Source organism: Phyllobacterium sp. LjRoot231 (assembly GCF_964253365.1).
Taxonomy (GTDB): Bacteria; Pseudomonadota; Alphaproteobacteria; order Rhizobiales; family Rhizobiaceae; genus Phyllobacterium.
In genome coordinates this window covers 56,902-114,193 of record NZ_CAXUQT020000001.1, presented here as the reverse complement: position 1 = coordinate 114,193, position 57,292 = coordinate 56,902, and the positions used below count along the sequence as shown (strand labels likewise).

General features: G+C 56.0%; 56 protein-coding genes (2 of these 56 running past the window's edge). 46 read left to right on the top strand and 10 right to left on the bottom strand.

The window, feature by feature from the left end:
- A protein-coding gene (gene def, locus ACSQ3H_RS00545; protein WP_436115231.1) for a peptide deformylase crosses the window boundary here: on the bottom strand, positions 1-14 show its beginning. It extends 517 nt beyond the left edge of the window; the window shows 14 of its 531 coding nt (coding positions 1-14); it begins with the start codon at positions 12-14; its stop codon lies beyond the left edge, outside the window.
- Between the two features lie 113 nt (positions 15-127).
- Here def and ACSQ3H_RS00540 point away from each other — a divergent pair, with 113 nt between their 5' ends.
- The 19 genes from ACSQ3H_RS00540 to ACSQ3H_RS00450 all read left to right on the top strand — a co-directional run bounded on the left by ACSQ3H_RS00540 (position 128) and on the right by ACSQ3H_RS00450 (position 21,018).
- Positions 128-1,366 carry a DNA recombination protein RmuC gene (locus tag ACSQ3H_RS00540; protein WP_436115230.1) on the top strand — a complete coding sequence of 413 codons (1,239 nt, stop codon included), beginning with the start codon at positions 128-130 and terminating at the stop codon, positions 1,364-1,366.
- Positions 1,367-1,534: 168 nt separating this feature from the next.
- Positions 1,535-3,550 carry a hydantoinase/oxoprolinase N-terminal domain-containing protein gene (locus tag ACSQ3H_RS00535; protein ID WP_436115229.1) on the top strand — a complete coding sequence of 672 codons (2,016 nt, stop codon included), beginning with the start codon at positions 1,535-1,537 and terminating at the stop codon, positions 3,548-3,550.
- Positions 3,551-3,655: 105 nt separating this feature from the next.
- Positions 3,656-5,833 (top strand): malate synthase G, encoded by a 2,178-nt coding sequence (locus tag ACSQ3H_RS00530; RefSeq protein ID WP_436115228.1) that lies wholly within the window; start codon positions 3,656-3,658, stop codon positions 5,831-5,833.
- A gap of 9 nt (positions 5,834-5,842) precedes the next feature.
- Positions 5,843-6,355, top strand: a complete 513-nt coding sequence (locus ACSQ3H_RS00525; protein WP_436115227.1) for a DUF3859 domain-containing protein — start codon at positions 5,843-5,845, stop codon at positions 6,353-6,355.
- Positions 6,356-6,410: 55 nt separating this feature from the next.
- Positions 6,411-7,244: a DUF2066 domain-containing protein gene (locus ACSQ3H_RS00520; protein ID WP_436115226.1), complete on the top strand. Its 834-nt coding sequence runs from the start codon at positions 6,411-6,413 to the stop codon at positions 7,242-7,244.
- Positions 7,245-7,333: 89 nt separating this feature from the next.
- Positions 7,334-8,023: a tRNA (adenosine(37)-N6)-threonylcarbamoyltransferase complex dimerization subunit type 1 TsaB gene (gene tsaB, locus ACSQ3H_RS00515; protein WP_436115225.1), complete on the top strand. Its 690-nt coding sequence runs from the start codon at positions 7,334-7,336 to the stop codon at positions 8,021-8,023.
- Positions 8,020-8,523 carry a ribosomal protein S18-alanine N-acetyltransferase gene (gene rimI / locus ACSQ3H_RS00510; RefSeq protein WP_436115224.1) on the top strand — a complete coding sequence of 168 codons (504 nt, stop codon included), beginning with the start codon at positions 8,020-8,022 and terminating at the stop codon, positions 8,521-8,523. Before tsaB ends, rimI begins: the two co-directional genes overlap by 4 nt.
- Positions 8,524-9,372, top strand: a complete 849-nt coding sequence (locus ACSQ3H_RS00505) for a lysophospholipid acyltransferase family protein (protein ID WP_436115223.1) — start codon at positions 8,524-8,526, stop codon at positions 9,370-9,372.
- Positions 9,373-9,382: 10 nt separating this feature from the next.
- Positions 9,383-10,822, top strand: coding sequence for a tRNA (N6-isopentenyl adenosine(37)-C2)-methylthiotransferase MiaB (gene miaB / locus ACSQ3H_RS00500; RefSeq protein WP_436115222.1), 1,440 nt, complete (start codon positions 9,383-9,385; stop codon positions 10,820-10,822).
- Positions 10,823-10,851: 29 nt separating this feature from the next.
- Positions 10,852-11,871 (top strand): PhoH family protein, encoded by a 1,020-nt coding sequence (locus ACSQ3H_RS00495; RefSeq protein ID WP_436115221.1) that lies wholly within the window; start codon positions 10,852-10,854, stop codon positions 11,869-11,871.
- Between the two features lie 17 nt (positions 11,872-11,888).
- A complete protein-coding gene (ybeY, locus tag ACSQ3H_RS00490) occupies positions 11,889-12,386 on the top strand; it encodes an rRNA maturation RNase YbeY (RefSeq protein WP_436115220.1) in 498 nt (165 codons plus the stop codon).
- A 5-nt stretch (positions 12,387-12,391) separates the two neighbouring features.
- Entirely contained in the window at positions 12,392-13,489 is a 1,098-nt protein-coding gene (locus ACSQ3H_RS00485) for a hemolysin family protein (RefSeq protein WP_436115219.1), read from the top strand.
- Between the two features lie 64 nt (positions 13,490-13,553).
- Positions 13,554-15,140 carry an apolipoprotein N-acyltransferase gene (gene lnt, locus ACSQ3H_RS00480; protein WP_436115218.1) on the top strand — a complete coding sequence of 529 codons (1,587 nt, stop codon included), beginning with the start codon at positions 13,554-13,556 and terminating at the stop codon, positions 15,138-15,140.
- A gap of 100 nt (positions 15,141-15,240) precedes the next feature.
- The gene (locus ACSQ3H_RS00475) at positions 15,241-15,654 is read left to right on the top strand and encodes a helix-turn-helix domain-containing protein (protein WP_112526604.1); all 414 of its coding nucleotides are present in this window, start codon (positions 15,241-15,243) and stop codon (positions 15,652-15,654) included.
- A gap of 183 nt (positions 15,655-15,837) precedes the next feature.
- A complete protein-coding gene (gene metK / locus ACSQ3H_RS00470; RefSeq protein ID WP_436115217.1) occupies positions 15,838-17,103 on the top strand; it encodes a methionine adenosyltransferase in 1,266 nt (421 codons plus the stop codon).
- 17 nt (positions 17,104-17,120) lie between these two features.
- Positions 17,121-17,819 (top strand): tRNA (guanine(46)-N(7))-methyltransferase TrmB, encoded by a 699-nt coding sequence (gene trmB, locus ACSQ3H_RS00465; RefSeq protein ID WP_436115216.1) that lies wholly within the window; start codon positions 17,121-17,123, stop codon positions 17,817-17,819.
- 237 nt (positions 17,820-18,056) lie between these two features.
- Entirely contained in the window at positions 18,057-19,007 is a 951-nt protein-coding gene (locus tag ACSQ3H_RS00460) for a Bug family tripartite tricarboxylate transporter substrate binding protein (protein ID WP_436115215.1), read from the top strand.
- The gene (locus ACSQ3H_RS00455) at positions 19,004-19,486 is read left to right on the top strand and encodes a tripartite tricarboxylate transporter TctB family protein (RefSeq protein WP_436115214.1); all 483 of its coding nucleotides are present in this window, start codon (positions 19,004-19,006) and stop codon (positions 19,484-19,486) included. The genes ACSQ3H_RS00460 and ACSQ3H_RS00455 overlap by 4 nt, the downstream gene beginning before the upstream one ends.
- Before the next feature lie 14 nt (positions 19,487-19,500).
- Positions 19,501-21,018, top strand: coding sequence for a tripartite tricarboxylate transporter permease (locus ACSQ3H_RS00450; protein ID WP_436115213.1), 1,518 nt, complete (start codon positions 19,501-19,503; stop codon positions 21,016-21,018).
- 27 nt (positions 21,019-21,045) lie between these two features.
- Here the strand turns inward: ACSQ3H_RS00450 and ACSQ3H_RS00445 are convergent, their stop codons facing one another.
- Positions 21,046-21,210: a hypothetical protein gene (locus ACSQ3H_RS00445; protein ID WP_436115212.1), complete on the bottom strand. Its 165-nt coding sequence runs from the start codon at positions 21,208-21,210 to the stop codon at positions 21,046-21,048.
- A gap of 269 nt (positions 21,211-21,479) precedes the next feature.
- Between ACSQ3H_RS00445 and rimP the strand changes: the two genes are divergently transcribed.
- The 9 genes from rimP (at position 21,480) to ACSQ3H_RS00400 (ending at position 32,637) form a co-directional block, all read left to right on the top strand.
- Complete coding sequence (rimP, locus tag ACSQ3H_RS00440) at positions 21,480-22,151, top strand: ribosome maturation factor RimP (RefSeq protein WP_436115211.1); 672 nt, start codon at positions 21,480-21,482, stop codon at positions 22,149-22,151.
- Positions 22,152-22,217: 66 nt separating this feature from the next.
- Entirely contained in the window at positions 22,218-23,819 is a 1,602-nt protein-coding gene (gene nusA / locus ACSQ3H_RS00435; protein WP_436115210.1) for a transcription termination factor NusA, read from the top strand.
- A 17-nt stretch (positions 23,820-23,836) separates the two neighbouring features.
- Complete coding sequence (locus ACSQ3H_RS00430) at positions 23,837-24,490, top strand: RNA-binding protein (RefSeq protein ID WP_436115209.1); 654 nt, start codon at positions 23,837-23,839, stop codon at positions 24,488-24,490.
- The gene (gene infB, locus ACSQ3H_RS00425) at positions 24,487-27,222 is read left to right on the top strand and encodes a translation initiation factor IF-2 (RefSeq protein ID WP_436115208.1); all 2,736 of its coding nucleotides are present in this window, start codon (positions 24,487-24,489) and stop codon (positions 27,220-27,222) included. The genes ACSQ3H_RS00430 and infB overlap by 4 nt, the downstream gene beginning before the upstream one ends.
- Before the next feature lie 96 nt (positions 27,223-27,318).
- Entirely contained in the window at positions 27,319-27,783 is a 465-nt protein-coding gene (gene rbfA / locus ACSQ3H_RS00420) for a 30S ribosome-binding factor RbfA (RefSeq protein WP_436115207.1), read from the top strand.
- 1 nt (position 27,784) lies between these two features.
- Positions 27,785-28,759: a tRNA pseudouridine(55) synthase TruB gene (gene truB / locus ACSQ3H_RS00415; RefSeq protein WP_436119299.1), complete on the top strand. Its 975-nt coding sequence runs from the start codon at positions 27,785-27,787 to the stop codon at positions 28,757-28,759.
- A gap of 46 nt (positions 28,760-28,805) precedes the next feature.
- Complete coding sequence (gene rpsO, locus ACSQ3H_RS00410; protein WP_436119298.1) at positions 28,806-29,180, top strand: 30S ribosomal protein S15; 375 nt, start codon at positions 28,806-28,808, stop codon at positions 29,178-29,180.
- A gap of 217 nt (positions 29,181-29,397) precedes the next feature.
- Positions 29,398-31,539, top strand: a complete 2,142-nt coding sequence (gene pnp / locus ACSQ3H_RS00405) for a polyribonucleotide nucleotidyltransferase (RefSeq protein ID WP_436115206.1) — start codon at positions 29,398-29,400, stop codon at positions 31,537-31,539.
- 81 nt (positions 31,540-31,620) lie between these two features.
- Positions 31,621-32,637, top strand: coding sequence for a methyltransferase (locus ACSQ3H_RS00400; protein WP_436115205.1), 1,017 nt, complete (start codon positions 31,621-31,623; stop codon positions 32,635-32,637).
- A gap of 148 nt (positions 32,638-32,785) precedes the next feature.
- On the opposite strand, the gene fabI is transcribed toward ACSQ3H_RS00400, so the two are convergent.
- From fabI to fabA, 3 genes are read right to left on the bottom strand one after another with little or no spacing between them, the layout of a single operon-like run.
- On the bottom strand, positions 32,786-33,601 hold the full coding sequence (gene fabI, locus ACSQ3H_RS00395) for an enoyl-ACP reductase FabI (protein WP_436115204.1): 816 nt from the start codon (positions 33,599-33,601) through the stop codon (positions 32,786-32,788).
- 9 nt (positions 33,602-33,610) lie between these two features.
- Entirely contained in the window at positions 33,611-34,837 is a 1,227-nt protein-coding gene (gene fabB, locus ACSQ3H_RS00390; protein WP_436115203.1) for a beta-ketoacyl-ACP synthase I, read from the bottom strand.
- A 35-nt stretch (positions 34,838-34,872) separates the two neighbouring features.
- On the bottom strand, positions 34,873-35,388 hold the full coding sequence (fabA, locus tag ACSQ3H_RS00385; protein ID WP_008122449.1) for a 3-hydroxyacyl-[acyl-carrier-protein] dehydratase FabA: 516 nt from the start codon (positions 35,386-35,388) through the stop codon (positions 34,873-34,875).
- Positions 35,389-35,812: 424 nt separating this feature from the next.
- On the opposite strand from fabA, the gene irrA reads away from it, so the two are divergent.
- The 13 genes from irrA (at position 35,813) to ACSQ3H_RS00320 (ending at position 46,812) form a co-directional block, all read left to right on the top strand.
- Positions 35,813-36,244: an iron response transcriptional regulator IrrA gene (irrA, locus tag ACSQ3H_RS00380; RefSeq protein ID WP_112526576.1), complete on the top strand. Its 432-nt coding sequence runs from the start codon at positions 35,813-35,815 to the stop codon at positions 36,242-36,244.
- 209 nt (positions 36,245-36,453) lie between these two features.
- A complete protein-coding gene (locus ACSQ3H_RS00375) occupies positions 36,454-37,110 on the top strand; it encodes a response regulator (RefSeq protein WP_436115202.1) in 657 nt (218 codons plus the stop codon).
- On the top strand, positions 37,107-38,483 hold the full coding sequence (locus ACSQ3H_RS00370) for an ATP-binding protein (protein ID WP_436115201.1): 1,377 nt from the start codon (positions 37,107-37,109) through the stop codon (positions 38,481-38,483). Before ACSQ3H_RS00375 ends, ACSQ3H_RS00370 begins: the two co-directional genes overlap by 4 nt.
- Positions 38,484-38,584: 101 nt before the next feature.
- Positions 38,585-39,268 carry an MtnX-like HAD-IB family phosphatase gene (locus ACSQ3H_RS00365; RefSeq protein WP_436115200.1) on the top strand — a complete coding sequence of 228 codons (684 nt, stop codon included), beginning with the start codon at positions 38,585-38,587 and terminating at the stop codon, positions 39,266-39,268.
- Between the two features lie 19 nt (positions 39,269-39,287).
- Entirely contained in the window at positions 39,288-40,709 is a 1,422-nt protein-coding gene (locus ACSQ3H_RS00360; RefSeq protein WP_436115199.1) for an aspartate aminotransferase family protein, read from the top strand.
- A gap of 4 nt (positions 40,710-40,713) precedes the next feature.
- A complete protein-coding gene (locus tag ACSQ3H_RS00355; RefSeq protein WP_436115198.1) occupies positions 40,714-41,667 on the top strand; it encodes an arginase family protein in 954 nt (317 codons plus the stop codon).
- Complete coding sequence (locus ACSQ3H_RS00350) at positions 41,664-42,017, top strand: permease (RefSeq protein WP_436115197.1); 354 nt, start codon at positions 41,664-41,666, stop codon at positions 42,015-42,017. The genes ACSQ3H_RS00355 and ACSQ3H_RS00350 overlap by 4 nt, the downstream gene beginning before the upstream one ends.
- Positions 42,014-42,889: a fatty acid desaturase family protein gene (locus tag ACSQ3H_RS00345; RefSeq protein ID WP_436115196.1), complete on the top strand. Its 876-nt coding sequence runs from the start codon at positions 42,014-42,016 to the stop codon at positions 42,887-42,889. Before ACSQ3H_RS00350 ends, ACSQ3H_RS00345 begins: the two co-directional genes overlap by 4 nt.
- Entirely contained in the window at positions 42,876-43,694 is an 819-nt protein-coding gene (locus ACSQ3H_RS00340; protein WP_436115195.1) for an alpha/beta hydrolase, read from the top strand. The genes ACSQ3H_RS00345 and ACSQ3H_RS00340 overlap by 14 nt, the downstream gene beginning before the upstream one ends.
- Positions 43,675-44,853, top strand: coding sequence for a GNAT family N-acetyltransferase (locus ACSQ3H_RS00335; protein WP_436115194.1), 1,179 nt, complete (start codon positions 43,675-43,677; stop codon positions 44,851-44,853). The genes ACSQ3H_RS00340 and ACSQ3H_RS00335 overlap by 20 nt, the downstream gene beginning before the upstream one ends.
- A complete protein-coding gene (locus tag ACSQ3H_RS00330) occupies positions 44,850-45,281 on the top strand; it encodes an EamA family transporter (RefSeq protein ID WP_436115193.1) in 432 nt (143 codons plus the stop codon). Before ACSQ3H_RS00335 ends, ACSQ3H_RS00330 begins: the two co-directional genes overlap by 4 nt.
- Positions 45,278-46,558: a class I SAM-dependent methyltransferase gene (locus tag ACSQ3H_RS00325; RefSeq protein WP_436115192.1), complete on the top strand. Its 1,281-nt coding sequence runs from the start codon at positions 45,278-45,280 to the stop codon at positions 46,556-46,558. The genes ACSQ3H_RS00330 and ACSQ3H_RS00325 overlap by 4 nt, the downstream gene beginning before the upstream one ends.
- 23 nt (positions 46,559-46,581) lie before the next feature.
- On the top strand, positions 46,582-46,812 hold the full coding sequence (locus ACSQ3H_RS00320; RefSeq protein WP_436115191.1) for a hypothetical protein: 231 nt from the start codon (positions 46,582-46,584) through the stop codon (positions 46,810-46,812).
- A 48-nt stretch (positions 46,813-46,860) separates the two neighbouring features.
- Here ACSQ3H_RS00320 and ACSQ3H_RS00315 read toward each other — a convergent pair whose 3' ends face one another.
- The 4 genes from ACSQ3H_RS00315 to ACSQ3H_RS00300 all read right to left on the bottom strand — a co-directional run bounded on the left by ACSQ3H_RS00315 (position 46,861) and on the right by ACSQ3H_RS00300 (position 51,156).
- Positions 46,861-47,703 (bottom strand): MipA/OmpV family protein, encoded by an 843-nt coding sequence (locus ACSQ3H_RS00315; protein WP_436115190.1) that lies wholly within the window; start codon positions 47,701-47,703, stop codon positions 46,861-46,863.
- 165 nt (positions 47,704-47,868) lie between these two features.
- Entirely contained in the window at positions 47,869-49,941 is a 2,073-nt protein-coding gene (locus tag ACSQ3H_RS00310; RefSeq protein WP_436115189.1) for an acyltransferase family protein, read from the bottom strand.
- A 244-nt stretch (positions 49,942-50,185) separates the two neighbouring features.
- Complete coding sequence (locus ACSQ3H_RS00305; protein ID WP_436115188.1) at positions 50,186-50,404, bottom strand: hypothetical protein; 219 nt, start codon at positions 50,402-50,404, stop codon at positions 50,186-50,188.
- Entirely contained in the window at positions 50,404-51,156 is a 753-nt protein-coding gene (locus tag ACSQ3H_RS00300; RefSeq protein WP_436115187.1) for a COG4280 domain-containing protein, read from the bottom strand. The genes ACSQ3H_RS00305 and ACSQ3H_RS00300 overlap by 1 nt, the downstream gene beginning before the upstream one ends.
- Positions 51,157-51,588: 432 nt before the next feature.
- Between ACSQ3H_RS00300 and ACSQ3H_RS00295 the strand changes: the two genes are divergently transcribed.
- Positions 51,589-52,218: a hypothetical protein gene (locus ACSQ3H_RS00295; RefSeq protein WP_436115186.1), complete on the top strand. Its 630-nt coding sequence runs from the start codon at positions 51,589-51,591 to the stop codon at positions 52,216-52,218.
- A 186-nt stretch (positions 52,219-52,404) separates the two neighbouring features.
- Positions 52,405-53,247, top strand: a complete 843-nt coding sequence (locus ACSQ3H_RS00290) for an aspartyl/asparaginyl beta-hydroxylase domain-containing protein (protein ID WP_436115185.1) — start codon at positions 52,405-52,407, stop codon at positions 53,245-53,247.
- Positions 53,248-53,265: 18 nt separating this feature from the next.
- Here the strand turns inward: ACSQ3H_RS00290 and ACSQ3H_RS00285 are convergent, their stop codons facing one another.
- Positions 53,266-54,546 carry a polysaccharide biosynthesis/export family protein gene (locus ACSQ3H_RS00285; RefSeq protein WP_436115184.1) on the bottom strand — a complete coding sequence of 427 codons (1,281 nt, stop codon included), beginning with the start codon at positions 54,544-54,546 and terminating at the stop codon, positions 53,266-53,268.
- Between the two features lie 751 nt (positions 54,547-55,297).
- Between ACSQ3H_RS00285 and ACSQ3H_RS00280 the strand changes: the two genes are divergently transcribed.
- The 3 genes from ACSQ3H_RS00280 to ACSQ3H_RS00270 form a co-directional block, all read left to right on the top strand.
- Positions 55,298-55,705 carry an exopolysaccharide production repressor protein gene (locus ACSQ3H_RS00280; protein WP_436115183.1) on the top strand — a complete coding sequence of 136 codons (408 nt, stop codon included), beginning with the start codon at positions 55,298-55,300 and terminating at the stop codon, positions 55,703-55,705.
- Positions 55,706-55,883: 178 nt separating this feature from the next.
- Positions 55,884-56,927, top strand: coding sequence for a glycosyltransferase family 2 protein (locus ACSQ3H_RS00275; RefSeq protein ID WP_436115182.1), 1,044 nt, complete (start codon positions 55,884-55,886; stop codon positions 56,925-56,927).
- Positions 56,928-57,082: 155 nt separating this feature from the next.
- Positions 57,083-57,292 carry the beginning of a hypothetical protein gene (locus ACSQ3H_RS00270; RefSeq protein WP_436115181.1) on the top strand. It continues 765 nt past the right edge of the window, so the window shows 210 of its 975 coding nt (coding positions 1-210); its start codon is at positions 57,083-57,085; its stop codon lies off the right edge, out of view.

Sequence of the window (57,292 nt, the reverse complement as noted above, 5' to 3'; positions counted from 1 at the left end):
GGTTTGATAGACATGAGCATCACCTAATATCTCGGCTTTCAACCGTCAATCCGATGTGAAAACCAATTGTAAAAATGTTCTCGTTTTGATCTCACATTTGCCATCCGAATCGGTTAGTCTGCACAATATGGAAACGTCAATTTCTCTAAATCAAACGCTGTTCCAGCTCGGCTCGAGCTCCGTATCTCTGGGCACGGCATTGCTTGCGGCGGCCGTCGCAGTGGCACTTATAGTGGTCTTCGCTGTCATTGCAGTGTCACGCTCGACGCGGATGCGGATGGTTGCCGAGATCCAGGCAGAAGACCGTGCACGCGATGCCGAAGTGCGCATGGGCGAGATTCTGAAAAGCCAAGCGGAAATGCAGGGCCGCATGCAGACCATGGCCGAGCTATTCGGCTCGCGGCAGGCCGAACTCAATCAGTCGATTCGCGAACGGCTTGATGGCATGACCAGTCGTATCGGCCAGACCATGACGGAGCAGACGCAATCAACGCACGAAAATCTGGCGAAGTTGCAGGAGCGGCTGGCGGTTATCGATACGGCGCAGAACAATATCCAGGCCCTCGCCGGTCAGGTAGTGCAACTGCAGGCTATCCTTGCCAACAAGCAGACGCGCGGTGTCTTTGGCCAAGCCCGGATGGAGGCAATCATCGCTGATGGCCTGCCGCAAGGCGCATACGAGTTTCAGGCAACACTATCCAACGGCAGCCGGCCGGATTGCGTCGTGCGTATGCCGAACGGTGCGCCCAATCTCGTCATTGACGCAAAGTTTCCGCTGGAGGCATGGAATGCCATTCGCGAGTCGGAAAGTCCGGAAGGCAAAAAGATAGCAGTTGCTCAGTTCCGCCGTGATGTGGAGATCCACATTCGTGATGTCGCCGAAAAATATCTGATCAACGGTGAAACACAGGATACGGCGTTTCTTTTCGTGCCGTCGGAATCGATTTTTGCCGAAATTCACGAGAATTTCGAAGCCGTAGTGCAAAAGGCGCATCGTTCGCGCATCGTCATCGTCTCGCCGTCGCTGCTCATGCTTTCCATCCAGGTCATTCAGGCCGTGCTCAAAGACGTGCGCATGCGCGAACAGGCGCACCTCATACAAGGCGAAGTCATAAGGCTGATGGAGGATGTGGGCCGCCTTGACGATCGCGTGCGCCGCCTGCAGACGCATTTCGGTCAGGCCAACAAGGATATCGATGACATTCTTGTTTCATCTAGCAAGGTGACCAAGCGTGGTCAAAAGATCGAGGCGCTGGAATTCGCCGAAGCGCCGGTCGGCGAAGTTGTCAAAGACCCGGATGTTTGCCGGTCTGCTGCTTCGGCGACAGGACAGTTGCGCTTGCGGGTGGTTGAGGGCGACGACTAGGCGGTTCGTTTTTCATTTCGCCGGACCTCCCGCACGTTTTGAATTGTTTTGCCATCGGGTCCTGAACACAACTGCGTATCTGACAAAGTTGCGGCAGCAAATGGTCGGAATGGCGCTAGCGGGATCGTTGTTCATGCGCTAACCCTGCCTCAAATAGCGCAGGGCATTATGGCTGATTTCACAACTGAACATGCGATCTTCCTCGGTATCGACACGGGCGGCACCTATACGGATGCGGTGCTTTGGTCTGAGCAGCGCGGCGTTATTGCCAAGGCCAAGGCTCTGACGACACGGCATGATCTGAGCGTCGGCATTTCGGGTGCTGTTGAGCGCATCGTCGCTGAAGCGTCTGTCCAACCTGCCGACATACGGCTTGTTTCCATGTCGACAACGCTTGCGACCAACGCGCTGGTCGAGGGACAGGGCGGGCGCATTGCACTCGTCATGATCGGTTTTTCGGAAACGGACCTGGAAAAGGCTGATCTTGGCACGGCGCTTGGTTCGGACCCGGTAGTGTTCATTCCGGGTGGACATAATGTTTATGGTCGGGCACAGCCATTTGATACGAGCGCCTTGAGCGAGGCATTGCCGCAGCTAAAGCAAGAGGTAACTGGCTTTGCCGTCTGCGCATATTTTGCCGTGCGCAACCCTGAACATGAAATCGCAGTTCGCGATCTGGTGCGAAGAGAAACTGGTTTGCCCGTCACTTGCAGCCATGAACTGTCTGCGAAGCTCAATGGTCCGCGCCGTGCCTTGACCACTGTCCTCAATGCCCGTCTCATCGCTATGATCGACCGGCTCGTGGCGGCAACGGAAGGCTTCCTCGACCGGAGTGGCATCCATGCGCCGCTTATGGTGGTGCGCGGTGATGGCGCACTTGTCTCTGCCGCCTTTGCCCGGCATCGGCCAATTGAAACCATATTGTCTGGACCCGCCGCCAGCCTCGTCGGCGCGCGGCATATGACGGGGCTCGATAACGCGATCGTCTCGGATATTGGTGGTACGACGACCGATGTCGCGGTTCTAGACAAGGGGCGTCCTCGGCTCGACCCTAATGGCGCCACCGTCGGCGGTTTCCGCACTATGGTGGAAGCGGTGGCAATGCGCACATTCGGTCTCGGCGGAGACTCGGAAGTGTCACTCGATGATAACGCTATGCTTCCAGGTATCAAGCTTGGTCCGAGACGGCTTGTGCCCTTGTCCCTGCTTGCCGCCAATCATGGCGCAATCGTTATTGATTATCTGGCACGACAGACAAAAACCGCCAATGCCGGTCGTCTTGATGGGCGTTTTGCGCTGTTGACCGGTGTGCCGGCGCGGATGGCATCTGGTCTAAGCAAGCACGAAGCCGAACTCTATGGACGGATCACGACCGAACCTCAGCCGCTTGACCGGCTCTTGAGTTCCATCTCACAGGCAACAACTGTCAATCGCCTTGTGGCGCGCGGGCTGGTTCATCTGTCGGGTTTTACGCCGTCGGACGCTTGCCACGTTCTCGGCCTTCAAAACAATTGGAACGTGGAAGCAGCACGCTATGGTGCCATTCTCTATGCCCGACGCAAGGATGGCGCGGGTCGTCCGCTGTGCGATACGCCCGAGGAAGTTTCCCACCGCACCTATGACGCCCTGATCCGGCGTTCGTCCGAAGTGGTACTCGAAACGGTCTTCGCCGAGGATGGGCTTGAAGGGCCAGAAACGGTCGCGAGCCCGTTGGTTCAGCGGGCACTTTCAGGCGCGAGAGGGATTGCCGGGGCAAGGCTCGATATAGACCGGCCATTAATTGGACTGGGCGCATCGGCACCAGTCTATTATCCAGCCGTTGGCGAGATGCTCGGCACAAAATGCATTGTCCCTGTTGACACTGATGTCGCCAACGCTTTGGGGGCTGTCGTTGGCCAAGTGCGCGTTTCGGTTGAAGCCCATATCAGCCAGCCGGCAGAGGGCCTATTCCGCGTCATGGCTGGCGAGGTGGTCAAGGATTTCCAGGTCGAAGAGGAATCGATATCCTTTGCCGAAACGACGCTGAAGTATCAGGTTGGGCAATTGGCGTTGGAAGCTGGAACCGATGAAGCGCAGATCAGCATTGCTCGCGACGTCAGCACCGCCACAGTCGAGGATCAACGGAAGTTCATCGAAGCAGTACTTGTAGCAACGGCCTCCGGCAGGCCCCGCATCGCGCATTAAAGCGTTCTTTCCAACAAGGCTTAAATTCTGTCGCTATTGAAGAATTGACTGGGAATGCTTCTGTGTGTTCAAGGGTAAGCCGACTGAAATTGTAAGGAACGAAACATGGTCGAGCGCATCGAGATCAACGGCTTGAAGGTCGCGAAGGAACTCCACGACTTCGTTGTCAATGAAGCTATCCCGGGCACGGATGTAGATGCGGCGACATTCTGGTCGGGCTTTGCGCGGATCGTCGAAGATTTGGCACCAAAAAACCGCGAACTCCTGCAAAAACGCGATGCGTTTCAGCAAAAGCTGGATGATTTTTACAAGCGCAAGCGCTACAGCGGATACAGCCAGGAAGAATACGAGACCTTCCTAAGGGAGATCGGCTACCTGCTGCCAGAAGGCGGGGCCTTCGCCGTTTCAACGAGCAATGTCGACCCGGAAATTGCTGTTGTCGCTGGTCCGCAGCTCGTCGTTCCGGTCATGAATGCCCGTTATGCGCTCAACGCCGCCAACGCGCGCTGGGGTTCGCTCTACGACGCGCTGTATGGCACGGACGCCATTTCGGACGAGGGCGGCGCTGAAAAGGGCAAGACGTTCAATCCCATTCGCGGTTCGAAGGTGATTGCCTGGGCCAAGGCGTTTCTCGATGACAGTGCTCCGCTCGATGGTGCGCACTGGGCTGACGTTTCCGGTTTGAGCATCGAAGATCATAGGCTCGTCCTGAAGGCCGATGGCAAGCCTGCTGCGCTCAACGACGAAGCACAGTTTGCCGGTTATCGCGGCGACGCAGTAGCCCCGACTGCGATCCTGCTCATCAAGAACGGTCTGCATGTCGAGATCGTTATCAATGCCAATCATCCAATCGGCCAGACTGATCCCGCCCACATTGCCGATATGCTGCTGGAATCGGCGCTGACCACAATCCAGGATTGTGAGGATTCCGTGGCCGCTGTCGATGCGGAAGACAAGGTCATCGTCTATCGCAATTGGCTCGGCCTGATGAATGGCGATCTTGAAGATACATTCGAGAAGGGCGGCAAGACCGTAACGCGCAAACTCAATGCCGACCGCGAATACACCGGCAAGGATGGCAAGCCGCTGACGGTGCCTGGACGCTCGCTCATGCTGGTGCGCAATGTCGGCCATCTGATGACCAATCCAGCCATTCTCGACAGAGAGGGCAACGAAGTTCCCGAAGGCATCGTGGACGCGGCGATTACCGCTTTGGCTGCTCTCCACGATATTGGGCCGAACGGTCGACACATGAATTCCCGCGCTGGATCCATGTATGTGGTCAAGCCAAAAATGCACGGTCCTGAGGAAGTCACCTTCGCCTCCGAGCTGTTCGGACGGGTCGAGACGCTGCTTGGCATGCAACCGAATACTATAAAGATGGGAATTATGGATGAGGAACGCCGCACCACGGTAAACCTGAAGGAAGCAATACGCGCCGCGAAGGAGCGCGTTGTCTTCATCAACACCGGCTTCCTCGACCGCACCGGCGATGAAATCCACACCTCGATGAAAGCCGGTCCGATGATCCGCAAGGGCGACATGAAGCAGGCCGCCTGGATTGGCGCCTACGAGAACTGGAACGTCGATATCGGTCTTGAATGCGGGCTTTCCGGCCATGCGCAGATCGGCAAGGGCATGTGGGCCATGCCCGACCTGATGGCAGCGATGCTCGAGCAGAAGATCGCCCATCCGAAAGCCGGTGCCAACACCGCCTGGGTGCCATCGCCGACCGCCGCGACGCTCCATGCCACGCATTATCACAAGGTCAATGTCGCCGAAGTCCAAGCCAGTTTGAAAAAGCGCGGCCGGGCGAAGCTCAGCGATATTCTGTCCGTACCCGTCATCTCCCGCCCTAACTGGACACCCGAAGACATCCAGCGCGAACTCGATAACAATGCTCAAGGGATTCTCGGTTATGTCGTGCGGTGGGTCGATCAGGGTGTCGGCTGTTCCAAGGTGCCGGACATCAACAATGTAGGCCTGATGGAAGACCGCGCCACCCTGCGCATTTCTGCCCAGCATATCGCCAACTGGCTGCACCATGGCGTAGCAAGCGAGGCACAGGTGCTTGAGACGCTCAAGCGCATGGCGGCGGTCGTCGACAAACAGAACGCGGACGACCCGCTCTATCAGCCGATGGCAGTTGATTTCGACGGTTCGATCGCTTTTCAAGCCGCCTGCGATCTCGTTTTCAGAGGCCGCGAACAGCCAAACGGCTATACAGAGCCGGTCTTGCATCACCGCCGGCTTGAGGTGAAGGCGAAATCGGGCTCAGTCTAGGCCGGCTCGATGGCAAGCTACGTCAGATATCTTGTGTTCTTCACCGCTGTCATGACGTGGAACACTGTTCTGGCGGCAGAAAAACAGACACCGACAATCGAGATTGTCGACTGGGGGCTGACGAGCCCGAAAGAGGTCGGATCCGAAGTTTCACCCGATACGCCAACGGGGTTGAACCGGCTTGTAGAAGGGCCGGTAGGCGTTACCAGAACGACCAATATACACGCCTGCATCGGCACGAGTTTCGGTGTTCTTTACAGAACGTCAGATATCGGGGAAGCCGTTCTTCCTATCACGGTCGTGGTTTTCCATCCAATGATCAAAACACCGGACGGCCGGTCGATGGTGAAGAGCAGTTGGCCGGATAGTGCCACATCGCAGCGGCGATATGCCGGCTGGGTTTTCGAAAGAGACTTCGAGCTCGTCTCTGGTGCTTGGACGATCTCCCTGCGTGACCTGTCTGGCAACGAGCTGGCGTCAAAAAATTTCGATGTAACTGCAGGGAGCTGCCCGATTTCATAGCGCGATCGTTCTGATAGATTTGCAGATCAGCGAATGATGCCTAAGGACGCGACGAATGAGCCGGATGTTGGACGTTAGCTGTACGGTCGCGGCGCTTGTGATCGGTTCCCTGTTTGGCTGCAGCTTCGCGGTTGCTACGTCCACGGCTGATCTCTATCGAGCCCGAGCAGTTGTCTCGGGGCAAGGTGAAACGAATAGAGCTGTCGGCCTGGCGCGATGTCTGGAGGAAGTTCTCGTTAAAGTTTCCGGCGATCCACGCTTGATCGAAAACTCCAAGGCTGTTGCGCTTAGCCGGCGCGCCGCAGATTTTGTTGCCAGTTATGAGTACCGGGATCGGATGGCGGGCACTCCGATACATGATGAGCAGGGTTCCTACGACCGCCCCCATGACCTTACAGTGACCTTCGACGCGGCGAAGATCGATATGGCTTTGCGGACGCTCGGGCGCGCGCCATGGCTGTCGTCCCGACCTCGTGTCATCGTTTTTCTTGCAGTGCGCGGCAGGAAAGAAAAGTTCCCATTAGCCGGCGACAGCGGCCAAGCCCCCGATATGCGTACTTCGCTCGCCGAAGCAGCAGAGAAGGTCGGTTTGCCAATAGAGGTGCCAACTCAAGCGAAATTTACGCAATACGGTTGGAACGTCGATACGCTGCCTTCGGTTGATTATGCAAAGCTCGATGCTGCAGCCAAGGCAGGAAACGGCGATGTTGCGTTAGCTGGAACCTTAGCCTGGAGCGACAAGGCTCTCGGCTGGGTTGTCGACTGGCGAATAGGGTCGGAGGGAAAAGTCTATCAGTGGCAGGTTCGTGGAGTTGGCTTTGACGACGCATTTCGCAACGGGATGCGCGGAACAGTACAGGTGCTTTCGGGACACGGACAGCCGAAGTAGTGCGTTCGGGCAAGTCCAAGCGGCAGAACTTCAGACGAAGCTCACGCGCCCTACTTGTTTGCTGACTGATTCTTGTTTACGCGAGACACATGAAACTGCTTGCGCTCGATACCGCTGCCAATCTCTGCTCCGTTGCCGTTCTCGATGTCGAAACCGGGACTATACTGGCAGTGTCGAGCGAAGATATCGGTACGGGTCATGCCGAGCGGTTGATGGCTGCGATCGCGCAGGTGGTCGCCGCCGCCCAAATTTCCATCACCGAGATTGGGAAGATTGCCGTCAGCGTCGGACCGGGTTCATTTACCGGTGTCCGCGTTGGCGTATCGACAGCGCGCGGGTTCGCGCTCGCGCTGAAATGCCAAGCGGTGGGGATCAGCACACTTCAGGCGCTGGCCTATGACGCAGCCAAAGCATTTTCGGGCAGGCCAATTCTGTCGGTCATCGATGCGCGGCGCGACGAACTTTATGCACAGTTCTTTGGCGAGGATGGATCCGCGACATCGAAGCCAATGGTGACGACATTGCCAATGATTGTGCAACAATTGGAGGAACGAGGCGGCAAACATGTCCTCTCGGGTTCGGGCGCACCGCTCGTCGATGAAAAGCTGGATCAGCCACTCGACATCGCCGCGACGGCCGCGACAGGAAGCATCGAAGCCTTCGCCCGGCTTGGCGCATTGCGCATCGATGACGGCGAAGCGCCAAAGCCGCTTTATCTGCGCGGTCTTGATGTCAAGCAGCAGCAGGGCTTTGCGCTAAAAAGGAAGTTCGTCGAATGATCGGCTTTCCATTCGATAATATGCGATCGCCCTCTTTTGTCGTCGAAGCGCTTCTTCGGGCGGATGCGCCCCATCTCGCCGATATTCACGCAGGGACCTTCCGACAGCCATGGAGCGAAGACGACTTTCATGCGCTTATCGCGGACGACAATGTGTTTGGCTTTATCGCTCGGGAGGAGGGCAATCGCAGAGCTCGACCCGGTGGTTTCGTGTTGGCTCGGCTTATTCTGGACGAGGCGGAAATCCTCACTATCGCCGTTGCGCCCCAGTCACAACGCAAGGGATTGGGCCATGCTTTGATGGATGCAACGCTCCGTTACCTGCACAATGCGCGCGCGAGTATGCTGTTTCTCGAGGTCGATGAACTCAATATCCCGGCATTGGCGCTCTATCGCAGGCTTGGCTTCAAGCAGGTCGGGAAGCGACCGGGCTACTATGAAACGGCGGCAGGGCGCTCGGCTGCCTTGACGATGCGCCGTGATCTGAAGAAGAGCCGCTGAATGATTGCGTGGTTACGTTTTCTTGTCACGTCGGCGATGTTTGGCCTTGTCATTGCCTTCCTCGTGCCCTTGCAATTCATCTTTCTGAAGACCGGCTGGGGCCCGCGAGCGCTGACGCCAATCGTTTTTCACCGGATCGTGCGACGCCTCCTTGGCTTTCGCATCCGTGTCCATGGCGAGATGACAAAGGGGCGGCCACTTCTGTTGACGGCCAATCATTCCTCTTGGACGGACATAGTCATCCTTGGCTCCCTGCATGAGATGGCCTTTATCGCCAAGGCAGAGGTAGCGAATTGGCCGCTGTTCGGCATCCTGGCCAAGTTGCAGCGGACGGTGTTCGTCGAGCGGGAAAAACGCGGCAAGACCCATCATCAGGCCAGCGAAATCGCAACCCGGCTCGCTGGAGGCGACGCCATGGTGCTGTTCGCCGAGGGTACCACCTCCGATGGTAATCGCGTCCTTCCGTTCAAGACGTCGCTTTTTGGCGCCGCACAAGTGGCTATCCGTGATACCGGTGTTGAGACAGTTACGGTGCAGCCGGTGGCGATTGCCTATACGCGGGTTCACGGCATACCGATGGGGCGCGTTCACCGGCCGCTCGTTGCTTGGCCGGGTGATGTGCCACTCGGACCCAGTTTGATTGGACTTCTCAGGGATGGTGCTGTCGATGTGGATGTCTGGTTCGGCGAAACTGTTGTCATCGACGGGAAAAGCGATCGTAAGGCTCTCGCGCGGACGATGGAGGAACGGGTACGCGCAATGGTGCGCTCTTCGCTGATGGGGCGTGATCTTGTCAATCCCGCTGCAAAGAGCGACGAAGCTATTCTCAAAGACGCCAAAAAGCTTTAGAAGCCTGCCCATGGACGATATCAGCATCAATCATAAGCCGGACGAGACATCCGGCCCCCAGTCGCATTCACCCGCGTTTCCCAACACGCGCAAGGTTTATGTGAAAACCTATGGCTGCCAGATGAATGTCTATGACAGCCAGCGCATGACCGACAGCCTCGCGGCTGAAGGTTATAACCCGACCGATACAGCTGACGACGCCGATCTTGTGCTGATCAATACCTGTCATATCCGGGAAAAGGCCTCAGAAAAGCTCTATTCAGCTCTCGGCCGTTTGCGCAAGATGAAGGATGCGCGGGCAAAGGAAGGCCGCGAACTGACCGTGGGTGTTGCGGGCTGTGTCGCACAGGCCGAAGGTGACGAAATCACGCGCCGCGCTCCCGTTGTCGATCTGGTGGTTGGGCCGCAGACCTACCATCGGCTGCCACAAGCACTTGCCCGCGTCCGCCGGGGCGAGCGTGTCGTCGAGACCGAATATGCGATAGAAGACAAGTTCGAGCATCTGCCAGCGCCTGGGAAAGAGCAGACCAGAAGTCGTGGTGTGACGGCGTTTTTGACGGTACAGGAAGGTTGCGACAAGTTCTGCACCTTCTGCGTGGTTCCCTATACGCGCGGTTCGGAAGTTTCGCGCCCTGTCGCGCAAATTCTGAAAGAAGCCGAAAAGCTCGCCGATGCCGGCGTGCGTGAGTTGACCCTGCTTGGCCAGAACGTCAATGCCTGGCACGGCGAGGGAGTTGACGGCCGCGAGTGGGGCTTGGGCGAGTTGCTCTACCGTCTGGCCGAAATTCCGGGAATCGTGCGGCTTCGCTATATCACCAGCCATCCACGCGACATGGATGACGCACTGATCAATGCGCATCGCGATCTTGGTATGCTGATGCCCTACCTGCATCTGCCTGTTCAGTCCGGTTCGGACGGCATCCTGAAAGCGATGAACCGCAGGCATACCGCTGCGGATTATCTGCGTTTGATCGAGCGCATTCGTGCTGCCCGCTCCGATATCGCCCTTTCAGGCGACTTCATCGTGGGCTTTCCCGGCGAGACGGAAGAGGATTTCGAGGCGACGTTGCAAATCGTGCGCGATGTCACATACGCCGCGGCCTATTCGTTCAAATACTCGCCGCGTCCCGGAACGCCCGGTGCTGATATGGACAATCACGTCGAGGAAGCGGTTAAGGATGAAAGGCTCCAACGCCTGCAGGCTTTGCTCAGTGAGCAGCAATATGCGTTTCAGCGTAGCCTCGTTGGAAAGAGCATGGATGTACTGATTGAAAAGGCAGGAAGAATGCCCAGTCAGATGGTCGGACGATCTCCTTGGTTACAACCCGTAATTATCGATGTACACGGCGGTGGAATCGGCGACACTATCAATGTACGAATCATCGACACCGGTACCAACAGTCTGATTGGCATTCGGGAGATGAACTCGGCGAACAATGGGACTATATAAAAGGCTGAACACTTATTCAGGAGAGCCGTTTGAACGCCACCGAAAAACTGAAGCCCGCTCCCTCAGGAGCCTCGGATCTGGCGCATATCGTACTGACATTTGACAATAACCGGCTGGCGAGTGCGCTGTTCGGCCAGTTTGATGAAAACCTCGCCCGTATTGAGCAAAAACTGGGTGTCGATGTTCGCTCAAAGGGTAACCAACTCGCCATTCGCGGTGAGTCTAGCGCGACGGAACAGGCGCGCAGGGCACTCGATCAGCTCTATGAACATTTGCAGAAAGGCCATGACATCTCTGCATCCGATGTCGACGGCGCCTTACGCATGGCGATCGCCGCCGATGACCAATTGACGCTCCCGACGATGGAAAACAAAAGCAAGATGGCTGCAGCCCAGATATCGACCCGCAAAAAGACGATCTTTGCCCGTACGCCTACGCAGGACGCCTATATGCGCGCGCTTGATCGCTCGGAAATGGTCTTCGGTGTCGGGCCCGCCGGTACTGGCAAGACCTATCTTGCCGTCGCCCACGCAGCGATGCTGCTGGAGCGTGGGCTTGTCGACCGGATCATTCTGTCGCGTCCTGCCGTGGAGGCGGGCGAACGCCTCGGCTTCCTGCCGGGCGACATGAAGGAAAAGGTCGATCCCTATCTACGGCCGCTCTATGATGCGCTCTACGACATGATGCCCGCCGACAAGGTGGAACGGGCGATTGCCGCTGGCGTGATCGAAATCGCGCCGCTCGCATTCATGCGCGGCCGTACGCTCGCCCATTCGGCAATCATTCTCGACGAGGCGCAGAACACGACGGCCATGCAGATGAAGATGTTTCTGACGCGTCTCGGTGAAAACGGCCGGATGATTATCACGGGTGATCCGAGCCAGATCGATTTACCGCCTGGTCAGAAATCCGGGCTCGTCGAGGCACTTAGAATCCTTGATAGCGTCAGCGGGATTGTTACCGTGCGGTTTACGGACGTTGATGTGGTTCGCCATCCGCTTGTTGCCGCGATCGTCCGGGCCTATGACAAGGAAGGCGCCAAGCCCTGACGCTTGGCGATGCTGTCTTGATCGATATCGACATACTAGTTGAAACGGATGGCTGGGCCGATGAATCCGTATTGCACGATCTAGCAGCCAGCGCGATCGCTGCTGCGTGGCAAACGCTCGATGGAGGGGAACAGCCTGCAAGCGAACTCAGTCTCGTCTTCACCGACGATGCGACGATCAAGGAGCTCAATAGCGGCTGGCGCGATAAGGACAAGCCGACCAACGTCCTGTCATTCCCGGCGTTTACTCTGAAACCGGGCCAGAAGCCGGGTCCTATGCTTGGCGACATCGTTATCGCGCGCGAAACGGTGGCGCGCGAAGCGGCGGATGAGGACAAAACTTTCGAGGATCATCTGACCCATCTTATCGTCCATGGATTTTTGCATTTACTGGGATATGATCATTTGACCGACGTCGAAGCGGAGGAAATGGAAGGGCTTGAACGCAAAGTTCTCGAGCGTCTTGCAATCCCGGACCCATATGCGCTATCCGTCATTGACGATCAATCCGATTGAGGGCCATGTCTGACACGTCGCACCAGAATGATTCTGCCGCCGTTCCCTCCAGGGGAACAACGGGGCAGGAGAGTGATGCCGAAGGGCAAAGTACTACCAGAGCGCAGGGTCCAGAAAAGCGCTCGCTCCTTTCCGCAATTTTTCCATTTCTGCGCGCCCGTCCGGGAACATCCCTGCGAGAGGACCTGGACGCCGCTCTAGCCGAAAGCCATCATGGTGATACGGCGTTTTCGCCTGAAGAGCGCGCCATGTTGCATAATATCCTGCGTCTGCGCGAATTACGCGTCGAGGATGTCATGATACCGCGCTCCGATATTGAAGCCGTAGAGATTTCCACAACGCTCGGTGACCTTCTGGAAGTTTTTGAAAAGTCAGGCCATTCGCGTATGCCGGTTTTCGCGGAAACGCTAGATGATCCGCGCGGCATGGTTCACATTCGCGATGTCGTCAATCACATCACCAATATTTCCAGGGTGAAAGCGCCGCGCAAGACCGCTGCGCGTACGCCCAAGATTCCGGTTACCGCAAAGTTCAACCTTTCCAATGTCGATCTCGCCAAGACGATTGCGGAATTGAGCCTGATGCGGCCAATTCTTTTTGTGCCGCCATCAATGCTGGCCAATGACCTCATGGGTCGCATGCAGGCGCAGCGTATCCAGATTGCACTTGTCATTGACGAATATGGCGGGACTGACGGGCTGGTTTCATTGGAAGACATCGTCGAGATGGTCGTCGGCAACATTGAAGACGAGCACGATGATGATGAAGTGATGCTTGTCGAAGAGCCGGAAGGTGTATTCATTGCCGATGCCCGCGCCGATCTTGATGAAGTTTCAGCAAAGATCGGCTCAGGCTTCGTTGTTGGCGAACATGGCGAGGATGTCGATACCGTTGGCGGACTGATCTTCTCAATCCTCGGCCGTATTCCGGTGCGCGGCGAGATGGTGCAGGCCGTACCTGGCTATGAATTCCACGTGTTGGAAGCTGATCCTCGTCGCATTCGCAAGGTACGTATTGTGCCTCTGCGCCACGCAGAACGCCGTCCGCCACGCACTGCCAAGCAAGAAGACCCTGCGGATCAGCCGTCGGATCGCGGCGAATGATCGCTTCTCCCGTGTCGCGTCCGTGAATGTCAACATATCCAGAGCCGCAAAAGGGGCGGACGTAATGCAGCGTCTGGCCGGGAAAATCATTCTCCTGTCAGGCTGGAGGCGGGTTGCGCTGGCATTCCTCATGGGTGCCCTCGCGAGTTTCGCCCTTCCGCCCTACGATTTCTTTGCCGTTTGTTTCGTTTCATTCCCGGTTCTTGTCTGGCTCATCGACGGGGCTGTCGATAATGCCGGCGCCGGTCCGATCCGCCGCTTGCTGCCAGCCGCGATGGTGGGCTGGTGGTTCGGCTTTGGCTATTTCGTATTCGGGCTCTGGTGGATCGGCAATGCTCTGCTTGTCGATGCTGTGAATTTCGCTTGGGCTATCCCTTTTGCCATTCTCGGGCTACCTGCTGTTCTTGCCATTTTCTACGCTTTCGCCACTGCGCTGGCGCGGCTTCTATGGAGCGACGGTCTTGGCCGGGTGCTGGCGCTTGCCTTTGGCTTCGGCATCGCCGAATGGCTACGATCATTCGTTCTCACCGGCTTTCCGTGGAATGCTATAGGTTATGCGGCTATGCCGGTGCCAGTGCTAATGCAATCATCGGTCATTGTCGGGCTGTTGGCGATGAATGTGCTGGCCGTGATCGTTTTTTCCATGCCTGCGCTGCTGGCGGGCCGACGCGGTCTGAAAACCGGTACTGTTCTCGCCCTTGTCCTGATATCCGCTCACGTCGGATTTGGCGTCTATCGTCTCAATAATGCGAAGGTCGAAGCCAAAGGGCTGCAAGTCCGCGTCGTGCAACCATCGATCCCGCAGGATCTCAAATGGGATACCGACGCACGCCGGGGCATAATAGACAAATATCTCGCCATGACCGGCGAAGCACCGAAGGACGGCAAGCCCAAACCGCAGCTAATTGTTTGGCCGGAAACAGCGGTTCCTTATATTCTGACGAAGACGCCGGAAGCGCTGAAGAGTATAGCCGACGTTCTGATGGATGATCAGGTCCTGCTGGCAGGCGCCATTCGAATGGAGGAGCCGGGCGGCAGTGATGCGGCGCTTTACTACAATTCGATCTATGCAATCGACGCCGAGGGAGAAATCACCGGCGCAGTAGACAAGGTCCATCTCGTTCCCTTTGGAGAATACGTACCGCTGGAGAACATCCTACGCAGGTTCGGCATCAGCGAAGTCATCGAGCTGCCCGGCGGTTTCACAGCTGCGACGACCCGTCGTTCGCTTGCCGTCGGGAACAATTTCACCGCTTTGCCCCTCATCTGTTACGAAGCGATTTTTCCAGCCGAAATGTCCTATGAAGGACCGCGCGCCGACGCCATTGTCAACGTCACGAACGATGCCTGGTATGGAGACACGCCGGGTCCTTACCAGCATTTTCGGCAGGCTCAATTGCGCGCTGTGGAGCAGGGACTGCCCCTTGTTAGGGCTGCCAACAATGGACTCTCTGCTGTAATAGATCCCTATGGCCGAATCATCGACGCATTGGCGCTCAACGCTGTTGGCGTGATTGATGTCGCTCTTCCAACGAAAGTGGAACTACCAATTCGTGAAGGTGCGCGTCATTTTCAATTCTGGATTGTAATTGGCATTATTCTGGTTGTAACGCTGGCTTATTTTTTTCGCCATAGGACGAGGGTTAGTTGACATTTCAGACGTGGACCTATCGAATAAAGCCTTATTTGGCCCGTTGATACATTGATGATAAAATTCGTTTTCAGCTTCATTTCATACGAATGAGATTTTTATGACTGATACTAATAAGAAGAGACCAAATCCCGTAGACGTACACGTGGGTGCGCGCATTAGGTTGCGACGCAACATGATTGGATTGAGCCAGGAAAAACTCGGTGAGAGCCTTGGAATAACATTTCAGCAGATCCAGAAATATGAAAAGGGTATGAATCGTGTCGGCGCCAGCCGCTTGCAGGCCATTGGGAATATTCTCAATGTGCCTGTCACGTTTTTCTTCGACGACATGCCCGGTCAATCCGACAAGCCCAAGGGGTTCGAGGAGGAGAGCGAGACCACTTATGTCGTCGGCTTCCTTAATAGTTCCGAGGGTATTCAACTTGCCCGTGCATTTGCGAAGATCGGCGATGCAAAGATAAGGCGGAAAATTCTCGATCTTGTCCGTACACTGGGTCACGAAGAAGAATAATCGGCTGAAAATGCGGGTTCGGAGATGAAAGCGCTTTCTCAAGCTTTAGAAAAAAATTCTCAAACTGCCATTTGTTTGAAAATGAAAGCAATTGACTGATCCCCTCTACCTTGGCAAAGACTACGCTGCCCAACTCAGACTTTGCTGGTTGGGGCATTCGTTCGCTTTCAAGAGGGGTTCCCCGTGACACGCAGTTCTTATCTTTTTACCAGTGAGTCCGTATCGGAAGGTCATCCAGACAAGGTCTGTGACCGAATTTCCGATGAAATCGTAGACATGATCTACAAAGAAGCAAAGAAGACGGGCGTTGATCCGTGGACTGTACGCATTGCTTGCGAAACGCTGGCAACCACCAACCGCGTCGTGATTGCCGGTGAAGTGCGTGTGCCTGACACATTGCTGAAGAAAGACAAGAACGGCGTCGTGCTGAAAGACGCCAAGGGACATCCGGTTATCAATCCTTCGCGCTTTCGCGCCGCTGCCCGCCGCGCCATCCGCGAAATCGGCTACGAGCAGGACGGTTTCAACTGGAAGACCGCAAAGATCGAAGTGCTCCTGCACCCGCAATCCGCTGACATTGCGCAGGGCGTCGATAATGCCGCCGACCGCCAGGGTGAAGAAGGCGCTGGTGATCAAGGGATCATGTTTGGCTATGCCTGCCGCGAGACGCCGGACCTGATGCCCGCCCCAATCTATTATTCCCACAAGATTCTGGAACTTCTGGCCGCCGCCCGTCACAAGGGTGAAGGCGATGCCGGCAGGCTCGGCCCTGATGCAAAGAGCCAGGTTACGGTCCGCTACATCGATGGCGTAGCAGCCGAAACCACGCAGATTGTGCTCTCGACGCAGCATCTTGACGCCAGTTGGGACTCCAAGAAGGTTCGCAAGGTCGTCGAGCCTTATATTCGCGAAGCCTTGGGCGATCTGAAGATCGCAGATGATTGTGTCTGGTACATCAATCCGACCGGCAAGTTCGTTATCGGCGGTCCCGATGGCGATGCCGGACTAACCGGTCGCAAGATCATCGTTGACACTTATGGCGGTGCTGCGCCTCATGGCGGCGGCGCATTCTCCGGCAAGGACACGACCAAGGTCGATCGTTCCGCCGCTTATGCTGCGCGCTATCTGGCGAAGAATGTCGTTGCCGCCGGTTTTGCCGACCGCTGCACGATCCAGCTCGCTTATGCGATCGGTGTCGCCCAGCCACTGTCGGTCTATGTCGATCTGCATGGAACTGGCACAGTCAAGGAAGCCGCGGTTGAAGAAGCGCTGCGCAAGGTCATGGATCTTTCGCCCACCGGCATCCGCAAGCATCTCGATCTCAACAAGCCGATCTATGCCAAGACGTCCGCTTATGGCCATTTCGGCCGCAAGCCTGGCCGTGATGGTTCCTTCTCCTGGGAGAAGACCGATCTGGCCAAGCAGTTGAAGTCCGCTCTGGCCGCCTGAACGGCCATTGCGATCCTATGACTGAGGCACGACGCGAGCGTTCAACAGAGGCGTTCTTCGGCAGAAGAAGCGGTAAAGCGCTGCGCCCTTTGCAGCGTTCCATTCGTGATGAACTGCTGCCGCTGCTCAAACTCGATCTGGCCACGCCGGCACCTGCCGACCTCCGCAGTCTCTTTTCTGCGGAGGTCGAAACGGTGCGGTTGGAAATTGGCTTTGGCGGCGGCGAACATCTGTTGCATGAGGCGGGACGTTGTCCGAAATCCGGCTTCATCGGCGTAGAGCCCTTTGTCAACAGCATGGCGAAACTCGTCGTTGATCTCCACGAAAATCCGCTGCTGAATATTCGGCTCTACGATGATGATGCAACACAGGTCCTCGACTGGTTGCCGGCCAACTCCTTGGACGGCATCGATCTGTTCTATCCCGATCCATGGCCGAAGAGGAAGCACTGGAAACGCCGCTTCGTCAGCCAGAAGAATCTCGACCGTTTTGCCCGTGTACTGAAGTCCGGGAGTCGTTTCCGGTTTGCTTCCGACATCGACACGTATGTGAACTGGACGCTGCAGCATTGCCACGCGCACGGGGAATTTGAGTGGCAAGCGGAGACTTCCGCCGATTGGCACACGCCTTACGAAGCCTGGCCAGGCACCCGTTACGAGCAGAAAGCCCATCGCGAAGGCCGCATTGGCGGCTACCTGACTTTTCTGCGCCTGTAATATCATCCGTGATGCGATCGCGTTAATTCTTCATTTCGCGTGACAGCTTCCTGACAGTTTTCTAGTATCATTTTAAGGATGAGGAGACCGCTGGGAGGCTGTCCGTATATTAATGTCGTCGAACCAGGGATTTTGGCATCTTTGCCACCCGGTTTAATACACATCGGCATCTTCCCGTTTTCTTCAGTATCTATCAAAAACAGACGGCCGATGGCCGTCATGGGAGGGACTTCCAGAATGCGTAAGATGTTGCTTGCTTTTGCGGCCGCCGGGGCGATGGTTTTGTCCGGCCAGGCCTTCGCCGCCGATTACAAAATCATGGCTCCAGCAGCTCCAGGTGGCGGTTGGGATCAGACTGCTCGCACGATCCAGAGTTCACTGCAGGACGAGAAAATTTCCGGCAGCGTTCAGGTTGTGAATGTGCCAGGCGCGGGCGGTACAATTGGGCTCGCTCAATTCGCAAACTCGGCCAAGGGTGACCCCTCGCAGCTGATGGTCGGCGGCTATGTCATGGTGGGCGCCATTCTGACGAACGCATCCCCTGTAACACTGGACCAGGTTACTCCGATCGCTCGCCTGACGGGCGAATTCGAGGCGCTCGTCGTTCCTGCGGCATCGCCGATCAAGACAATGGCCGAACTTGTCGAAAAGCTGAAGGCTGACCCTGGCGCAGTTTCTTGGGCTGGCGGTTCAGCTGGCGGTACTGACCAGATCACTTCAGGTCTGATCGCAAAGGCTGTTGGCGTCGACCCGACAAAGATCAACTACGTTGCCTTCTCCGGTGGCGGTGAAGCTTTGGCTGCTCTTCTTGGCGGACAGGTCACAGTCGGCATTTCCGGTTACGGTGAGTTCGAATCGCAGATCAAGTCCGGCGCTCTGCGCATCATCGGCATTTCCAGCGATGCAAAGGTCGAGGGTATCGATGCGCCGACCTTCAAGGAAGGCGGCGTAGATGTCGCCATCCAGAACTGGCGCATGATTGCAGCGCCTCCCGGCATCACGCCGGAACAGGAAGCTGCAATTAGTGCCGACGTCGAAAAACTGGTGAAGTCGAAGACCTGGCAGGAACAGCTCAAAGCCAAGGGCTGGGCTGATACCTATCTTGCTGGTGCCGAGTTCAAGGCTCAGCTGAAGAAGGATACCGACGCAACAGCAGCCATCCTGAAAGATATTGGCCTCGTAAAATGACACAAGAAGCGCCGAGTTCCGAAACGCGTCGCCCTGATCGGGCGGCGCTGGCCATTGCCGTTGGTATCGCAATTGTTGCTGCGATAATCGCCTACAGCACGGTAACCGCCGTTGGCGGCAGCGCGACGCGCATCGGTCCGTCAGTTTTTCCCTACACGATTGCCGGCGGCCTCTTTATTCTGGCGATCTGGACTGCTTTTGAGGCGATGCGCGGTGACTTTCCGGAACGCGAGGAACAACAGATTCAACCCGTTATCTGGATCATAGGCGGCCTTGCCGCACAGATGCTCCTTTTGCATGTAACGGGTTTTGCCATCGCAACAGGTCTGCTTTTTGCCGCGACCGCGCGTGGGTTCGGCAAGGGTCCGTTGTGGATGACGATCCCCCTCGGCATTGTTCTTTCATTTATAATCTGGGTCATCTTCGCCAAGGGGCTACAATTATCGCTCCCGGCTGGACCGCTTGAACGCCTCATTTAAGGACAGATCCGACTATGGATAGTTTTACCCTATTGGCACATGGTTTTGCCGTCGCATTCCAGCCGTTCAATCTGCTTTACGCCCTTATCGGCGTAACATTGGGCACGGCTGTAGGCGTTCTGCCCGGTATTGGACCGGCTCTCACGGTCGCGTTGTTGCTGCCGGTTACCTATAAGCTCGATCCTGCAGGTTCGCTTATCATGTTTGCCGGTATCTATTATGGCGGCATGTATGGCGGCTCGACTACGTCAATTCTTCTGAATACGCCGGGTGAAAGTGCATCAATCGTCACTGCGCTCGAGGGTAACAAGATGGCGCGCGCCGGGCGAGGTGGTCCCGCTCTGGCGACGGCCGCGATCGGTTCCTTCGTGGCCGGGTTGATCGCGACCATGGCGCTGGCGCTAATTGCTCCTACCATCGTCAAATTCGCGCTTTCCTTTGGCGAAGCAGAATACTTTGCCCTAATGATGCTGGCTTTCATGACTGTTTCGGCGGCTTTCGGCGATTCCACCTTGCGTGGTCTCACCGCGCTGTTCATCGGCCTCGCGCTCGGCCTGATCGGAGCGGACGGGCTGTCGGGACAGGTGCGCCTAGGGTTCGGCATTCCGGATCTCACCGATGGCGTTGAGATTACGACACTTGCCGTTGCGCTGTTTGCGATCGGTGAAACGTTGAGTGTCGCTGCATCGAAAAGCACCGGCGAAGGAAAAATCGAGCCGGTCAAAGGGTCCGTCTGGATGAACAGGGAAGACTGGTCGCGTTCATGGAAGCCATGGCTTCGGGGCACATTTATCGGTTTCCCGATCGGCGCGATGCCGGCCGGCGGTGCAGAGATTGGAACATTCCTGTCTTATTCTGTGGAAAAGCAGCTTTCGAAAAAACCGGAAGAATTTGGCCATGGCGCCATTGAAGGCGTAGCCGGTCCCGAGGCAGCCAACAACGCATCGGCTGCGGGCACGCTTGTTCCCCTGCTAACGCTTGGTCTTCCGACGAGCGCGACGGCCGCGATCATGCTGGCAGGCTTTCAGCAATTCGGTCTGCAACCGGGGCCGCTGTTGTTTGCCACCAATCCGCAACTCGTCTGGGGCTTGATTGCCAGCTTGCTCGTTGCCAATTTCATGCTGCTGGTTCTGAATTTGCCGCTCGTCGGGCTGTGGGTCCGACTGTTGTCGATACCGAGACATTGGCTCTATGCCGGCATCCTCGTGTTTGCGACGCTAGGAACGATTGGCGCCAACCCCTCGACGTTTGAGCTGGGTATGTTGCTGTTGTTTGGCCTGCTCGGTTATTTCCTGCGCCTTTTTGGCTATCCGATTGCGCCCGTTGTCGTGGGTTTAATTCTCGGACCTATGGCGGAGATACATTTCCGGAGGGCACTGCAAATCAGCCAAGGCGATCTCACTGTCTTTGTCGGCTCGCCCATATCAGTGATACTATTGTTGCTTGCCGTGTGCGCCGTCGTCGTTCCACTTATTCTGCGGGCCCGCGGCAAGGGCAAAGTTCTGGCCGCCCTAGCGGCGAACGAGGACTGACGAAGCGTAACGCCTATCTACCGGAGATTAGCTCCGGTAGATAGCTTTGAACTGTACCGGGTCAATGCCGAGTGCACGGAGGTCCGAGGCTACTGGCTGATGGCCAAGACGGGTGGCTTCAGCAACGGCCACAGCACTTCCAAACGCGCGGAAAAAACTACCGATCTTTGAAAGCTTTTGGGTTTTTGACATTTTTTCATCCTTTGGCAAATATTGCACTGCAACATAAATAGGATGAAGACACTGATAAGTTTAGGTTCAATACTGCAGGGCAGCCATGCGAATATGCATGCCGAAATTCACCGATCGTAAACAAGTCGGCAGAAATTCACCTCTGCGCTTGAAACCCGGATGCCAATTCGGTATATAGAAGTCATATTCTTGGTCGATAGAACAGGAGTGGGTCCAGACCGGTCCCGCTCTTTTTCGTTTCTTAAGGCCGAAACAGGGAAAATCTTTGCGTGACAGACGGCGCTAATACGGAACACGAAACGGCCCCGATCGAGGGTGCGGACGAACGGATTATTACGGAAACGGGTGTCGATGCCCGCGTAGCTGGTATTATCGAGCCGGTGTTGGAGTCGATTGGCTTCCGTCTGGTGCGCGTTCGGCTTTCTGGCCTCAATGGTTTGACATTGCAGATCATGACGGAGCGCCACGATGGCACGATGACTGTCGAGGATTGCGAACTCGTCAGCCGGACATTGTCGCCGGTGCTCGATGTCGAGGATCCGATCGACCGGCACTACCACTTGGAAGTGTCGTCCCCGGGTATCGATCGTCCTTTGGTCCGCAAATCGGATTTCGTCACCTGGATCGGCCATATCGCCAAGATCGATACATCTGCCGTTCTCGAAGGGCGCAAGAAGTTTCGTGGCCGCATAGCCGAGGTTTCAGCCGAGGGCGTTACGGTCGAGAGCGATCAGGCGAGCTATGGCGACAAACCCGTCGTAGAGGTCCCGTTCGAGATGATTTCGGAAGCGCGGCTTATCCTGACGGACGACCTCATTCGCGATGCGTTGCGTCGTGACAAGGATTTGCGCGAAGGCCGGATTCGGGAGGACAGCGCTGGCGCGGCAGGCGAGGCGGAAGAAGCTTCAACCGCCGGGCAGGAACAGACAAAACAGAATTGATATTTCATACGCCCGCAGGAGAAGCGTGGCGGTGAACCCCCAAGGGGAACCTTCAAGGAGAAGAACATGGCAGTCAGTGCAAACAGGCTAGAACTTCTGCAGATCGCCGATGCGGTGGCACGCGAGAAGTCGATTGACCGCGAGATCGTGATTGCGGCGATGGCCGATGCCATTCAGAAAGCCGCGCGCTCGCGTTATGGCCAGGAAACGAATATTCGGGCCGATATCAACGCCAAGACCGGTGAGATCAAGCTTCAGCGTCTGCTTGAGGTGGTCGACAATGTCGAAGATCCGGTCACCCAGATCAGCATGGAAGCAGCGCGGGACCGCAATCCAGATGCGCAGCCGGGCGATTTTCTTGCCGACCAGCTGCCTCCGATGGATTTTGGCCGTATCGCCGCACAATCCGCCAAGCAGGTCATCGTCCAGAAAGTGCGCGAAGCAGAGCGCGATCGTCAGTATGACGAGTACAAGGACCGTGTTGGCGAAATCATCAATGGCAGCGTCAAGCGTGTTGAATATGGCAATGTGATCGTCGATCTCGGCCGTGGTGAAGCAATCGTACGCCGTGACGAGCTGATCCCGCGCGAAACCTTCCGCTACGGCGATCGCGTTCGCGCCTATGTTTATGACGTGCGCCGCGAACAGCGTGGCCCGCAGATTTTCCTGAGCCGTACGCATCCGCAGTTCATGGCAAAACTCTTCACCATGGAAGTGCCGGAAATCTATGACGGCATCATCGAGATCAAGTCGGTAGCCCGCGATCCGGGCTCCCGCGCCAAGATCGCCGTCATTTCCCGCGATTCCTCGATCGATCCGGTCGGTGCCTGCGTCGGTATGCGCGGTTCGCGCGTTCAGGCTGTTGTCGGCGAGCTTCAGGGCGAAAAGATTGACATCATTCCTTGGTCGCCGGAGCCCGCATCCTTCATCGTCAACGCGCTTCAGCCTGCTGAAGTTTCCAAAGTTGTTCTCGATGAAGACGCCGAACGTATTGAAGTTGTGGTCCCGGATGACCAACTATCACTTGCGATCGGTCGTCGCGGCCAGAATGTTCGTCTCGCTTCGCAACTGACCGGTTGGGATATCGATATCCTCACCGAGCAGGAAGAATCGGAGCGCCGCCAGAAGGAATTCGTCGAACGCTCGAACCTCTTCATGGAAGCTCTCGATGTCGACGAGATGGTCGGTCAGGTTCTTGCCTCCGAAGGTTTTGCCAGCGTCGAAGAAATCGCTTATGTGGATGCCGATGACATTTCCTCTATCGATGGTTTCGATGAGGACACGGCGACTGAAATCCAGCAGCGCGCCCAGGAATATCTTGGCCGTATCGAAGAAGAACGCGACGCCCGCCGCAAGGAATTGGGTGTCACCGATGAACTTCGCGATCTGCCAGGCATGACGAATGCCATTCTCGTGGCTGTCGGCGAAGATGGCGTCAAGACGATCGAAGACTTTGCCGGATATGCGGTTGATGAATTAACCGGCTGGCGTGAACGCAAGGATGGTGAGACAATCAACTATCCCGGCATTCTGTCGTCGTTCGAAGTCAGCCGTGCCGATGCGGAACAGATGGTTCTTGCAGCGCGCCTGAAAGCTGGCTGGATCACGGAAGACGATCTTACTGCTGCCGAAGCTGAACCAGAGGCAGAAGAAGAGGTCGCTGGCTAATTTCGAGCGATCCAGACGTGGAACCGGAAATGAACGACAGAACGTGCATTGTCACGCGGACAAGCGGTTCTGTCGACGACATGATCCGGTTTGTCGCCGGCCCAGATGGGGCGGTTGTGGCTGATTTGAAGCGCAATCTTCCCGGCCGGGGTTGTTGGATAAAGGCTCAGCGGCGCTATATTGATGAAGCGGTCAAGCGAAAGCTCTTACCGCGCGCATTGAAAAGCAATGTCATTGTTCCGGATGATTTCGGATTGGTCGTGGACCAAATGCTTGCAAAATCAACGCTCGGAAGTTTTGGGTTGGCGCGCAAGGCAGGTGTTGTGGTAACAGGGGCCGCAAAAGTGGACTCTGCCATCCGCAATGGCACTGCCGCACTCGTGCTTCATGCCTTCGAAGCGGCGGAAGATGGTGTCCGCAAACTTGACCAGGCCCGCCGTTCGGTTGTTTATGCGGGCGGACCGGAAATACCCGCCCTTTCATTGTTCGAAAGCAGTGAAATGGATTTGGCATTGGGTGGGGTAAATGTGATACATGCTGCCGTACTCAAGGGGAAGGCAGCTGCCGGGTTCATAAAACGAGCTTGGCTGCTACAGCATTTTCGCGATGGCCCCACGGATGTGGCCGACGCTAAAGCGGCAACTGTCGCGAAGGAAACGGAAACGGAATGAGCGATACAAAATCGACAGACGACAAGACGCTAGGCGTCAATAAGAAGACCCTGACCCTGAAGCGGCCTGGCGTTGAACAGAGCACAGTGCGTCAGAACTTCAGCCATGGGCGTACGAAGTCTGTTGTCGTTGAAACAAAGAAGCGCAAGTTCAGCCTGCCGGATCAAAAGCCGGAGGTTGCGCCTCCTGTTGTGGCTGCTCCTGCGCCAACGCCGGCTGCTGCACCAGCCGCGCCTGTGCGTCCTGCGCCGCCCCAATCTGCTGCACCACAGCCAAGTGCTGCTTCTGCACCGGCGCCGCGCCCGGCGGCTCCTGCCGTGTCCGCTCCGGCGCCTCAAACAAGCGCGCGTCCCGCCGCGCCTGCCCAGCAGCGTCCGGCCCAGCAGACTTATCGTCCATCCGGTCAGCGTCCGAACGACCGTTCCGGCATGGTGCTGAATACGCTTTCCACCGCCGAACTCGAAGCGCGCCGCAAGGCCCTCGAGGGTTCGAAGGCCCGTGATGCTGAAGATCGCGCCAAGGCTGCCATCGAGGCTGCCCGCCGTGCCGAAGACGACGCGCTGCGTGCTCAGGAACGTGAAGCATCTGCCCGCCGTCAGGCTGAGGAAGAAGAGCGCCTGCGTAAGGAAGCTGAGGCCAAGCAGCGTGCAGAAGAAGAATCCCGCAAGCGCCAGCCCGAGTTGAAGACGGCTGACGATGCAACGTTGAAAGCAGCGATACGCAAGCCGAATGTTGCTGAAGAGGATGATGACCGCCGTGGTCCCGCTGGTGCCCGCCGTGGCAGCAGTGCCGTACCGGCCAAACCGGAAGTCCGGACGCCAAAGGTCGTCAAGGGCGAAGATGAACGCCGCCGTGGCAAGCTGACCTTGGGCTCGGCGCTCAATGATGAGGGCCGCAGCCGTTCCCTTTCCGCCATGCGCCGCCGCCAGGAGAAATTCAAGCGCGGCATGCAACAGGAAACCCGCGAGAAGATCGCGCGTGAAGTTATCCTGCCGGAGACAATCACAATCCAGGAACTCGCTCAGCGTATGGCCGAGCGTTCCGTCGATGTCATCAAATTCCTCATGAAGGAAGGCCAGATGATGAAGCCGGGCGATCTGATCGACGCTGATACAGCTCAGCTGATCGCCGAAGAATTCGGCCACACGGTCCGCCGCGTTGCCGAGTCCGACGTCGAAGAGGGTATCTTCAACGTGCAGGACGACAAGGCCTCGTTCGTGTCGCGTCCGCCAGTTGTCACCATTATGGGTCACGTCGATCACGGCAAGACCTCGCTGCTCGATGCGATCCGCAAGGCCAACGTCGTTTCCGGTGAAGCTGGCGGCATTACCCAGCACATCGGTGCTTATCAGGTAGAGCAGAACGGTCAGAAGATCACCTTCATCGATACACCGGGCCACGCCGCCTTCACGGCCATGCGTGCCCGCGGTGCTCAGGCAACGGATATCGCCATTCTGGTCGTTGCAGCCGATGACAGCGTCATGCCGCAGACGATCGAATCGATCAATCATGCCAAGGCAGCAGGTGTTCCGATCATCGTTGCGATCAACAAGATCGACAAGCCGTCGGCTGATCCGCAGAAGGTCCGTAACGGCCTGCTTCAGCATGAAGTCTTTGTTGAATCGATGGGCGGTGAAACGCTCGACGTTGAAGTTTCAGCGAAGACCGGTGCCGGTCTCGACAAGCTTCTTGAAACGATCCTGCTTCAGGCCGAAGTTCTCGACCTCAAAGCCGATCCTACCCGGACGGCCGAAGGTGTTGTGATCGAAGCCAAGCTTGATCGCGGTCGCGGCTCGGTTGCAACCGTTCTGGTTCAGAAGGGCACACTAAAGCCCGGCGATATCATCGTTGCCGGCAGCGAGTGGGGACGTGTCCGCGCGCTCGTCAATGATCGTGGTGAGAACCTGAAGGATGCCGGACCGGCTATGCCGGTTGAAGTTCTTGGCCTTGGCGGACCGCCGCAGGCCGGCGATCGCTTTGCTGTTGTTGAAAGCGAAGCCAAGGCGCGCGAGATTTCCGAATACCGCACGCGTCTTGCCCGTGAAAAGGCTGTGGCACGTCAGGCCGGTTCACGCGGTTCGCTCGAACAGATGATGAGCCAGCTGCAGGTAACCGGGCTGAAGGAATTCCCGCTTCTCATCAAGGGTGATGTGCAAGGCTCGATCGAAGCCATTGCCGGCGCACTGGAGAAACTCGGAACCGACGAAGTGCGCGCGCGCATCATCCACTCGGGTGCTGGCGGTATCACGGAGAGCGATATCGCTCTTGCGGAGGCCTCCAACGCCGCGATCATCGGCTTCAACGTGCGTGCTAACAAGCAGGCGCGTGATCTGGCCGAGCGCGAAGGCATCGAAATCCGCTACTACAACATCATCTACGATCTCGTTGATGATGTGAAAGCGGCGATGTCCGGACTTCTCTCACCAGAACGCCGTGAAACCTTCATCGGTAATGCGGAAATTCTGGAAGTCTTCAACATCACCAAGGTCGGCAAGGTTGCCGGCTGCCGTGTTACGGAAGGCAAGGTTGAACGTGGTGCGGGCGTCCGCCTTATCCGCGACAACGTCGTCATCCACGAAGGCAAGCTCAAGACACTCAAGCGCTTCAAGGACGAAGTTACCGAAGTGCCAGCGGGCCAGGAATGCGGTATGGCGTTCGAAAACTACGACGACATGCGCGCAGGCGATACGATCGAAGCTTTCCGCGTCGAACATGTGACCCGCACGCTCTAAAGAGCAGCGCCCTAATCATTGAAGACAGGATCGCCGGAATGAAAACCGGCGATCCATTGCTTATTTGAATGTGAAATTCTTGGGATACAATAATTAATGGCTCGCTTTGCTACAGGATCAGGCCCTTCTCAACGTCAGTTGCGCGTCAGCGAGCAGGTGCGCCACGCGGTTTCCCAAGTGCTTCAACGCGGCGACGTTCGCGATGATACGCTGGAAAATGCCGTCATTGCCATTTCCGAAGTCCGCATGTCGCCCGACCTGAAAATCGCTACCTGTTTCGTCTCGCCAGTCGGTGCAACGGACAGTGAAGGCGTGATCAGCGCCCTGAACAAGAATGCAAAGTTTATTCGCGGCCGGGCTGCACCTCACCTCAAGCAGATGAAATATATGCCGGAATTCCGTTTCCGCATCGATACGAGCTTCGACAACTACGCCAAGATCGACGCCCTGCTACGCAAGCCTGAAGTCACCCGCGATCTCGCCGATGATGATGAAGACGACGATGGCGGGGATCCTAACCCAGGCGACGTTCCTGGCCACGACGGCGACGGTAACGACTAAGATGACACGGCAGCGCAAGAAAAAGGGCCGTCCGGTTTCCGGCTGGCTGATCTTCGACAAGCCTAAAGGTATGGGATCGACGGAAGCTGTTTCCAAGATCAAATGGTTGTTCAAGGCTGAAAAGGCCGGTCATGCGGGTACGCTGGACCCACTGGCGTCGGGAATGTTGCCGATCGCGCTGGGCGAGGCGACCAAGACCGTTCCCTATGTCATGGACGGAACGAAGATCTATCGCTTTACCGTGACCTGGGGTGCCGAACGCTCTACGGATGACCTTGAAGGCGAAGTGACCGTAACCTCGGACGTGCGGCCTGACGAAGCCGCAATCAAGGCGCTTTTGCCGAAATACACTGGCGTGATCCAACAGACTCCGCCCAAATTCTCGGCCATCAAAATCGCTGGCGAGCGCGCCTACGATCTTGCCCGCGGCGGCGAGGAAGTTGAGATACCTTCCCGCGAAGTGGAGATCGACCGCCTGGAACTGATCGAGCAACCCGATGCCTCGACAGCGATCTTCGAAGTCGAATGTGGCAAGGGCACCTATGTACGCTCGCTTGCACGCGATATGGGCCGCGATCTTGGCTGCTACGGCCATATTTCCGATCTGCGCCGCATAGAGGTTGCGCCCTTCGACGAGTCCGATTTCGTTACGCTCGCGGAGTTGGAGGCTGCCCACCCGCCTGTGCCTACTGAAGGCGAAGAAGGCGATGATCGCTCCTACGAGCGGTTGGCCGAACGTTTCTCGGTGATGGATGCATTCCTCATCGATACCGGCGCAGCGCTGGAAGGCCTGCCACAGGTAGCTGTCTCCGATGATCAGGCGCATCGTATTCGCATGGGCAATCCGGTGATCCTGCGCGGGCGCGATGCACCTGTCGAAGCTGACGAAGCCTGCGTGACCAGCAGGGGTAAGCTTTTGGCAATCGGATTCATCGAGAAAGGCCAGTTCCAGCCGAAGCGCGTGTTTACGGCCTAAAACCGCCAGAATCATTTGCGGCTGGTAATTTATCGCATTTTCGACTATACGGCCCGCAGCGACGGCTTTGCTTGTCGCTTTAACCGGCCCCCGCTGGACGACATCCCGGCCGTGGGCATCCTGTTTTCCTCTTCAAAAGAAAGGATATACGATGTCGATAACCGCTGAACGCAAGCAGGCAGTGATAACTGAATATGCAACGAAGCCAGGCGATACCGGTTCTCCGGAAGTCCAGGTTGCCGTTCTGACAGAGCGCATTGTCAATTTGACCGAACATTTCAAGGACCACAAGAAGGATAACCATTCCCGCCGTGGTCTGCTCAAGCTTGTCTCGACGCGCCGCAGCCTTCTTGATTATCTCAAGAAAGTTGATCAGGGCCGTTACCAGACGCTGATCGAAAAGCTCGGCCTGCGCCGCTAATAACGGATTGAACCGGCGGTAGCGTCTGACGCTCCGCCGGTTTCTTTCATTCCGATGAGGAATGAATTCTACCATGAGACAGGTCATGGGGCAGGATTGCTGGCAACTCGAAAGTGCGAGTTGCAAATTGTCTTGCCCGTGATTGGTCTAAATCGAAACGGGAGATCGATGCTGCTATCCAAAGGGAAGCGCGTTTTTCTCCACTGAAGGACAAGATATGTTTAATCAACACAAAGTTGAAATCGAATGGGGCGGCCGTCCGCTCATTCTCGAAACCGGCAAGATTGCCCGTCAGGCTGACGGCGCCGTTCTCGCCACCTACGGCGAAACCGTCGTACTCGCCACCGTCGTTTCCGCCAAGGAACCGAAGCCAGGCCAGGACTTCTTCCCGCTCACCGTCAACTATCAGGAAAAGACCTACGCCGCCGGCAAGATCCCTGGTGGTTACTTCAAGCGTGAAGGCCGTCCGAGCGAAAACGAAACACTGGTTTCGCGTCTGATCGACCGTCCGATCCGCCCGCTCTTCGCTGATGGTTACAAGAACGACACGCAGGTCGTTCTGACCGTTATCCAGCACGATTTGGAGAATAACCCCGATATCGTTTCGATGATCGGCGCCTCCGCTGCCCTGACGCTTTCCGGCGTACCATTCATGGGCCCGATCGGCGGCGCACGCGTCGGCTATATCGGCGGCGAATACAGACTGAACCCGACCGTTGATGAAATGCCGGAATCGAGCCTCGATCTGGTCGTTGCCGGTACAGGCGATGCAGTTCTCATGGTTGAATCGGAAGCCAAGGAATTGGCTGAAGACGTCATGCTCGGCGCCGTCATGTTCGGTCATCGCGCCTTCCAGCCGGTCATCGATGCGATCATCAAGCTTGCTGAAGTGGCTGCAAAGGAACCGCGTGACTTCCAGACGGACGATCTTTCAGCGGCCGAAGCAGCTGTGCTGAAGGTTGTCGAAGCTGATCTGCGCGATGCCTACAAGATCACTGACAAGCAGAAGCGCTACAATGCGGTTGATGCTGCCAAGGCCAAGGTCAAGGCGCATTTCTTCCCGGAAGGCGTTGAAGAACCTGAGTTTTCGGGGGAAGAGATCGCAACTGTATTCAAGTCGGTTCAGGCGAAGATCGTTCGCTGGAACATTCTTGATACCGGCAGCCGCATCGATGGCCGCGATTTGAAGACCGTTCGTCCGATCGTTTCGGAAGTCGGCCTCCTACCGCGCACCCACGGCTCGGCGCTGTTCACCCGCGGTGAAACACAGGCCATCGTTGTTGCTACGCTCGGTACTGGCGAAGACGAACAGTATGTCGACTCGCTGACTGGCATGTACAAAGAAACCTTCATGCTTCACTACAATTTCCCGCCCTATTCGGTCGGTGAAACAGGTCGCATGGGGTCTCCTGGCCGTCGCGAAATCGGCCATGGCAAGCTCGCCTGGCGCGCTATCCACCCGGTTCTGCCTGCCAAGGAACAGTTCCCCTACACGCTTCGTACAGTATCCGAGATCACCGAATCCAATGGTTCGTCCTCGATGGCAACGGTTTGCGGCACTTCGCTGGCTCTGATGGATGCGGGTGTTCCGCTGCTCCGTCCAGTTGCCGGTATCGCCATGGGCCTGATCCTCGAAGGCGAGAAGTTCGCTGTTCTCTCCGATATCCTCGGTGATGAAGATCATCTTGGTGACATGGATTTCAAGGTTGCTGGGTCGGAAAATGGTATCACTGCCTTGCAGATGGATATCAAGATCGACGGCATCACCGAAGAGATCATGAAGGTTGCGCTCGCTCAGGCCAAGGACGGCCGCCTGCATATCCTCGGCGAAATGGCGAAGGCCATTACCGAAGGCCGTTCAGAACTTGGCGAATTTGCCCCGCGCATTGAAGTCATGAACATTCCGACCGACAAGATCCGTGACGTTATCGGTTCTGGCGGCAAGGTCATTCGCGAAATCGTCGAGAAGACCGGCGCGAAGATCAACATCGAAGATGATGGCACTGTAAAGATCGCATCGTCCTCGGCCAAGGAAATCGAAGCTGCCCGCAAGTGGATCCATTCCATCGTTGCTGAGCCGGAAGTTGGCGAGATCTATGAAGGCACGGTCGTCAAGACCGCTGACTTCGGCGCATTCGTCAATTTCTTCGGTCCGCGCGATGGTCTTGTTCACATTTCGCAGTTGGCTTCGGATCGTGTTGCCAAGACTTCAGACGTGGTCAAGGAAGGCCAGAAGGTCTGGGTCAAGCTCATGGGCTTCGACGAACGCGGCAAGGTTCGCCTGTCGATGAAAGTCGTCGACCAGGAAACCGGCAAGGAAATCGTTCAGGAAAAGAAGGCTCAGGAAGACGCTGAGTAATCTTCTGAATAGACTATAGTGAAAGCGCGCCCTTGTGGCGCGCTTTTTTCTTGGCACAACACATCTATAGATGGATCCCTTATGGCCAACGGCGCCCTGCAGACGCTCTTCCTGCCTTTTGAAGACGAGATACTGCCCTTACCGGACAAAGGCGCCGCATGGTTGTTTCTCGGTGCCGAGGCGGATCGTCACATAGCGACCGAGTGGCAAGGTGTCCTGACGTGTTTGCAGCCGTTCAAACCCGAGTACCTTGCATTGCAGAAGGCGGGCTTCAATGCCGTTCCCAGGTTGCAAGGCGACGAACGCTTCGATGGCGCGCTGATCCTGATCGGCAAGCACAAAGGACGTAATGAGAACTGGCTGGCGCAGGCGCTTTGTCAGGTCAAACCCGGCGGACAGATTGTGGTTTCAGGCGACAAGAAGCTCGGTGTCGATAGCTTCCGCAAGACGGTCGAAGGCCTAGCGCCGGTCGCTGACAGACTGTCAAAACATCACGCCGTAGCTTTCTGGTTCGCACGACCGGAAGCTTTAAATAGTGAGCAAATTCAGAAGCTTGTGGCGGAACCGACCAAGCTTGAAGATCGCTTCACCACAGGTCCGGGCATGTTCTCGCATTCCGCCATCGATAAGGGTTCAGCCTTGCTGGTCAGGCACTTCGCAGGCCGCATCAGCGGCCATGTGGCAGACTTCGGCGCCGGATGGGGCTACCTCGCCAGCGAGGTGCTGAACCACCCCGAAAAGCTGAAGTCGCTGGCGCTCTATGAAGCGGATTTCGAGGCCTTGGAAGCCGCCAAACTGAACGTCAATGGGGGCGAAATCCCTGTGACATTCCATTGGCACGATGTGAATAGCGAAGCGATTACAGAGATTTACGATACGATCGTCATGAATCCGCCGTTTCATGCCGGGCGCAGTGCTGACCCGACAGTGGGGCAGGGTTTCATCGCCGCCGCAGCAAAACGGCTGAAGCCGGGAGGCAAGCTGTTGCTCGTCGCCAACCGGCAGATGCCCTATGAGGCAGGACTGAAGGCGCTATTCAAATCGGTGCTGCCGCTTGAGGATGATGCCGGCTACAAGATCATCGAAGCGAAGAAGTAATTTCTACCTACCACAACTAAAATACCACCAAGGGTAGCGAAAAGCGTGCCGGATTCGGCATTTCTTGCATCATTTTCGCAGGTTCTTGTGCCATTTTTGGAAAAACCTGCGCAAAACTTGTTCCAGTTCCGGATCGGGCCGTGCAGAATCACTCTTTGCCGTCGTCCGACTTTTTTAGCTCTTCCAGCGTCGGCATCGACACAATGTTGTAGCCAGAGTCCACATAGTGGATCTCACCGGTAACGCCGCTCGAAAGGTCCGACAGGAGGTAGAGGGCGGACCGGCCGACGTCTTCGATATCGACGGTGCGGCGCAGAGGTGCGTTGCGCTTCTGGTAGGAGAACATGGCGCGGGCATCGCCGATACCGGCACCGGCCAATGTGCGCACAGGACCCGCGGAAATTGCATTGACGCGAATGCCTTCCGGACCGTAGTCGGCAGCGAGATAACGCACCATGGCCTCGAGCGCGGCCTTGGCCACACCCATCACATTGTAGTTGGGCATGACCCGGGTGGAGCCGCCATAGGTCAGCGTCAGGATAGAACCGCCATCCGTCATCAGCTTCGAAGCGCGCTGGGCGATCTCGGTAAAGGAGTAGGCGGAGATGACCATGGTGCGGCTGAAATTATCCCGCGTCGTCACATCGGCATAGCGCCCCTTGAGCTGCGACTTGTCGGAAAAGCCGATGGCATGAACGACGAAATCGATTGAGCCCCACTCCTTTTCCAGCGTCTCGAAGACCGCGTCGACAGTGGCGATATCTTCGACATCGCAAGGCAGGAGCAGTTTCGATCCCAGCTGTTCTGCCAGTGGCGCAACACGCTTGCCGAACGCTTCACCTTGGTAAGTGAAGGCAAGCTCGGCGCCGTTATCGGCCAATTCCTTGGCGATCCCCCAAGCAATGGAATGGCTGTTCGCGACGCCCATGATAAGGCCGCGCTTGCCCTTCATCAAATCTGACATTGTATTCCCTCAATCCTCGTAACGCTGGTAAACCAGCGAAGCATTCGTGCCGCCAAATCCGAAGGAATTGGTCAGGACCGTATTCAGTTTGATGTTGTCGATCCGCCTGCGCGCAATGGGCATGTCTTCGAATGCGGGATCAAGTTCTTCAATATTGGCGCTTTCCGCGATGAAATCGTGGTTCATCATCAGAAGCGAATAGATCGACTCGTGTACGCCGGTCGCACCCTGAGAATGGCCCGTCAGCGATTTTGTTGCAGAGATCGGCGGGCACTGATTGCCTGAACCGAACACTTCGCGGATTGCTTCGATTTCCTTCAAGTCACCCACTGGCGTCGAGGTCGCGTGCGGATTGATGTAGTCGATCGGGCCCTTGACGTTGGCGATCGCCATGCGCATGCAGCGCGCCGCGCCTTCGCCGCTCGGTGCGACCATGTCGGCACCGTCGGAGGTCACGCCATAGCCGACGAGTTCGCCATAAATCTTGGCGCCGCGCGCCTTGGCATGTTCAAGCTCTTCAAGAACGAGAACGCCGGCGCCGCCGGAGATGACGAACCCGTCGCGGTTCTTGTCATATGCACGTGAAGCTACCGATGGACGGTCGTTGAATTTGGAGGACATCGCGCCCATGCCGTCGAACAGCACGGACAATGTCCAGTCGAGATCCTCGCAGCCGCCCGCGAACATCATGTCCTGCTTGCCGTACTGGATCATCTCATAGGCGTTGCCGACGCAATGGTTCGAGGTCGCGCAGGCCGAGGAGATGGAATAATTGACGCCCTTGATCTTGAACCATGTGGCAAGCGTTGCGGAGGCGGTCGAAGACATGGCCTTCGGCACGGCAAACGGACCCACCTTCTTGCTTGAACCGGATTCAATGGTCTTTTCCGCAGCCTCGACGATCGTGCGGGTGGAGGAGCCGCCCGAGCCCATGATGATGCCGGTGCGTTCATTGGAGATCAGGTCCGTATCGAGACCTGCATCGGCAATCGCCTGATCCATGGCGACATGGTTCCAGGCGGTGCCACCGCCATGAAAGCGCATGGCACGGCGATCTACCAGCGTTGATGGATCAAGCGTGGGCGCACCATGAACCTGGCTGCGAAAACCGTGCTTTGCATATTCCTCAGCAAAGACAATTCCCGATTTTGCTGTGCGAAGAGACTCAAGCACTTCCTGCACATTATTGCCGATAGAGGACACTATACCCATGCCCGTCACAACCACTCGCCGCATCGCGATCTCCTTAAAGGCTTGCGCTGGCTAGAGGCTCAGGCAGCGCTTTCCTTGAATAGGCCAACCCGCAGGTCAGTTGCTTTATAGATAGTCTCGCCATCGACCTTTAGCCAGCCGTCGGCAATTCCAAGCACAAGACGACCGCGCATAACGCGCTTGAAGTCGATGCCATATTCGACAAGTTTGTTTTTCGGCGTGACCATGCCGGTGAACTTGACTTCGCCGGTGGAGAGTGCGCGGCCCTTGCCGGGCTCGCCGAGCCAGCCAAGATAAAAGCCGGTCAGTTGCCACATGGCATCAAGGCCGAGGCAGCCGGGCATCACAGGATCACCAATGAAATGACAGGGGAAGAACCAAAGGTCAGGCTTGATGTCGAATTCAGCACGGATATAGCCCTTGCCGTTTTCGCCGCCTGTTTCAGAAATCTCGGTGATACGGTCGAACATCAGCATGGGTGGTGCTGGCAACTGGGCATTGCCCTGACCGAACATCTCTCCGCGGGCACAGGCAAGAAGCTCTTCATACCCGTAGCTTGATTTCTGTTCTGGCATTCTTTCTCCCATCGGTAACTTCAAGGCTTGCGCCTGGATATGTTCCGGCGCGGGCGGACCCTATCATAGAGTATTTCCGCCTGAAAACGCTGCATAGAGCAAACCTTCGTCAAATGGAACCCTCGCGTTGGGGTGTGTCGATATTCACGCCATGGCGGCCTGCAAATGGCATTTTTCTGCGCTCCGGTGTTCATGTACTTTATGTACACTGCGCTCCGTTGCTCGAAAATTACCATTTTCGGCACGCCCTGACCCGAATCTCAACGCACCCAGACCAGAAACAGGACCGGCTTACAGCGACAAAGGGCGTATTTCCAGCCTATTGATCGATTTCGCAAGACAGCATATATCAATCATGTAACACGACGGACAATGTGTCTGGGGTGAGACTTTCGATATGAGTTAACGGAGTGGCAGACGGGCCATGCATATTTCTTATGAAATTGACGCTGATGTATCCTTGCAGGAGCGCTTGCGCTTTGCAGGATTACGGCCGACCCGTCAGCGTATCGCGCTTGCCAGCCTGATCTTTGCCAAGGGTGACAGGCACCTTTCGGCCGAGGAACTGCACGAAGAGGCGCTCGGTGCCAATGTGCCGGTTTCGCTGGCGACGGTGTATAATACACTGCATCAGTTTACCCAGGCCGGAATGCTTCGCATTCTCGCAGTCGAAGGCGCAAAGACCTACTTCGACACCAATGTTTCCGACCATCATCACTTTTTCGTCGAAGGCGAAAATGAGGTAATCGATATCCCTAGCGGTTCGACCATGGTCGGCAATTTGCCGCCGGTTCCGGAAGGCATGGAAATCGTCAACGTCGATATCATTATCCGCCTGCGCAAGAAGCGTGGCTGATAAAGCATCACATACGGGCTCTATAATTAGCTTGCGGGCGTTCGGGTCGTGACCCCGAGGCCTTGTGCAGCAAAGGCCCACTTTCTCCTTACGCAAGTGTGAACGGCATCGCCAAAGGCCGCCCGCAAAAAGCCGAGATGTTGTCCCTTAGCTTTTTTTGGGACGTACCCGCATGCAATCTTGCTATCCCGTGAAAGGTGTCGATACCGATGCGCCTGTTGCTGATCGAAGATGACGTGATCCTTGGATCGTCGTTGAAGAAAGCGCTGGAGAAACATGCCTATGGCGTGGATTGGATGCAGGACGGGGAATCCGGGCTTGCTGCGCTTGAGGACCTGAACTTCAGCGTCGTTGTACTCGACGTCAACTTGCCGAAGCTCAACGGAATCGATGTGCTGAGAGCGGTGCGGCAAAAGAAGAACATGATTCCGATCTTGCTGCTGACCGCGCGGGATACTCCGCTACAGAAGGTTGAGGGTCTTGACAGCGGCGCTGACGATTATCTCGTCAAGCCCTTTGATCTCGATGAGCTGCTAGCACGGCTTAGAGCGCTGATAAGGAGGCGGGACGGACGTTTGGATGTGGTCCTGAGGTGCGGAGATATTGAAGTAGACCCTGCCGCCATGGTGGTGCGTAGCACATCGGGACAAGTCGCGATGACGGCCAAGGAGTTTCAGATGCTGAAGCTCCTCATGGAACGCGCCGGCAAGTACGTTACAAAGAGCGATATCGAATATGCGCTTTATAGCGCTGAAAGCGCTGTGGAGAGCAATACGACGGAAGTGGTCATCTACAATCTGCGAAAGAAACTTGGCAGCGACTTCATAAAGTCGATCCGCGGCGTGGGGTACATGGTCGAGCAATGATCAGGTCAACGCTGACGCGCAAACTGTTTTTCAGGATTGCTCCGACAATTCTGATTACCATTGCCGTCATTGGTGCATTCGCCTTCCGCAGCGCCACGCGCGAAATCAACAATATCTATGACGCACAATTGATCAACGACGCGAACGTTCTTTGGACGCTGCTGGAACGCCAGGTTGAAAAGCCTGGCATTCATAAATCCAAGCAGGTCAGTGATATTGATCTGGCGATGGGCAACCAGCTGGCGATGAACGAGGATGCGGATGACTATGCCGAGGCCCACATGTTCCGTGCCTGGAAAGACGGGGAGATTGAGGTATTCTCGAGCACCGCATTCCCGCAGACGGTTCCGGAGCAACGGGCCGGATTCACGGATTTGACCTATGACGGTGAAAAGTGGCGGGTGTACGCCCTTCCAATTCCGCAAACGACTATCGTTGTGGAAATTGGAGAAAAGCTCGCCCTGCGAAAGACCCTTGTTTCGAATATTCTGCTGAACCTGTCATTTCCGTTGCTTGTCCTCTTCCCGCTCATCGCAGTGCTTATCTGGTTCGGCATAAGAAACGGTCTCAGCGCGATGCATGGATTGGTGCGCCAGATCCGCAGCCGTTCTCCGGATGACCTATCTGTCATTGCCGTCGATTCATTACCGAGGGACCTTTCCCCGCTCGGCAGATCGATCAATCAGCTTCTCGACAAGCTTGACCGCTCATTGACGGCGGAGAGGCGTTTCGCCGATCACGCAGCCCATCAACTGCGAACCCCTCAGACATCTCTTAAGTTATTGCTTCAAATGCTGGCGAATGCCGAGAGCGAGCAAGAACGCAAGGCTATCATCGGCGACCTCGTAGCGAGCAATGAAAAGGCGATGCACCTGATCGAGCAACTGCTCCGGACCGCCCGTGTCAGCCATCAACCCATGCTGTTGAAAAGCGTTTCGTTGTACAACACTGTGGCGTCGGTCATAGGCGAATTCGGTAACATCATTCATCTCAAGAAACTTGAGGTGTCGCTGCACGGCAATGAAGACGCGCAAGTCAATGCGGATGAACCGCTCCTTCGCCTGATGATTGCCAACCTGGTAGACAATGCAATCAAATACTCCCCGGTTGGCGGAGCCATCGAGGCATCGATCACATCCAAGAACGAGTCTTGGCTGCTGTCCATCAGCGACAGCGGGCCCGGAATAGCGGCGCAACACCGCGAAGCCGTGTTTCAACGCTTCTACCGGGTCGATACGCCGCATGCCGAGGGATCGGGATTGGGATTGGCGATCGTTGCCGACATAATTGACCGTTTCTCCGCCACCATCGCATTGAATGCTGCGGGGTCAGGCAGAGGTTTGAGCGTCGACGTGCTGATGCCGAGAGCGTAGCACGCGTCTTCAGGCGATTTCAGTTTCATTTCATTTTGGCATAATTCTGCACTCAGGCACGGCTGATAGAACCCCCGCACGATTGTGCAAGGAGTTTTTAAATGCACGTGTACTGCGATTTCGATGGAACGATTTCGGTCGAGGATGCGACCGATTTTGTGCTTTCAAACCTGGCCGATCCCACATGGGAAGCCATAGAACAAGAATGGCTCGACGGCGAGATCGGTTCCGCCGAATGCATGCGCCGTCAGGTCGCCCTGATCCGCGCCAAGCAACATGAACTCGATGATGTGCTTGAAGACGTCGTTATTGACCCGACGTTTCCCGCCTTCGCAGATTTCTGCAGCCGTCACACTATGCCGCTTACGATCGTGAGTGACGGCGTCGATTACTTCATCAAGCAAATTCTCGTACGAAACAACCTCAGCCATATTCCGGTGATCGCCAATAAGCTGACGATCGTCAATCCGGAAGGATTACCATCCTACCATCTGACTTCTCCCCACGCCGATCCGAAATGTTCGTCAGCCGCGGGGGTTTGCAAGTGCAGATCGCTGACACCGCGTGATTTGCGGGTCTACGTCGGTGACGGCCGTTCGGACTTCTGCGTTTCCCATCAACCGGAACTGGTCTTCGCCAAGGGGAAACTGGCTGATTACTGCTTCGCCGAGGATATCCCCTTCATCGCGTATGAAACCTTTGCCGATCTCACCCATAGCCTCAAGAGCGCGGTTCCGAGCCTGAAGGGCAACGCTCTCATCACTCCGCGCCACGCCGCCGCATAACCAACAAGCGAGAACCTGAATGAACACAACCTTTTCCATCAAGCAGCCTGAGCTCGTATCTCCGCTGCCGAACTCGGAACTCCAATTGCGCCTGCTTGAGGAGACCTATTGTTCTCACGGCGATACGGTCCACTACGCCCACCAACCGAGCTTTTTCGAAACGTGCGAAGGCTCGTACCTCTACGACAGCAAGGGTACGCCGTTCCTTGATCTGCAGATGTGGTATTCGGCGGTTAATTTCGGCTACCGCAACCCGCGCCTGAACGCCGCCGCACATCGGCAGCTGGACACCCTGCCTCAGGTGGCGTCGCAATATCTGCACAGGGAAAAGGTCGAACTCGCAGCAATGATTGCCCAAGATGCACAACGGAAATTCGGCACGAAAGGACGTGTTCATTTCAATGTCGGCGGCTCGCAGGCCATCGAGGATTCGCTGAAACTAGTGCGCAACTATTCGGGCGGAAAGAGCCTGATGTTTGCGTTCGAGGGTGGCTATCACGGGCGCACGCTTGGAGCCTCGGCGATCACGTCCAGCTACCGCTATCGCCGGCGCTACGGGCACTTCGGCGAGCGCGCGCAGTTCATCGAGTTTCCCTATCATTTTCGCGGCCCGAAAGGCATGAGCAAAGAGGAATACGGCCACCAGTGCGTGCAGAAATTCGCGCGGCTGTTCGAGAGCGAATACAACGGAGTGTGGGATCCCAAAGCGGGCAAGGCTGAATTTGCCGCCTTCTACGTGGAGCCCATTCAGGGAACTGGCGGCTATGTCATCCCTCCCATGAACTTCTTCAAGGAGTTGAAGCAGGTCCTTGACCAGCATGGAATTCTGCTCGTGGTCGATGAAATCCAGATGGGCGTCTACCGGACAGGCAAGATGTGGTCGATCGAACATTTCGGTGTCAACCCGGACATCCTCGTCTTCGGCAAGGCAATCACCAATGGTCTCAACCCGCTTTCGGGCGTCTGGGCGAAAGAAGAAATAATTCATCCGGGCATTTTCCCTCCGGGTTCAACGCATTCCACCTTCGCCAGCAATCCGATGGGAACTGCCGTGGCACTGGAAACCATGAAAATGCTTGAGGAAGAGGATTTCGGCGCGGCCATCGTCGAGAAAGGCGCTTACTTTCTCGACGGACTGAAGGAGTTGCAAAAACGCCACCGGATCATCGGCGATGTGGATGGGCTGGGTCTGGCCTTGCGCGTCGAAATATGCGCCGAAGATGGTTTCACCCCGGACAAGGCGACGATGGACTGGCTCTGCGACGAGGGGATGAAAGGCGATCTCAGCGTCGGCACGAACATGTACGGTCTCGTGCTGGATGTTGGCGGTTACCACAAGAATGTCATCACTCTTGCCCCGAACCTCCTGATCAGCCGCGAAGAGATAGATCTTGCCCTGACGCTGCTGGATCAGCTTTTTACCAGGGCTTCGAAGCGATAGACCGATGCAACTCCTGCTCCTCCACCTTGACGATGCGCTTGAGTTGCAGCCCGACTTCATCCGCGCCTGCCTGAATGCGGGCGCGGGTGAGATACAGGCCGACAATGAGGGGCGGGCGATAAGGCTTTGGGGCAAGAACCCCGATCTGTCTGCCGTCCGGACCAAGCTCGCGCGCAGGATGCTGCGCGGGAGAAAGGATGCACATTTGTGTTTCATGGGGTCCGGTGATTTTCATCACGTCACCGCGCTGCTGCTCGACGTCGCCCTCGAAAAGGACGGAAGCCCGGCCACGGTGATCCACTTCGACAACCATCCCGATTGGGTTCATTTCAAGGATGGCATCCATTGCGGCTCATGGGTCAACAGGGCGTTGGAGCATTCCCAGGTCCGCAAGGTCATCACTGTCGGTGTGTGCAGCGACGATCTGAAGAAGCCGGAATGGAAGGGAGCAAATCTTTCGCTGCTGAAACAAGGCACGCTTGAGCTCTATCCCTACGACCATCCGCCGAGCCGGGTTAAAAAGGAATACGGATCCGGGTCGAGCTACCGGCAGCATTCCGGCTCGCTCTGCTGGAACACCATTGCCGCTATCGGCGAGCAAAATTTCATCGATCGTCTCTTGTCGCGGATAGAAACGGAAGCAGTCTATCTGACGATCGACAAGGATGTGCTGGCTCGCGAGGATGCCGTGACGAACTGGGATCAGGGGAGCATGAGGCTGCCATACCTCCTGACGCTCATAAGCGAGATCGGCTGTCGCCACCGCATCGTCGGTGCAGACGTCACCGGCGACTATTCATTCCCGGCCTATGCGGGCGGGTTATGGACAACGCTTTTGAAACACGCCGAGATTCTCCTGGATCAACCCCGGCGGCCTCCGGATCCGCGCTTGGCGACCAATATCAACATCGCAGGCAATCACGCCCTTCTGGAAGTTCTTGCGCAGGCCATGCCATGAGCGGCACCCTGACCCTGTCAATGCTGGCGCTGATCGGTTTTTGCATTCTTGCGGAAATGGCGCGTGAAGTCTGCTTCAAACAGGCCGCCAACGCTTCGACGCTTCGCCAGGCATTGGTGAAACCCGCCACCTGGGTGGGAATTGTCTTTTGGGCGGTGGAGCTTTTCGCGTGGATGATGGTGCTCGAACACGTGCCGCTATCCATCGCCTTTCCAATGATGGCGCTGAGCTATGTCGTCATCGTTGTCGCCGGAGCCTGCATTTTTAAGGAACACGTCAATCTGCGTCACGCGGCTGGAGTTCTTCTCATCACTGCCGGCGTGACGTGCGTTGGAGCAACAGGACTATGAAACTCTTCACTCACACGAAATGGGATGCCGCGCCCGTCACTGCGGCAATCGCTCACCTATTCTTCAATATTTACCTCATCGCCGGATTTCATAGCCGCCCGCTGTGGCTGTCCGTTGTTCTGGGATGCGTTTACGCCATCTCGATCTCGTGGAATATCAACAGCATCTCCCACAATTTCATTCACACTCCCTATTTTGCCGCGCGCCCGCTGAACTATGCCTTCAGCCTGCTGGAATCCATCACGATCGGTTTTTCGCAGACCTACTACCACTGGATCCACATGCGTCATCATTCGGGCAACAGTGACAAGCCGAATGAAAAGGGTGAAACGGTCGATTGGTTGTCCATTTACAGACACGGGAAAAATGGGGAGCCGGAAAACGTTTGGAGCTACACGTTCCTGAGTTTCTTTCGCGACGATATCGGCGATATTCATAAGGGCGTTGCCCGCACCCGGCCGTTCGATGCGAAATGGGGCCGCTTCGAGCTTTACGCGTTCTTCGGCGCGGTCGGTCTGGCGTTGATCTATGACTGGCGGGCTGTCCTGTTTTTCGTGCCATTCTATTATTTTGGCAATTGCCTGTCGTCGTTGAACGGCTATTACGAACATCTTCACGGCGATCCGGAGGAACCGATAGCCTGGGGTGTCAGCAGCCATAATCGTTTTTACAACTGGCTGTGGTTCGGCAATGGCTATCATGCCGAGCATCATTATCGTCCGCGCACGCATTGGACGAAACTCCGCTCCTTCCACGAACAGATCGCGGACCAGCAGGAAGAAGCTGGTGTTCACGTGATCAGCACGTGTCACGCGCTCGGGTTCATGGCCAAGGAAAACCGCGAGTTGGAAATCCTGAATGCAGATCGCTGACCCTTTTGGATATTTCATGGAAGGCACCAACGGCAAAGGTGTCCTCCTTGTGCACGGGCTGACCGGCGCACCTGCGGAAATGCGGCTTGTGGCGCGACAGCTGCATCGCAGGGGGTATACGGTTTATGCACCGCTTCTCGCTGGTCATGGTGGTGATGTGCGAAAGCTGCGACGCACGTCCTGGCAGAACTGGCTGGAAAGCGTTGAGCAGGCGGCGGAGCAACTGACCACCTATACGAATGAGACATTTGCTGCCGGCATCTGCGTTGGCGGCAAGCTGGCGCTTCTGGCCGCGCATGAGCAGCCCGGAATGCTCAAAGCTGTGGCGATTTACTCTCCGTGTTTCCTCTATGACGGCTGGAATGTGCCGTTCTATTACCCGCTGCTGTCACGCAATATCACCTGGCTGGCGCATGTTCCTTTTCTGGACCGCCTGAATTTCAGTGAAACTTCGGCGCTTGGCGTCAAAGACCAGCGTATGCGCCGGATGATGGAAAACATGTCCAAAGAGGGCATCATCGAGAAATTCCCCGGCAAAGGCCTGGTCGAGATGTACCGTCTGGGGAGAGCCCTCAAACGTGAACTGCCGCATATGTCAACGCCCACGCTGATTCTGCATTCGAGGGAGGACGACCTCAGCAGCCCCGCCCATGCCAGCTATATCAGCCACCATATTGGAGCGCCAAACGAACTGCGCTGGATCGACGACAGCTACCACATGATCCATCTTGACCGTCAACACAGGCAAGTCGCCGATCTGACTGCCGATTATTTTGGAACGAGCCATGCTTCAGACCATCTCTGAATCAACGCTCACCGGAATAGAGTTGCCGGCCGAACACAACCCGCTCATACAGACGCGCGTTGTGAATTCGATCCGGGAAGTCGGTAGGCAGGCGTGGAACGCCTGTTTCGAAGATGAGGTCGAAGATTTCGATTGCCTTCTCGCAATCGAAGAGGCCGGGATCGAAGGTTTCGCCTGGCGCTATGTAACGGTAGTTGAAAACGGGACCGTAATCGCCGCCATGCCGGCGTTCATTACCAGTTACCAGCTTGAGACGACGTTGGAAGAAGGACCTGTGCGCCGTTTCATTCGTCGGATGCGAGGCTTCTTTCCCGGTTTCCTCACATTGAAACTCGCGTGTCTCGGCTCCCCGTGCACGGAAACGGGCAAGCCCGGCTTTTGTGCCGACGTCCCTCCGGAACGCCAGCCCGAACTGTTGGCGCGACTTATTGCCGGGCTCGAGAAGCACGCGGACGATAACGGCTGTTCCCTGCGGGGCGTCAAGGATGTTCCTGAGCCTTGTGCGTCGGCGTTCGCGCCGGTATTCGAACGATCCGGTTTCGCTTCCATTCCCGGGCTGCCGACGGCTTGTCTCGATATCGATTTTGACTCGATCGAAAGCTATCTGAGCCGCTTGTCCTCCGGAACCCGCAAGGACATGCGCCGGAAACTGAAATCGTTTGGTCGCATCAGGATCGAGACACGAACCGAGCTTGCAGACCTCATGCCGCGCGTCATGGCTCTTTATAATGAGACACGAAGCCGGAGCGAATGGCAGTTCGAAGCTCTCACCGCTGGATATTTTGCCGGCATTCTCGACCGTATGTCCGGGAAGTCATTCTGCACTTTGTATTTTGCAAATGAGAAGCTGCTGGCAGCCAATATTCTCGTCCACAACGAAACGACCGTCATCGACAAGTTCTTCTGCATGGACGCAGAGGAGGGCCGCGCCTACGATCTTTATTATCTGAGCTGGTTCGCCAATCTGCGTTATTGCATCGACCACCGCATTGCCCGCTATCAGAGCGGCCAGGCCTATTACGAAAACAAACTGCGGCTCGGCAGCAGGCTCACTGCAAACACAATGTATTTCAAGCATCGGAACAAGGGCGCCCAATGGCTGCTAAGGCTTGTATCGCCCATGTTTGGCGTGGATGAGCCTCGTGGAGGCGCTTCATGAACGGCCAGCGACTTTCCTGGTTCGCCATTCCGGTGCTGAACACGTTGTTTCAGATTTTCATCAAGCTTGCTGCCGATGCGGCGAGTGGTCATGCCAGTGGCTGGTTTTCCGGATCGCTTGCATCGCCCTGGTTCCTTGCGGCCGTTGCAGTCGAAATCGCGTGCTTCCTGATCTGGATGCAGGTCCTGTCGGAGCTCGATCTGAGCAAGGCGTTTCCGCTTTCTGCTTTAAGTTACGTGTTGGTTCTCCTGTCGAGCTGGCTTTATTTCCGGGAGCAGATCACCGCGCTTCAGTTGATTGGAAGCGCGCTCATACTTGGTGGCGTGTGGCTGATCGGGACGGCGTCCGGACACGGCAGCCAACGGCAAAGCACGCATGAAATCAAGTTTCCGCCAGTCACGACAAATGCGAGCCAGACGATGAAATGACCAGACATTTCCTTTTTCAAGACGATACCTCGGGCAAGGGTTCAATTCCAGAGGCACTTGCCGATCGTGCGCTGCATGCCGCACTTGTTCGCATCGTCACCACGGGCCGTCTGACTGTCACGACTGCCAAGGGCAAAAGATTGTCTTTTGGAGATGGCGCCGGACCCGCGGTGTCGGTCAGGTTTACCGACAGTCGGGCACAGTGGGCCCTTTTGGCCGACGCAGATATGAGGCTTGGCGAGCTTTTCATGGATGGCCGTTTTGTCGTCGAGGAGGGCTCCGTCTATGACTTTATCGCGCTGCTGTTGCGAGAAGCCCAGAACAGCACCCATCCTTGGCCAGCGCGCTTCATAGACGCTCTGCGCGCGAGATTCCGAAAGCTGAAGCAGCCTAATTTGCCCGGCCGATCGAAGCGGAACGTTGCACATCATTACGATCTCGACGGACGGCTGTACGAGCTGTTCCTTGACGCGGACCGTCAATATTCCTGCGCCTATTTCGAACACCCCGATCAATCGCTTGAGGAAGCACAACTGGCAAAGAAGCGGCATTTGGCGGCCAAACTCGTGCTCGAACCGCATCAGCGCGTTCTGGATATAGGCTGCGGTTGGGGCGGTCTTGCGCGGCATATTGGTGCAAGGCTGACGAAGGGTGAAGTACTGGGCATAACCCTGTCCGAAGAACAGCTGGCATACGCACGATCATCGTTGGATCAGGGAGACGGCCGCGTCTCATTCGAGCTGCAGGATTACCGCCACCTGAAAGGCCGATTCGACAGAATCGTATCGGTCGGCATGTTCGAACATGTTGGCGCCGCGTCATACGCGACATTCTTCAAAACATGCGCAAGACTTCTTGATGACGATGGCGTCATGGTTCTCCACACGATCGGCTGTTCCTCTACGCCGGGCTTCACCACACCGTGGCTGAACAGGTACATTTTCCCGGGAGGTTACATTCCTTCATTGTCCGAAATTGTTCCCCACATCGAGAAGGCGGGAATGATGGTAACCGACGTGGAGGTGCTGAGGCTCCACTATGCCTCAACGCTCCAAATTTGGCGCGAGCGTTTTATGGCGAAGCGGGAGGCGGCGAAAGCGCTTTATGACGAACGATTCTGCCGGATGTGGGAGTTTTATCTGGCTGCTGCCGAGGCAGCATTCCGATACGAGGATCTTGTCGTGTTCCAGATTCAGATAGCCAAGCGCAACACTGCTGTTCCCATAACGAGGAATTACATTCGCGACGACGAGCTAGAGCAACTTCCGACCAAATAGACGAGTTCTGCCGGAGGGAATTCGTGGACAAGGTCGAGGGGTTTGGCGAGGCCGATGCCTTTCCATCGGACGAAGCTAAAGCCCGATGGATTTGGCCCGAATTCACCCGGCCCCTTCGGGTTTCCGGCTGGCGGCCAACCACTTTGTCAGGCGGCTTCGTCCGATGGAAAAGCATCGACCTAGCCACCTTCCGCGTGGATTGTCTCGCCATCCGAGAAACAGAACTGCGTTTATTTGATCGGAAGTTGCTCTAAATGCGACGAGGAATCTTCAGGCGCTTTTCCCGGCACCGTGACGCAGAATCAAAATCCGATGTGGAAGGACCGGCTGAGCACAATGCCGATCGTATTCTGGTTCGGCGATCCAATATCGGTAACGATCGGGCTGTCGGCAGCATCTCCGACCAGCCTGTCGAATTTGTCGTAGACCAGCAGGCTCGTTTTGGAATTGATCTGATAGGTTGCGCCAACGACGAAGCCGACGGATTTGAAGCCGGCATCCGGTGAGAACGCGCTCAGGCTGCCGTTGTCGAGCGCTTCGGCAGGACTTACGCCGAAACTGTTTTCCATATATGTCGCGTCAGCGAACGAGGCCCGGGGACCTGCCGAGAGCAGAAACTTGTCGCCAAGAGGCTGGAACCAATCGACCGCAAAATCCGCGACGAAACCGTCATCGCTCTGAACGCCCTGGCGGGCTTCGGCTCTTACTCGCAGGCGGTTGTCGAGCAGCCAGTATTGTGCAAAAGCGCCTACATCGACGCTCCAGTCGATTTCGTGCACGCCGTGGACATCTGAATGCGAACGGCTGCCCCTGATGTTGGCGGCAGGTCCAAGCTCGACCCCGCCAAGCTCGATCAGGGAAAAGTCGATACTGTCGTCCGGAGCGCTCAAACCCGCGGGTTCGTTGGCTCGGCGGATATCGAAATTGGGTACGAAGGTAAAGTCGTTGCTTCCCGACCCCTCAAACGTCGGCCCGTATTCGGTTCCGGCGCCCAAGGTTACAATCCAGCCCGGGTTGTCTTCAACGGTCGGGGTCGCCGGCTTATCCGCAGCGATCGACGCGGTGGCAGACGAGAGTGTCGCCATAAGAGCGAGCTGCAATGCTTTCGGGAGCCGCCCCCCGACGCGCGCTCGATCAAGCGTCATGATACTTTCCCCATCCGGCATGCTGTGCCCCCACGAATTTGCATCCGACTAGCCTCTAGTGTCACTAACTGGCGAACGCGTCAAGATAACGTGCTTCTTCAGTCATCGCAAAGTCCAGCGCAGATCTTCGCAAAAAACGCCTGTCCGATACCACAAAAAGCTGGACTAGTCGCTGGCAGGGGCCACGGCGCGAGCGAGAGACTTGAGGACAGTTGTATAGAGGTAACTCATACTCCGGGCAGTCGTGGCCGTGATATGGTCAGAATCCTTATACAAGGGCAAGCCATCACGCATGCTGTCACAGCGGCCATTGTTGCAAATCGCCGGAAGCGCATCGATCGTTATCGCCCCGTATTTCGCAGCGTATTCACCAAGCATATTCCGGGAGGCAGCTTGTCTTTCCGTAGTGTAGGCCCATGACGGTGCGATATCAGTAGATGTACCCCTGGTCGCCGCTTTGGCGAGTGCCTCCGGCATATAATGCCCCATCTCCGGCACATCCATCACAAGCACGACTTGCGTGCCCTGCCGTTTAAGGTCCGCGAGGATGTGGTCCAGAGCGGCGGCTATGGGTGCGGAGCCGTCCTCAAGCGGCGGGCGGACAGTAGGATCAAAATACAGCCCTTGATTGGGTAGCTCGGAGCGGAGGACGTATTTTGGCCAGTAGGCAATCATGAAGACCAACGGTATGCGCTTGCGAACGATGAGGTCCCGCACTGCCGCATTGTAGTCGACGCAGCGCGCGGTATCTTTTTCGTTTTTCAGTTCCACATTGGGAAGCGGCGGACACGAACCCCGTCCGGCAAAAATACCGCTGACACCCGCTTTGGTTGCTGCAAGATCAATTGCCGGTGCCATTGCACCGGAGTGGGAGTCGCCCCAGACGAGGAAATTGGCATCGTGGGTCCCGGGAATGCCCAGATGGCAAAGATTGCCGGATTGGACGTCAGAGAGAGATGGTCCGGCTCCGCTGATGTCCTGGAAACATTCAGGGCTGGAAAATCGGCTCATGTCGTAGGTGGCGCTGTAAATTTTCTGGGCGACCGGAGTTAGGCGGTCAGGAAGCCCGGCCTCGGTAACGACATAATTGCCGAAAACCACGACCGACGTGATGACCACTGCTGCAGCGGCAAAAACGGGCTTACGGGACACCATGCTCGGGTGTCCGCGAAAGGGGCGCTCGATGAAACGCCATGAAAACACGGCGACAACGAATGAACCGCCCAGGAGCAGGGCGCTTTGTGTGAAAGAAAGATTCTGCCCGCTAAGGTAGCGCGTAAAGACGATGAGGGGCCAGTGCCAGAGATAGAGCGAATAGGAAATGAGGCCTATGAATACTATCGGTGTCGATTTCAGCAGTAACCCGGCAGGGCCGTGCGCTGCTCGTCCGTGGATGATCAGCGCGGCCCCGATGCAGGGAACGAGCGCGGCCAGACCTGGAAACGAAGTGCTGTCGTTATAGATGAAGACCGCAAAACCGATCAGGATAATTCCGAGAGTGGCCAGGATTTCGCCGACAATCTGCTGCTTGGGCCGCGGCACGATATCCAAAGCGAGCAAGGCCCCGAGAAGCAGTTCCCAGCCGCGGTACGGCGACAGGTAAAACGCCTCGACCGGCCTTTGCTGAACGGCCCAGATGCTCGCGCCAAGCGACGCCACAAACAACACAATCAGAGCCGGCACTATCCATTTTCGGCCAATTCTGCTGAGCAGGAGGAGCGCCAGGGGAAAGACGATATAGAATTGTTCTTCAATAGCGAGCGACCATGTGTGCAACAACGGCTTCAGCTGGGCGCTTAGATCGAAATATCCGCTCTCCCTGTTGAGCTGGATGTTGGAGGTGAAATAAGCCGCCGCCTTCGCGCTGCGGGCGAAGTTTTCGAATTCGACCGGCATGAAATACAACCATGCCATCACCGCCGACGCTGCGATCATTGCGAAAAGCGCCGGAAAAATGCGGCGGATGCGGCTCTCGTAAAATCGCAAAAGGCTGAAATCGCCCTGGTCGATTCCTCCGATGATCCGGAGGGCCATCAGATAACCGGAAATGACGAAGAAGACGTCGACGCCGACGAACCCGCCGTGAAATCCCGATATGCCAGCGTGATACAGAACGACAGGCAGAATCGCGATCGCCCTGAGGCCATCGATGTCACGCCGATAAGCCGATTTGCCATTGGGCTGTGCGGACGCAGCTTGCAGAAGAGTCCTGTCCCCGAGTATCGATGCCAAATTCAATGTGTTCTCTTGAGATGCGAATAGCATCGAAATGCATGGTTACACGTCAGTATCATAGCGATAGCGCTCGAAATAACTAACAGAGCAGCGACCGCAGTGCACGCGACGTCGGACTTTTTCACAACTTACTCCCTAGGTTGAGAGTAAGTTCAATTAATGGCAGGACATTGCGGGCGCCTTGCCCGCCCTTGCAAATCAGTGAGCTAGACCTTGTGGCCGGGGTTTCCGCAGTCGAAACAACGCTTTATCGGCGGACCTTTTTCTTCGCGGCCCGGTACGTGCTCTCTGCGAGGATGAGGATACAGCCGGCTAGCAGCAGGATACCGCCGGCGAATCCAGACAATCCCACAAATTCCACAGCGGCTGCGATGAGGCCGATCAAGACTATCGACCAGAGCGCGAGAGCGCCATCGTCGATGAACATGCCGATCAGTTCTTGTATGGTGGTGCGGAGGATGTTCATCAGGCGACTACCTTTACGTTGGAGCTGTAATAGCCGCGCAGCATGCGCACAGCGACAAAGGAGAAAATAGCGAGGACGGCAAGGATCGCGATTAGGGAAAGATCGGCGCCCGGCCAATCGGCACCAAGACCTTCACCGGTCCAGAACACGCCAAACGCCGTGAGCAGAAGGCCAACCACAAATTTCAAGGTGTTTTCCGGCACCTGCGACAGGGGCTTGTGCACGACGAGGCCGATGATCAACACCAGAAGGCAGGCTATCGCCGCGCCAAGCGCAGCATAGCCGAGCATGCCGCGCCCCGCGCCAACGGCGATGACGATGAATACCACTTCGATACCTTCGAGCAGCACCGCCTTGAACGCAGCGGTTCCAGCGATGAAGTCAGCGCGGCGCTCGGCCGCCTGGCGTTTGAGCTGATCGGTTTCCTTGGCAAAGGCCTCTGCCTCGTCGTGAAGAGCAATGAAGCCTGATGCGCGCAGAATGGCTTTGCGCAGCCAGCGCATGCCAAACAGGATCAGCAGCGTTCCGATGACGAATTGCAGGAGCTCGACCGGGATCAGGCCAAGAAGCGGACCGAGGATGACGATCAGGGCGGCCAGCACGATGAGGGCGAGACCGGTACCGATGAAGGCGGGCCGCCAGCTGCGGGAAACTCCGACGGCAAGGATGATGGTAAAGGCTTCGACGACTTCGACGAAGGAGCCGAGAAAGGCTGCCGTCATGGTCGATACGATGGTCGTGATGTTGGTCATGAAGGTTATCCGTTTAGGCAGAATGGAACAAAGACTACTCGATAAAAGGTCAAGATTCAGGCGGTCAAGACGGTACGGCGTTCGGGTGGCAAGGAAAACTCGACGCGGTGCCGTTGATCTCCCGCTTCGGCCAATCGACCCGGACAATATCCTGGCCAACCTTGAGTTGCATCCACCGGCCTCACAATGCAGGACGGCGGTTAAAGCTGCTCGACTATGGGGCGGACTGTGAAGGGTCCTCATTCCAAGACACCACTGGCTTATGTTGCGACGACGTTGGTTGAAAGATCGGTTGCCGGTTCATTGATATTTTCAAAATAATTATGGTTGCTCTTTGTGCGAAGGTACTTTCTGGTTGCAGATAATTAGAAATCGCAAATAGTCAGCTGTAGACAGTTTTGCTCGTTTCGGCCTTCGGCCAGGGATATGCCATTGAACACACGGATTGATCCGCATCTGAAGGTTATCCTCATCGGAGGCTCGTCCAATGTCGGGAAATCAAGGGTGGCGCGCGCATTGGCAGAAAAAATTGGCTGGCGCTGTGTTTCGACCGACAGCCTTGCCAAGCACCCGGGCAGGCCATGGCGCCAGACAAACAAGAAAGTACCCGACCACGTTGCGGAACACTATCTGAGTTTAAAAGCCAACGAACTGCTTGAATCCGTCATTCTGCATCACCGAAAGATGTCGCCGCTCGTCGCAGAACTGGTCAGGGTAACGGTGAACGACGCAGGCTTGGGAAAATTGGTGCTCGAGGGATCGGCACTTTGGCCTTTCATCACGAGCGGACACCGTCTGAAGGAAGTTGGAGCTGTCTGGCTAACTGCCAGCCCTGACGCCTTGCGCTCGCGGATTTACGAAGGAAGTGGTTTCCTGACTGCCAACGAACAAAACCGTGGAATGATATCAAGATTTCTCGAACGCACGCTGTTATTCGATCGAAAGACCGCCGCACTTGTCAGCGAGCACGGCTGCAGGGTCCTTAATGTTGACGAGTACAAAACGACCGAGGAACTGATTGGCGGTATGGTGGATTGCCTCAAGGCACCTCCGGCGCGCTGAGCGCATACCTGCTCCTGCAAATCATCGGGCTCTCCTTGATGGTTTCGATGGTGCGGATACCCTTCAAAATTGGCAGGTGCTCTAGCATAACGGTTTGTCGTCGCCTAAATATAATTCTGTCTCCGGAACCGAACGAATCTGCGGTTGCGTCCTGTTCCGCCAAGCCGATAACCCAGTGGAATGATTATGACCGAAGAAACTTTGAAGGAACCAAATCTTCAAGAATCGCGGGCCGGAAAAGTTGAGCAGGCATTCGGGACAACTGGAATTGCGCCATTGGCGCGCCCCAGCAGGACCACGCGCTTTTTCATGGGTATCGTCTCCTGGGCAGAGAAGCTCAATCTCAAATACGCAAAATTTGGCAACCCTCCCGTCTATGACAATGCGACCTTTCCGTGGTCACGCGAGTTAGAAAAGGCATGGCCGGACATTCGCATTGAACTCGACCGCGTCCTCCTCCGTCAAAGCGAATTGCCGGCATTTCAGGATATCTCAACGGACGTCAAAACAATCTCGACGGATAGGGAATGGAAGACCTTTTTTTTGGTCGGATTCGGCGTGAAGTCCAAACAGAATATTCGCGCATGCCCCAAAACGTGGCAGGCAGTGCAGAAGATTCCCCACCTGAAGACAGCTATGTTTTCGATCTTCGAACCCGGCAAACATTTGCCTGCTCATCGAGGACCTTACAACGGAGTATTGCGCCTTCATCTTGGTTTGATCGTGCCAGAGCCGCACGACAAGCTCGCCATCCGGGTCAAAGACCAGATCTGTCATTGGCAAGAGGGTAAAGCCCTGATCTTCGATGACGCCTACGAGCACGAAGCCTGGAACCACACGGATAAGACGCGCGTCGTCCTATTCATCGACTTCGTGAAGCCGTTGAAATTCCCCGCCAGCTTCATCAACTGGACGCTTATGAACCTGGCGATCTTCACGCCGTTCATCCGTGAAGGCCTCGGCAATCACAAGGAATGGGAAAAACGCTTCTATGCCGAAGCCGAGACCCTGCGAAATCAATCCGACTGATCCGCAGGGGTTACGGGGTCATGAACGCTCTGTGTCGATCTTGACCTTGACCACATCGCCTGGCAGCAGCGTGGTCCCTTCTTCAGCGGCCGTCTCCTCGGTTTTTCCATTTGAATTCCGGACAATGCTGTATTGCATGATAGGAGCGTCTTCGCGGTTGCCGCTACCCATTGCAGCCGGCGCATTGACAAGCGCCTCGGTCATCAGGTTTTTGTTCATTTGAAGCTTGAGATTGCTTTCATCGAGCGCGGCCTGCGTCGCCTGGATCTCGGTTGCCAATTCCGACTTGCGCTCATTATCAAGGTCGGTCTCATTTTGGGTCGATTTACTGATTTCCTGCTTGGCACGCAACGAGGCGGTATCAAGATCCAGAAGTTTGCCTTCCATGTCGGCGACCGAGGTTTGCAACCCGAGGAGGCGTGAGTTCACAACAAGTCCCTGATCCGCCAGACCGCCAATGCTGGTAAGCTGCTTGCGGGTCAGATCCAACTGCCGGTTCTGCACGCCCATTTTCTTTTCAAGCGAACTGATTTCGTTCGTATAGAGCGTCTTGAGGTCGTTCAGCCCATTGATCTGGAGATCGAGTGAATTCTTCCTCGACAGCATGATTGCGGCTTCATCGTCGATCAATCTCTTGGCGTTGGATTTCTCGATCAACTCATCCGGGGCTTTGATTTCCTGAACATTGGCCAATTCGGCCTGCAGCCTTGCGAGCTTCACCACCGCCCGGTCGTGCTGGGCTACGATGACATCATAATCGCCGCGCGCATTGAAGTAATCCCGCTCGAAACGCTGCCCGGCCGTCCGCGGCATCCCGCCGGCAAGGCTTACGGCCTTAAGAACGGTCATTTCAGGCTCGAATGCATATTTTCCTGGCGTTTGCACGTCGCCTGAGACGAAAATCGGCCGAAACTCGGATATCTCGACGGAAGCTTCCGGGAGGTCGACCAGGCCCAATTTCTGCCGGAGATTCTTGGAGATCTCCTTGGCGATCTCGGATGTGGTCTTGCCGCCGGCGGCTATTTCACCCGCGAAGGGAAGAGACAAGGTGCCCGAAGGTCCAACCCTGTAATCACCTGTGATCGTGGGCCACTCGCGGAAAGTACCTTCTGCAGTCTGCCATTCGATCACGCGTATAGTGACCTTGTCCATCGGGCCCAACGCGTAATCCGCAGCCTTGGCGGCTGGGGCGTACAGCATCATAAGGAGAAGCACGCAACCGAAAAGATACCGGAGCGTCGCAAGGGCGAAGCTGCCTGGCTTGGCAAGACATATATTAGACGGGGAAATCGGGTCCATTTCCAACAAACACTCCTGTAAAAATTAATCGAGATCCGGTGCGGCCGTTACGCCCTACTCTCAGCAAAGCCACCCGGTCCAAGCCTCATCAGCAGGATCCGCGTGACATGTATACGGCGGGAATGATCTTGAGAATGATCACAATATCCTTCCGAAAAGGCCAATTTCAACGGAATGCTTGTCCAAAACAAGGCGTTCGTCAAAGGTAATACCGCTGCCCTTGTACATCCGCCCTATGCCAGTCAGCCGGGACGGACGCGAATGATGGCTTAAACGATAACATAAAAATTGTGCGTTGCAACAGAACGTCGTATAAAGCACGTGAGCTCTGGGCGGTATATTGGCTGCATATTTTTGTCTCTATCGCCGAATGATCGTGCATTTGCAGGAATTTTGTGTAATTTGTGATGTTAATTTCGCTCGTTCAAACCAAGAGCATCATTAAATAAGCTTATATAGTTGGCTGACTATAAATAATTGTATCGCTATGTAGACCATTAGATGGATTGTGTTGCGTCGCGATATTGTGTTAATTTTTTTTGCTGCACTGCAATATCGTTTGAGAGTTTGTTGGGTTTACTGATTTTTACGTGGAGACGGGACGTGCTACGGCCGTCCGTTCGCGTTGTATGCTGTATTCGCGAGTCACAATACTCGATCGCGCCAAAAGTGCAGACAAAATAGTGGTTACAACGAAGGAAAACTGTTATATTGCGGTTTAAATCGGCCGGGTTGGTTTAATATAAACTCAATGGGTTTCGTATACTCAAGTCGGCAGTCAAAAAAGAATATTCATGTGCGTGCATTAGCGCTTATGAGGGGGGATAAAAATGCAAAGAAGCAATATTTCAGCTTTTCTCCGAACAAAGAACGGGAGCTAAGCATTATGAGATTTCCAAATTTTTTAATTGGAATGTTCGGCGTCCTTATCGCGTTTGCGATCACGACTTACATGATCACGCAATCTCTGTGGGCCACGATTGTCCAGACGCTGATTTGCGCAGTCGTCATCCAGATAGGATATTTCGCGGCGGTGCTCTTCCTTGTCATGCGTGAGAAACCCCGAACGTCTGAGAAGCCGTCTGGGAACAACGAGGTAGCTGGCGTTACAAATCCGCAGTCGCCGTTTAAATCAATTACGCCGACAGAGACCCACTAAATTGCTCCAGGATTGCCGGTTTGAAGTCTGCCTCTTGCGGGAGGCCGAAATAATTGTATCCTTGTTCCATCTTACCAATTGCACGTGATGCGCGGTTGCCTTGGCAAGCCGGGCCTTCGTGCCAGCAAATGCAACCCGCATGCCGGGTTCGGTAGTGGAACCCCCGAACGAGGGCTTCATGACCGCACAGTCGAGGGCAGGGGCGATTACTGACAATCTGGACAATAGTGTATGTGTGATCGTCGCTGCGAAGAATGCAGCCGATACCATCGCAGCCGCCATATCCTCCGCCTTGGCGGATACATACGTGACAGAAGTGATCGTCGTCGACGATGGCTCGGCTGATGGAACTTCGGAAGCAGCTGCGAAGGCCGATGACGGAAGCGGACGATTGCGTATCATTCGTTTCGAGGTCAACAAGGGACCGTCTTACGCACGTAATCACGCCATTTCATGTTCTTCAGCAGCTCTGATCAGCATTCTCGACGCCGACGATTTCTTTATCCCGGGGCGCTTTTCACATTTGCTGGCAACCGGGGACTGGGATATGGCCGCCGACAATATCGTTTTTGTCGATCAGCGTTGGATGGGCCACCTCGACACACTCGCCATTGAGAAGTTTTCTCCAGAAACCTGGTTTCTCGATCTGACGACATTCGTCGACCGCAATATATCAAGACGCAACAGGCAGCGCGGCGAGCTTGGCTTCCTGAAGCCTGTCATCCGGCGCGAGTTTCTCGATCGACACAACCTGCGTTACAATGAAAAGCTGCGGCTTGGCGAAGATTACGATCTCTACACGAGAGCACTGGCGCTGGATGCGCGTTTCCAAATCATCAACAATTGTGGCTACGGAGCCATTGTACGGGCGGATTCGTTGAGTGGGCAGCACAAGACGGACGATCTCAAGCAGCTCGCCGATGCGGACAAGACACTTTTGGATAGCGGTGTGCTGTCAGGGAGGGCACGGGAGGCCGTCCGCCAGCACGAACGTCATATTCGCTCCAAATTCCACCACCGCCAATTTCTGGACATCAAGTCGCAGAAGGGACTTGCCGCCTCAGCGGCTTATGGTTTGCGCAATCCGTCTGCGGTTTTTCCAATCGCAAGGGGCATCCTGACCGATAAATTCGACGATTTTGTCAGGTTATTCGGGAAAAAGCGGGTCATAACCCAGAATCCGCCCGCTCCACGCTACCTTTTTCCCGGGGCTACAGAATAGGCTGTAAGACAAGTGCTAGCACTTTATGATTATGGTGCATTGCAACAAAAGCAGTGATGCACTAAGCTCCTCTCAAAATCAGAACAGATCGGGGAAAATTGCGAGTGGACGCGGACGGCTGGTTTTGACCAGCTGAACGAACAGAGGACGCATGTATGACTGACTTGCAGACGAGAAAACCTCAGAGCGACAGCCTGGAAATGGTTGCGCGAAATGGCAGTCCGCTTCGGCGGATTGCGGCACGGATCCCGACTTACTGGGCCGACATTCGAGAAAATCCAGCATGGTTCCCTATGTTCCTGCTTGCGCGCACAATGCCGGCCCGCAGGGCACACTGGCTTGGCGCAAAGGCTGTTCAGCGGCAG

Excerpts from the sequence above, each read along its gene's own strand:
- ACSQ3H_RS00540 (WP_436115230.1), top strand. The coding sequence starts at position 128 with ATGGAAACGTCAATTTCTCTAAATCAAACGCTGTTCCAGCTCGGCTCG.
- ACSQ3H_RS00535 (WP_436115229.1), top strand. The coding sequence starts at position 1,535 with ATGGCTGATTTCACAACTGAACATGCGATCTTCCTCGGTATCGACACG.
- ACSQ3H_RS00530 (WP_436115228.1), top strand. The coding sequence starts at position 3,656 with ATGGTCGAGCGCATCGAGATCAACGGCTTGAAGGTCGCGAAGGAACTC.
- ACSQ3H_RS00525 (WP_436115227.1), top strand. The coding sequence starts at position 5,843 with ATGGCAAGCTACGTCAGATATCTTGTGTTCTTCACCGCTGTCATGACG.
- ACSQ3H_RS00520 (WP_436115226.1), top strand. The coding sequence starts at position 6,411 with ATGAGCCGGATGTTGGACGTTAGCTGTACGGTCGCGGCGCTTGTGATC.
- tsaB (WP_436115225.1), top strand. The coding sequence starts at position 7,334 with ATGAAACTGCTTGCGCTCGATACCGCTGCCAATCTCTGCTCCGTTGCC.
- rimI (WP_436115224.1), top strand. The coding sequence starts at position 8,020 with ATGATCGGCTTTCCATTCGATAATATGCGATCGCCCTCTTTTGTCGTC.
- ACSQ3H_RS00505 (WP_436115223.1), top strand. The coding sequence starts at position 8,524 with ATGATTGCGTGGTTACGTTTTCTTGTCACGTCGGCGATGTTTGGCCTT.
- miaB (WP_436115222.1), top strand. The coding sequence starts at position 9,383 with ATGGACGATATCAGCATCAATCATAAGCCGGACGAGACATCCGGCCCC.
- ACSQ3H_RS00485 (WP_436115219.1), top strand. The coding sequence starts at position 12,392 with ATGTCTGACACGTCGCACCAGAATGATTCTGCCGCCGTTCCCTCCAGG.
- lnt (WP_436115218.1), top strand. The coding sequence starts at position 13,554 with ATGCAGCGTCTGGCCGGGAAAATCATTCTCCTGTCAGGCTGGAGGCGG.
- ACSQ3H_RS00475 (WP_112526604.1), top strand. The coding sequence starts at position 15,241 with ATGACTGATACTAATAAGAAGAGACCAAATCCCGTAGACGTACACGTG.
- trmB (WP_436115216.1), top strand. The coding sequence starts at position 17,121 with ATGACTGAGGCACGACGCGAGCGTTCAACAGAGGCGTTCTTCGGCAGA.
- ACSQ3H_RS00460 (WP_436115215.1), top strand. The coding sequence starts at position 18,057 with ATGCGTAAGATGTTGCTTGCTTTTGCGGCCGCCGGGGCGATGGTTTTG.
- ACSQ3H_RS00455 (WP_436115214.1), top strand. The coding sequence starts at position 19,004 with ATGACACAAGAAGCGCCGAGTTCCGAAACGCGTCGCCCTGATCGGGCG.
- ACSQ3H_RS00450 (WP_436115213.1), top strand. The coding sequence starts at position 19,501 with ATGGATAGTTTTACCCTATTGGCACATGGTTTTGCCGTCGCATTCCAG.
- ACSQ3H_RS00445 (WP_436115212.1), bottom strand. The coding sequence starts at position 21,210 with ATGTCAAAAACCCAAAAGCTTTCAAAGATCGGTAGTTTTTTCCGCGCG.
- nusA (WP_436115210.1), top strand. The coding sequence starts at position 22,218 with ATGGCAGTCAGTGCAAACAGGCTAGAACTTCTGCAGATCGCCGATGCG.
- infB (WP_436115208.1), top strand. The coding sequence starts at position 24,487 with ATGAGCGATACAAAATCGACAGACGACAAGACGCTAGGCGTCAATAAG.
- rbfA (WP_436115207.1), top strand. The coding sequence starts at position 27,319 with ATGGCTCGCTTTGCTACAGGATCAGGCCCTTCTCAACGTCAGTTGCGC.
- truB (WP_436119299.1), top strand. The coding sequence starts at position 27,785 with ATGACACGGCAGCGCAAGAAAAAGGGCCGTCCGGTTTCCGGCTGGCTG.
- pnp (WP_436115206.1), top strand. The coding sequence starts at position 29,398 with ATGTTTAATCAACACAAAGTTGAAATCGAATGGGGCGGCCGTCCGCTC.
- ACSQ3H_RS00400 (WP_436115205.1), top strand. The coding sequence starts at position 31,621 with ATGGCCAACGGCGCCCTGCAGACGCTCTTCCTGCCTTTTGAAGACGAG.
- fabI (WP_436115204.1), bottom strand. The coding sequence starts at position 33,601 with ATGTCAGATTTGATGAAGGGCAAGCGCGGCCTTATCATGGGCGTCGCG.
- fabB (WP_436115203.1), bottom strand. The coding sequence starts at position 34,837 with ATGCGGCGAGTGGTTGTGACGGGCATGGGTATAGTGTCCTCTATCGGC.
- fabA (WP_008122449.1), bottom strand. The coding sequence starts at position 35,388 with ATGCCAGAACAGAAATCAAGCTACGGGTATGAAGAGCTTCTTGCCTGT.
- irrA (WP_112526576.1), top strand. The coding sequence starts at position 35,813 with ATGCATATTTCTTATGAAATTGACGCTGATGTATCCTTGCAGGAGCGC.
- ACSQ3H_RS00375 (WP_436115202.1), top strand. The coding sequence starts at position 36,454 with ATGCGCCTGTTGCTGATCGAAGATGACGTGATCCTTGGATCGTCGTTG.
- ACSQ3H_RS00370 (WP_436115201.1), top strand. The coding sequence starts at position 37,107 with ATGATCAGGTCAACGCTGACGCGCAAACTGTTTTTCAGGATTGCTCCG.
- ACSQ3H_RS00365 (WP_436115200.1), top strand. The coding sequence starts at position 38,585 with ATGCACGTGTACTGCGATTTCGATGGAACGATTTCGGTCGAGGATGCG.
- ACSQ3H_RS00360 (WP_436115199.1), top strand. The coding sequence starts at position 39,288 with ATGAACACAACCTTTTCCATCAAGCAGCCTGAGCTCGTATCTCCGCTG.
- ACSQ3H_RS00355 (WP_436115198.1), top strand. The coding sequence starts at position 40,714 with ATGCAACTCCTGCTCCTCCACCTTGACGATGCGCTTGAGTTGCAGCCC.
- ACSQ3H_RS00350 (WP_436115197.1), top strand. The coding sequence starts at position 41,664 with ATGAGCGGCACCCTGACCCTGTCAATGCTGGCGCTGATCGGTTTTTGC.
- ACSQ3H_RS00345 (WP_436115196.1), top strand. The coding sequence starts at position 42,014 with ATGAAACTCTTCACTCACACGAAATGGGATGCCGCGCCCGTCACTGCG.
- ACSQ3H_RS00340 (WP_436115195.1), top strand. The coding sequence starts at position 42,876 with ATGCAGATCGCTGACCCTTTTGGATATTTCATGGAAGGCACCAACGGC.
- ACSQ3H_RS00335 (WP_436115194.1), top strand. The coding sequence starts at position 43,675 with ATGCTTCAGACCATCTCTGAATCAACGCTCACCGGAATAGAGTTGCCG.
- ACSQ3H_RS00330 (WP_436115193.1), top strand. The coding sequence starts at position 44,850 with ATGAACGGCCAGCGACTTTCCTGGTTCGCCATTCCGGTGCTGAACACG.
- ACSQ3H_RS00325 (WP_436115192.1), top strand. The coding sequence starts at position 45,278 with ATGACCAGACATTTCCTTTTTCAAGACGATACCTCGGGCAAGGGTTCA.
- ACSQ3H_RS00315 (WP_436115190.1), bottom strand. The coding sequence starts at position 47,703 with ATGACGCTTGATCGAGCGCGCGTCGGGGGGCGGCTCCCGAAAGCATTG.
- ACSQ3H_RS00305 (WP_436115188.1), bottom strand. The coding sequence starts at position 50,404 with ATGAACATCCTCCGCACCACCATACAAGAACTGATCGGCATGTTCATC.
- ACSQ3H_RS00300 (WP_436115187.1), bottom strand. The coding sequence starts at position 51,156 with ATGACCAACATCACGACCATCGTATCGACCATGACGGCAGCCTTTCTC.
- ACSQ3H_RS00290 (WP_436115185.1), top strand. The coding sequence starts at position 52,405 with ATGACCGAAGAAACTTTGAAGGAACCAAATCTTCAAGAATCGCGGGCC.
- ACSQ3H_RS00285 (WP_436115184.1), bottom strand. The coding sequence starts at position 54,546 with ATGGACCCGATTTCCCCGTCTAATATATGTCTTGCCAAGCCAGGCAGC.
- ACSQ3H_RS00280 (WP_436115183.1), top strand. The coding sequence starts at position 55,298 with ATGGGTTTCGTATACTCAAGTCGGCAGTCAAAAAAGAATATTCATGTG.
- ACSQ3H_RS00275 (WP_436115182.1), top strand. The coding sequence starts at position 55,884 with ATGACCGCACAGTCGAGGGCAGGGGCGATTACTGACAATCTGGACAAT.